At 36.5% G+C, this 45893-nt stretch carries 24 protein-coding genes and 1 pseudogene; 14 read left to right on the top strand and 11 right to left on the bottom strand.

All coding sequences use genetic code 11. From position 1 onward, the window contains the following. Positions 1-224 precede the first annotated feature (224 nt). A protein-coding gene (prfB, locus tag VKJ25_RS13165; RefSeq protein ID WP_324237083.1) for a peptide chain release factor 2 occupies positions 225-1335 on the bottom strand; the annotation gives its coding sequence in 2 pieces (ribosomal slippage) (positions 225-1262 and positions 1264-1335; 1110 coding nt in all). A 352-nt stretch (positions 1336-1687) separates the two neighbouring features. Continuing rightward, the gene (locus tag VKJ25_RS13160) at positions 1688-2422 is read right to left on the bottom strand and encodes a Bax inhibitor-1/YccA family protein (protein WP_324237082.1); all 735 of its coding nucleotides are present in this window, start codon (positions 2420-2422) and stop codon (positions 1688-1690) included. A gap of 661 nt (positions 2423-3083) precedes the next feature. On the opposite strand from VKJ25_RS13160, the gene VKJ25_RS13155 reads away from it, so the two are divergent. After that, the gene (locus tag VKJ25_RS13155; protein WP_324237081.1) at positions 3084-3821 is read left to right on the top strand and encodes a PEP-CTERM sorting domain-containing protein; all 738 of its coding nucleotides are present in this window, start codon (positions 3084-3086) and stop codon (positions 3819-3821) included. Positions 3822-4230: 409 nt separating this feature from the next. Here the strand turns inward: VKJ25_RS13155 and VKJ25_RS13150 are convergent, their stop codons facing one another. From VKJ25_RS13150 to VKJ25_RS13135, 4 genes are all read right to left on the bottom strand, one after another. Further along, positions 4231-4956: a pentapeptide repeat-containing protein gene (locus VKJ25_RS13150; protein ID WP_324237080.1), complete on the bottom strand. Its 726-nt coding sequence runs from the start codon at positions 4954-4956 to the stop codon at positions 4231-4233. A gap of 538 nt (positions 4957-5494) precedes the next feature. Then, positions 5495-8086, bottom strand: coding sequence for a GAF domain-containing protein (locus tag VKJ25_RS13145; protein ID WP_324237079.1), 2592 nt, complete (start codon positions 8084-8086; stop codon positions 5495-5497). Positions 8087-8477: 391 nt separating this feature from the next. Beyond that, a complete protein-coding gene (locus VKJ25_RS13140; protein WP_324237078.1) occupies positions 8478-9611 on the bottom strand; it encodes a glycosyltransferase family 4 protein in 1134 nt (377 codons plus the stop codon). 817 nt (positions 9612-10428) lie between these two features. Further along, complete coding sequence (locus VKJ25_RS13135) at positions 10429-11595, bottom strand: NAD-dependent epimerase/dehydratase family protein (RefSeq protein ID WP_324237077.1); 1167 nt, start codon at positions 11593-11595, stop codon at positions 10429-10431. Between the two features lie 1289 nt (positions 11596-12884). Between VKJ25_RS13135 and VKJ25_RS13130 the strand changes: the two genes are divergently transcribed. Together VKJ25_RS13130 and msrA are read left to right on the top strand one after the other, a co-directional pair. Then, complete coding sequence (locus VKJ25_RS13130; RefSeq protein WP_324237076.1) at positions 12885-14501, top strand: tail fiber protein; 1617 nt, start codon at positions 12885-12887, stop codon at positions 14499-14501. 841 nt (positions 14502-15342) lie between these two features. Then, a complete protein-coding gene (gene msrA, locus VKJ25_RS13125) occupies positions 15343-15876 on the top strand; it encodes a peptide-methionine (S)-S-oxide reductase MsrA (RefSeq protein WP_324237075.1) in 534 nt (177 codons plus the stop codon). Positions 15877-16584: 708 nt separating this feature from the next. On the opposite strand, the gene VKJ25_RS13120 is transcribed toward msrA, so the two are convergent. Both VKJ25_RS13120 and VKJ25_RS13115 read right to left on the bottom strand, forming a co-directional pair. Beyond that, the gene (locus VKJ25_RS13120) at positions 16585-19446 is read right to left on the bottom strand and encodes a zinc-dependent metalloprotease (protein WP_324237074.1); all 2862 of its coding nucleotides are present in this window, start codon (positions 19444-19446) and stop codon (positions 16585-16587) included. Positions 19447-19881: 435 nt separating this feature from the next. Then, a complete protein-coding gene (locus VKJ25_RS13115; protein WP_324237073.1) occupies positions 19882-23028 on the bottom strand; it encodes a hypothetical protein in 3147 nt (1048 codons plus the stop codon). Between the two features lie 304 nt (positions 23029-23332). On the opposite strand from VKJ25_RS13115, the gene VKJ25_RS13110 reads away from it, so the two are divergent. From VKJ25_RS13110 to VKJ25_RS13100, 3 genes are all read left to right on the top strand, one after another. Continuing rightward, complete coding sequence (locus VKJ25_RS13110) at positions 23333-23581, top strand: hypothetical protein (RefSeq protein WP_324237072.1); 249 nt, start codon at positions 23333-23335, stop codon at positions 23579-23581. Positions 23582-24346: 765 nt separating this feature from the next. Beyond that, complete coding sequence (gene ppc / locus VKJ25_RS13105) at positions 24347-27412, top strand: phosphoenolpyruvate carboxylase (RefSeq protein WP_375340331.1); 3066 nt, start codon at positions 24347-24349, stop codon at positions 27410-27412. A gap of 1574 nt (positions 27413-28986) precedes the next feature. Next, positions 28987-29619 carry a PEP-CTERM sorting domain-containing protein gene (locus VKJ25_RS13100; RefSeq protein WP_324237070.1) on the top strand — a complete coding sequence of 211 codons (633 nt, stop codon included), beginning with the start codon at positions 28987-28989 and terminating at the stop codon, positions 29617-29619. Between the two features lie 564 nt (positions 29620-30183). On the opposite strand, the gene VKJ25_RS13095 is transcribed toward VKJ25_RS13100, so the two are convergent. Beyond that, positions 30184-31596, bottom strand: a complete 1413-nt coding sequence (locus VKJ25_RS13095; RefSeq protein WP_324237069.1) for a (Fe-S)-binding protein — start codon at positions 31594-31596, stop codon at positions 30184-30186. A 536-nt stretch (positions 31597-32132) separates the two neighbouring features. Between VKJ25_RS13095 and VKJ25_RS13090 the strand changes: the two are divergent. Together VKJ25_RS13090 and VKJ25_RS13085 are read left to right on the top strand one after the other, a co-directional pair. Continuing rightward, positions 32133-32453: pseudogene (locus VKJ25_RS13090) on the top strand (CHRD domain-containing protein); the annotation flags it as partial. A gap of 57 nt (positions 32454-32510) precedes the next feature. Further along, positions 32511-34001, top strand: coding sequence for a CHRD domain-containing protein (locus VKJ25_RS13085; RefSeq protein WP_324237085.1), 1491 nt, complete (start codon positions 32511-32513; stop codon positions 33999-34001). 768 nt (positions 34002-34769) lie between these two features. Here the strand turns inward: VKJ25_RS13085 and cruG are convergent. Both cruG and cruF read right to left on the bottom strand, forming a co-directional pair. After that, positions 34770-35948, bottom strand: a complete 1179-nt coding sequence (cruG, locus tag VKJ25_RS13080) for a 2'-O-glycosyltransferase CruG (RefSeq protein WP_324237068.1) — start codon at positions 35946-35948, stop codon at positions 34770-34772. 604 nt (positions 35949-36552) lie between these two features. Further along, positions 36553-37491: a gamma-carotene 1'-hydroxylase CruF gene (gene cruF, locus VKJ25_RS13075; RefSeq protein ID WP_324237084.1), complete on the bottom strand. Its 939-nt coding sequence runs from the start codon at positions 37489-37491 to the stop codon at positions 36553-36555. 115 nt (positions 37492-37606) lie between these two features. Between cruF and VKJ25_RS13070 the strand changes: the two genes are divergently transcribed. The 6 genes from VKJ25_RS13070 to mltG all read left to right on the top strand — a co-directional run bounded on the left by VKJ25_RS13070 (position 37607) and on the right by mltG (position 45436). Beyond that, the gene (locus tag VKJ25_RS13070; protein WP_324237067.1) at positions 37607-37873 is read left to right on the top strand and encodes a hypothetical protein; all 267 of its coding nucleotides are present in this window, start codon (positions 37607-37609) and stop codon (positions 37871-37873) included. Positions 37874-38733: 860 nt separating this feature from the next. Next, positions 38734-39912, top strand: a complete 1179-nt coding sequence (locus tag VKJ25_RS13065) for a F420-0:Gamma-glutamyl ligase (protein WP_324237066.1) — start codon at positions 38734-38736, stop codon at positions 39910-39912. A 690-nt stretch (positions 39913-40602) separates the two neighbouring features. Beyond that, positions 40603-41880 (top strand): GNAT family N-acetyltransferase, encoded by a 1278-nt coding sequence (locus VKJ25_RS13060; RefSeq protein ID WP_324237065.1) that lies wholly within the window; start codon positions 40603-40605, stop codon positions 41878-41880. A gap of 503 nt (positions 41881-42383) precedes the next feature. Then, positions 42384-42818, top strand: a complete 435-nt coding sequence (ruvX, locus tag VKJ25_RS13055) for a Holliday junction resolvase RuvX (RefSeq protein ID WP_324237064.1) — start codon at positions 42384-42386, stop codon at positions 42816-42818. Positions 42819-43636: 818 nt separating this feature from the next. After that, complete coding sequence (locus VKJ25_RS13050) at positions 43637-44209, top strand: DUF3727 domain-containing protein (protein WP_324237063.1); 573 nt, start codon at positions 43637-43639, stop codon at positions 44207-44209. A gap of 138 nt (positions 44210-44347) precedes the next feature. Continuing rightward, positions 44348-45436 (top strand): endolytic transglycosylase MltG, encoded by a 1089-nt coding sequence (mltG, locus tag VKJ25_RS13045; protein ID WP_324237062.1) that lies wholly within the window; start codon positions 44348-44350, stop codon positions 45434-45436. Positions 45437-45893: the final 457 nt, after the last annotated feature.

Below are 45893 nucleotides of genomic sequence, written 5' to 3'. Positions count from 1 at the left end.
CAAGTCAACTAGATAAACCCGCCCCCAGTGATATAAGCCAACGTTTCCGGGGCGGGTTTATATAAATCCTAGAAATCTATGAAAATTTCCGATCAAACCCGCCCCTACCTATTGCACCATTTTAGATGAAACAATGCAGTAGGGTGCGTTAGCGTATCTCGTAACGCACCGATACGCTATAGATAGTGCCTTTGCGTAAGTCCTAAATTATTAATTATTAATTATTATTCCACCATTTGATTTTCCTGACGTAGATAAGCTTCAATAAATGTATCTAACTCACCATTCATCACATCCGTAATCGCAGTAGTTTCCTGCTGAGTCCGTAAATCTTTTACCATCTGATATGGATGAAAAACATAGTTACGAATCTGATTTCCCCAAGCTGCTTCTACCATATCACCCCGGATTTCACCAATTTCCTGGGCACGTTGCTCTTGAGCTATTACCAATAACCTAGCTTTCAATAATGCCAAAGCTTTCTCCTTATTCTGTAACTGACTCCGCTCTTGGGTGCAACGCACAGCAAGACCAGTAGGAATATGAACCACTCGCACTGCTGTTTCCACTTTGTTCACATTTTGACCGCCCTTACCGCCAGCACGAGAAGTAGTAATTTCCAAATCCTTCTCTGGAATATCCAACTCTACAGACTTATCTAATATCGGCATCACTTCCACACCAGCAAAACTGGTTTGTCTTTTCCCATTAGCATTAAAAGGTGAAATTCTGACTAAGCGATGAGTACCTTTTTCCGCTTTCAAATAACCATAAGCATAACGCCCAATAATTTCTAAAGTTGCAGACTTAATACCTGCTTCGTCTCCGTCAGAAATTTCTGCCAACTGTACCTTATATTTATGATCCTCTCCCCAACGAGTGTACATCCGCAGCAACATTTCTGCCCAATCTTGAGCATCTGTGCCTCCTGCGCCAGCATTAATAGTCAGAACTGCCCCATTTTGATCATAAACACCAGATAATAACTGCTGTAACTCCCATTGATCTAACTCTCGGTTGAGACGAGAAATAGTTACATCTGCTTCTTCTAGTAAAGACTCATCAGTTTCTAACTCCAATAACTCAATGATCGCCTTAGTATCCTCCAGATTATTTTCCCATTCTTGATATTGCTCGAGATGGGATTTCAAATCATTAAGCTCTTGCAGAGTATTTTGTGCCGTCGTTTGGTCTTCCCAAAATTCTGGTTGAGCTGCAACTTGCTCCAAATCTAAAATTTTGGCTTTCAGTGCTGGAATGTCAAAGATAGTCCTGGGTTGTACCCAGGCGAGAGGACAAATTTTCTATTTCTCGTTTAATTTCTAATACTTCCATATAGCGATCGCTTCCCCTTTTCAGTTATCAGTTATCAGCAAAGAGGTAAAAAACCCCTCCAGAAACCGGGTTTCTTTGCGTAAAACCCGCCCCTACCTACTATATTACTCTCTTATATAACCTAGGAAGGCGTAGGTTGGGTTAAGGCACGAAACCGAACAGTAATAAAGCTTTGTTGGATTTCACTATCGTACTGCTACGCACCAGGCTTGCTACAACCCAACCTACATTTTTAGATGAAACAGTCCAGTAGCGTGTGTTAGCGATAGTAACGCACCAAGACTCTATCTATATATAGTGCCTTTGCGTAATTCCTGTATATAACCAGATTCTATATTACTATATCAATAACCTAGTCGCGACTACCACCAGTAATAGCAATAATGAGTCGGAGAATAAATACAAATAGATTGATATAAGTCAAATACATTGAGAGAGCTGCTGGAATATATTGATCGTCCCGATATGTACGGGGCAAAATATAGAAATCCACCACTGCAGCGCCAGCAAACAAGAATACACCAATGCCAGAAATACCTATTTCTAACCAACCTGCTGTATAAATGCCGAAAAAGCTAAAAATAACTTGACCAACAACCGCCACTAATAAAGCGATAATTCCTAAGCTAACGGTTTTTGTTAAAGCCATGCCATCTTCTTCAGACAAATTTGAGCCGATTTGACGAGCTGCAATAAATGTGATACCACAACCGAGAGCTGCAAAACCTACTCCTCCAATACCTACACCCTGGGTACTTAAAGCCACGAATACTAAACCACTTAGGGTATATCCAGATAGCAAACTATAAGTAGCCAACAAAGGTAGAGCTACATTATTATTACCTTGTTCTGCAACTCCACGAGCCACAAAAAATAGGACTAACTCTACAATGACGGCTATCCAGAAGGTAGTCATAAATATCCCAGGATTGGAACTCAATACTCCTAGGCCACCAAATGTACCCACTGCGGTGAGGACTAGACCACCCCCAACAAATGGTAAAGCATTGGCAATAACATTAGGGCCTACTAAATTTTGACCTTGGGCTTGACTAATAGCTTTGCGAAAATTACTCGTATTTGCCATGATTTTTTGTTTCTTTAATAACAATATTTATTTCTATATCCATTTTGACATCTGAATGGATTTTGTGGGAAATACCAGATTACCGACCATTTGTAAATGACTTAGTAGATACCTCTAAAAATTTGTTTTAGTTACGACTCGATCTGTCTAAATCTGTATAAATCCGCTTAAAGTATTTTTTTTAACATCACTTGTTTTTTTGGCCACAGATTAATTCATAAGTCTAAATCTATATAAATAGTTTTTTCCTCTTTTTTAATAAACATATATAGTTAATTCAAATTAATCAGTTATTAGATAGTAATGGGCATAATGCCTAATAATTAATTGTATGTAATAAAAAGCACATGGCTTTAGAGTAAGTATCAGGTGAACTACGGTAGTAGTAATTCAGAATCCGGGAAAGTTTTATCAAGATTTAGTAAATCAGAGCAGAAAGGGTTGCCAAAGAATAAGAGGGTTGGTTACTATATAAATGTAAGGAAACAAAAGGCTCAGATAACTTAAACCGCTTTATTAACCAAATATTTAGATAAAGTAGTGAAAGTAGGAAGAGTAAATATTTAATTTTTTAAAAGATCAAGGGTCAAAGCTTACATAAGCATCACTTGTAAAAAACTATATAACCTACATAACTAAATTATTTCCCGGAGTATTAAAAATGAAAAACATAATTCTTGCTTCTCTTGCTACTATTCCTTTCGCTTTAGGTACTGTATTTACTGGTGTTGCTAATGCTGCTAGTTTTGGTGAATTTCAAATAGGTGGTGGTACGTTAATTGATATGAGCAGTCCAACTCCTCAGGTTACATCAACTACAGTAAACTTAAATGGTGTGTTGGGAGATAACCCAGAATTAAACTTTAACCAGGGACTTATTGGTATCGTAGGGGGAGATGGCATATTTACAGGTTTTGACACTGCTAATATTCAAGACATCGAAGAGTTCGATGTAAGTTTTACACCTGATGGACCTCTTTTTACAAGTAATGTAGCTATTGATAATTTTATTGATTTTGGTGTAAGTACGTTTGGCGCACCTGGAGTCTCAGCTCCCAATAATACTACCATTACAGATGGACTCAACGTTTTTAATCTAAGTAAGGCTAGTTATAAAACTTCACAAAGTGGTGCAAATGTGTCTATAGATGTAGCTCTTTATGGAGATTTTATCTTTGGTGCTAACACCTACAAAGGTAAAGGTAACCTGACATTCCAGACCAATAATACTACAAAAGCTGCTGTTGATGCTTTACTTCAAGGTGATGGTTCCCTTGAGAACATGACTTTTTCTGGTGCTATGTTTACTGTCTCTACTCCTGAACCAACTGTATTACTCGGTCTCGGTGTCGTTGGTGCGGGTTTAGTTGTTACTCGTCGCAAGAAAGCTTCTAAGTAAACGTTAATTTTCACTCTACTTTAATAAATAATTATGAAACCAAAGAAGGGATGTTCTATTGAACATCCCTATTTTTGTATTGACTGCATAATTTATCAAATCGGTATCAGAATTATGAGGATAAGATTATAATATTGTAGGGAGTGAATGGCTGTTCGCTCCTACCTATTGTTTGATATCAAATCCAGTTTATAGCGATTTTCATTTGGGTAAACCACAGTAGGGACGTTCCATGGAACGTCCCTACAAACTTTTGGTTATGGCGATGTGGTTCATCAATTTGAAAAGTGCTATATGAGAAACCGGGTTTGTTACAAATGTTAGTATAGTAAACTATCTAATACAAACTTGGTTTCTATGCTGGGAAAAATCAACGACAAATAAACCAACTACCCTCAAAATAAAATTTCTACTCCACTTCTGGAATTACTTTTGGCGGCGCACATTCTATATAATTAGTAATTAAACACAAACTCGGACCGATACTTGTACCACGGACATTAATTCCTTCTAAGTTCGCGCCACTGAGATTAGCAAGAGTAATATTTGTTTCCATTAACTTAGCTTTAGTCAAATTAGCATTAGAAAAATCAGCATTCTGCAAATTTGCTCGATGTAGATTAGCATTAAAAAGATCGGATGCTTTGAAATCAGCATTTACTAAGTTAGCCCTAAACCAACTTGATTCTTGTAAATTAGCATTAGAAAAATTAGCACCACTAGCCAGACATTCTATCAAATTTGTTTGAAAAAGATTAGCATTTTCTAAATTTGCTCCTGTGAGATAAGCTCTAGATAAATTAGCACGAACTAAGTAAGCATCTCTTAAATCTGCACCTCGAAGATCAGCATCATTCATTGTCGTTCTAAAAAGGTTAGCATTAGCAAGATTAGCACGAAAAAGAATAGTCACTGCTAGGTTAGCACCAGATAAATTTGCTCCTTCCAGGTTTGCTCCTTCCAGGTTTGCTCCTATCAAATTAGCATTAGATAAGTTAGCTCCACGGAGGTCACATCCCGCACATTCCTTAGTTTCTAATAGTCTGCGGATAGCTTCTGGATTAGCTGCTTTAGCTGAGTTTATCCAACCAAGTTGGGAGAAAATAATAATAGTTGCTAATAATATTAGTTTCATTTTTAGTATTTGAGGGAATAGGGAACAGGCAATAGGGAACAGGCAATAGGGAATAGAAAATAAGAAAAACAACTGTACCTAATAACTTGAGAAACTCTTGTAGTTTTCATTATCCATTATTAATTATCAATTATCAATTATCAATTATGTAGTTGTCATAGTATAACTACCATCCCAATCATTCGATGGTGGAGTTTTAATATAGTTATAGATGTAGGTTGGGTTGAGGGACGAAACCCAACAATTTTCTTTCTTTTCTACTCCCTAATGCACTATTTTAGGTAAAATAATCCAGTAGTTTTCATTATTAATTATCAATTACAGCATATTTTATATTTATATCAGTGAAGCACACATAAGACAGCCTAGAAGGCTGTGTTACAAGAGTTAATTTTTTCAGCACAATATCAGCACACATAAGATAAGACAGCCTAGAAGGCTGTGTTACAAAGGTTTGATATTGAATATTTACTTAACTATCCTCAAAAGTGCTGTATAAATAAATAAATAAATAAATAAATAAATAAATAATTATTAATTATTTTGTTGTCATAGTATAACTACCATCCCAATCATTAGGTGGTGGAGCTTTAATATAATCAAGCGATCGCTTAATATGTATAGCAACAGTTTGATCTTTAGGTCTAATTTTTTGCGCCGTCTCAAAATAATCTATTGCTTGAGTAAATTTCTTTTCTTTATAAGCTGCTCTAGCTTTAATATAAACCTCTAAAAATTGTTCTGTTTCTAAGTCAATAGGTTGAGAAATTTCCCCAATTAATTCATAAATACTCACAGCTTGTTGTTTACCTTTAACCTTAACTTTATCTAACTCTCTAACCAAAATATAATCACTACAAAGTTTATAAGTAAACTCACTCAAAATAATATCACAACCATATTGTTTAGTAATTGATTCTAAACGGGAACTCAAATTTACACCATCCCCAATAACTGTATAATCCATTCTTTTATGAGAACCAATATTACCAGAAACTACCTCTCCTGAACTAATACCAATACCAACTTTAAATTTGGTTTCATTAGGGCGAGATAAATTAAATTCTCGGAGACGCAGACGCATATCCAAAGCCGTTTTCACCGCCATTAAAGCATGATTTTCTAAAGGTAATGGTGCGCCAAAAACTGCCATTAAAGCATCTCCCATAAACTTATCCAAAGTTCCTTCATGGTCAAATACTGCCTCTACCATTGTCTCAAAATATTGATTCAAAAGTTTCACAACTTCAGATGCTTCTAAATTTTCTGTTATAGTTGTATAACCCCGAATATCAGAAAATAAAACAGTTACTTCTTTGCGTTCTCCTTCCAATAAAGCATCTTCTCCTAAAGCCATTACTTGTTCTGCCACCCCAGGAGTCATGTAGCGATACAAAGCCTTTTTCATCCGTTTTTCTTGACTAATATCTTCTAAAACTATCAACCCTCCACGAACACCACCTTCAGGATTAGTTAAAGGATTTACTGTCAAATTTAAACTCTTGTCCAAGACTTGGTTTATTTCAGATAAGTCTATAAATTGGCTATTATTTTTATGATTATTCTGAATATAATTTTGCTGAATATTTGTTGATGTTCTTTCTCCCCAAGGAAAATAAATATTAGGATTATTGTGGTCAGGAACTGCTAGAATATAAACCGTTTCTTCCCCTTCTTTTTTCAGCACAGACCCTATACGTAAATTTTGTTCTGGAACATATTGTCTAGTACCATGTTTCAGACTATCTTCTAAACGAAACTTCAAATTTTCAATCGGAATAACTTCCCATATATTTCTACCCAGTAGTTTTTCTTCCCAAATTTCCCCGTTTGTCTTACCTTGAACTTCGTGTTTAATCGGACAACCCAACATTTCTAAAGCTGCTTCATTAATAGTCACAATTCTACCTTGCATATCTGTAGAAATTACCACATCAGACAAACTCTGTAAAATATCTTTCTGATATTGTTTTTCTACTAAAACATTTTCAAACAGTTGAGAATTTTGCAGAGCAATACCCGCTTGAGCATTAAAAGCTAATAAAAACTTTTCGTCTGAAGAAGTAAAACTACCTTGATTTTTATTAACTAATTGAGTTACCCCAATCAATTCTCCTTTAGCATTATAAACTGGCATACATAAAATATTTCTAGTCTCATATCCCGTTTTTTCATCTGTACTAGGATCAAAACGAGGGTCTGTATAAGCATTAGGAATATTTAGAGTTTTTCCAGTAGAAGCAACATAACCAGCTATACCACGATCTGCTGGTATTCTAATTTCTATCATTTTTTTCCGATCTGCTGTGGCGACCTTAGTCCAAAGTTCATTGGTTTCTTTACTAAGTAGAAATAATGTGCTACGATCTGCCTGCATCAAATTACGAGCTTGATCCATTACAGCTCTTAATGTTGTTTCTAGGTCTAAACTTTGACCCAGAGTTGTCGTGGCCTTAAGTAGAGCTGAAACTCCTCGTTGGTTTCGAGATGCAACATAAAAAGACTGACAACTTTCGAGAATGATTCCCATTGAGTCAGCAAAGGAGCGGAAGAGCTTTTCATCTTCCTGATCGAAAGGGACATCACCCTCCTTATTTAGTAGTCGTGCCACTGCCACTGGTTTGGTAGTATTCGTAATGCTAAAAAGTGGCATACATAGGATAGTACGAGTATTATAACCTGGTGGCTGGTCTACCTCTTCATTGAATAATGGGTGAGTTTTGGCATCAGCAATATTGAGTAGTTCTCCTGTGGTAGCAACATGACCTAAAATACCAAGATTAATTGGTAAGCCATACTCTTGAGATTTATTTGTATTTCCGATATTTGTCTTGTACCACAGTTGTTGTTTTTCTTGGTTAACCAGAAAAATAGTTGTTTGATCGGCTTTCAGGACTTGACCAATTTTTAAGGTAAAAGCATCTAATAGTTGTTCTAGTAGAGTTTCTACACCTTCATTATTAATTAAGTCAATAGCTCTAAGGTATTGATGAAACTCTGCAGTAATAAAGTCCAACAGACAAACAAACTCTCCTACTGGCAAATCTTTGACGCGAGTTGCCAGTAGACCCATACGCTCAATTTGAGTCAATGTTGCGAGAATACTGCCACTAGCATCTGAGAATGTCATTTGGACTGCTTTTTCTTAATGTTAAATGGCTCTAGTTTAAGTTTTAAGTTTATTTTGCTTTGTTTAAATTTTACAAAGTGGCACTATACAGTCTACCAAAAAAAAGTTATAAGAGGGCATTGATGAAATAAAATATTAGGTTATGGTCATTTCAGTTATCACTTATCAGTTATCAGTACCTCAATGGAATAGGGAGCCTTGAGACCTTATTTCTTGGTCAAAGAAGAAGAAAGAAAAAAAAAGAACGAAGAAGGAAGGAGAAAGAATGTACAAGCAAAATGCCTGTCTTGTTTGTTCAATTTTTTAGCACTCCTGCATAGTATAGTAATAATGAAGAAATATATTTTTTAATTTCTTCCCACACGAACCACACTTCACACAATCTATCTCTCTAAGCTGCCCATAATTGGGAATAACTAGAAATAATTTTTTGATAATAGTTTCTTAACTGTTGAGTTGCTGCTGACCATCCCCAAAGTTCAGCTTCAGCTCTAGCATTTTTCCTCAAGGTTTCTCGTGCTTCTGACCTAGCCAAAAGATTTTGAGTTGCTGTAATAGCCCCTTGTTCATCAGCCGGATCGAATAGATAACCATTTATGCCATCTGTAACTATATCAGGTATGCCTCCAGACTTAACAGCTACTACTGGAGTCCCGGCGGCCATTGCTTCCAAAAGTACCAACCCCAAGGTTTCTGTACGAGAAGGAAAAATAAAGGCATCAGCAGAAGCATAAGCAGAGGCCAATTCTTGACCACGCAAATAGCCCACAAAATGAGTGGGACTATCGGCAAAATGTTCTTCTAGGTTTTGTCGGTTCGGGCCATCACCTACCAGAGCCAGACAAGCGTTAGGGATGGCCTCTAAGATTGGTTTAATCCGCTCAATTTCTTTTTCTGCCCCTAAACGGCCAACATATAGCAATATTGTATTATCTGGATTTCCTTGACTGAGGCGATCGCGCATTTCCTGACTTGCATGATGGGGTTGAAATAATTCTGTATCTACTCCTCGCTGCCATAAGTCTACTCGTTCTATGCCGTGGTTGCTCAGTTCTTTTACCATTGCTGTAGATGTACAAAGATTTAGGTCGGCTTGGTTATGACCTAATTTTAGTAATTCCCAAAGTAGACCTTCTAGCATTCCTAAATTGTAGTGATGTAGGTATTGAGGCAAGTGAGTATGATAAGATGCTACGAGTGGTATATTGAGATTTTTGGCATAGAATAAACCACCTAATCCGAGTACCGCAGGATTAGCAACATGAACTATATCTGGCTGAAATTTTTCTAATTTTTCTCTAATTACAGGATTTGGTATTGCTAATTTTAATTCAGGATATAGGGGGAGGGGAAAACCTTCAATGCCACAAATTTTTGCTCCTTTATATTCTGTAATTCCTCCTGCGGGAGAAAAGATTAACACTTGGTCGCCAGAACGTTGTAGATGTTCGACAGTGTGACACAGACGGGTAACTATACCATCTATTTTTGGTAGAAAGGTTTCAGTAAAAAGGGCTATTTTCATAAGTATATTTAGCTTATAAAATCAAAAAAAATATGTAAGCATTCAGCTATTAGCACCTCAGCAGTCAGCTCTTAGTTTTTTTAATGAATGAAGTAAGTCAAGCGCTCTTTCAACTTATACTTTTCAACTATATATCTGAGCTTTTAACCCATATAATTTATAGTCGGAAATTATAGATTTTTTTCAGAAGCTGATAGCTCTTAGCTGACGATGCAGAATGCTTGCAAAAATATTAGTCAAAATATTGCTTTTTTTTTGAGTATTATAACAAGTTTAGTTGTAGGAATAAATTTAATAAATAATATCAAATCCAGTGGTCTTGGTACAATTCAACTCAGTTAAGTTAAGTGAAATAAATCAAGATTATCAGAGGTCATTTCAGTTATCAGTTAGTCTCCTGGGTCGGAGTTGCGCTTTTGTCGCGCAGCGAAACAGTAGAGAGTGAACCTCCGACTCAAGCCGGAGGATTGAAATACTGAGTTATTTTTCATCCCCTGAAAAGGGGAGGCTTTATACCTAATTTTTTGGTAATAAATTTAATTATTACCTCTTAATATATAGATAAAACTCTGATTAAAGTATTATCAAATTCATTACAGCAGATTCTCAATATATGAGGTATTAATGCTAAAAATAAAACCTTGGTGACATAGATAATTTGCTTATGAAAAGCATACCTAACCATCAATAAATCTGCTACAAAATTAAAGATAGATTTACTATTCAGATTTAGATGCTACTGCGCTTTGTGCAGAACTTTGTTCCTTAGTTTTGGATGCTATTGTATTTTGTGCAGAATCTGATGGTTGAGTTTTTTTTATCTATGCCAAGATACTTTAGGTAAAATCTGATTTTTATCAACTCTTTCTTTATACTTAATCGCAAAATTGAGCAAAGAATCTAACAAAGAATCAGATAGATAATGAGGTTTTAAACCAAGCTCAAGTAGATTCGTATTTTTAGCATTGAAATAATGCTGTTCTAATTCTACTCTAGGATTATGCAAGTGATTAATCTGCACATCTAAATCCATAGTTTTACCAGCTTCTTTTACCATTTCTGCTAGTTTTTGAACACTGAACATTTCCGTAAACTGGTTAAACACTCGGAACTTACCTGCTTCTGCGGGGTTAGCGATCGCTATTTCCATGCAACGGACAGTATCTCTAATATCTAAGAATGCTCTAGTTTGTCCACCTGAACCATAAACAGTCAATGGGTGGCCAATTGCTGCTTGAATACAAAATCTATTGAGAGCTGTCCCAAAAACTCCATCATAGTCCAGACGATTAATCAGAATTTCATCATTAATTATTTCATCATCTAGAAGGCCAGTCAGAGCCACACCATATACAACACCTTGATTGAGGTCTGTAGCACGGAGGCCCCATATTTTACAAGCAAAGTGAATATTGTGGCTATCGTGAACCTTGCTTAAATGGTAGAAAGACCCTGGTTGTTTAGGATAAGGTAAAGTATCCTTACGTCCATTATGTTCAATAGTAATGTAACCTTCTTCAATATCTATATTGGGAGTACCATATTCTCCCATAGTTCCTAGTTTTACCAAGTGGGAATCTGGGAAATCCTCTTTCATCGCATAGAGAATATTAAGAGTACCAACAACATTATTAACTTGGGTCATAACAGCGTGTTCCCGGTCAATCATAGAAAATGGAGCTGCCCGCTGCTCACCAAAGTGGACTATAGATTCTGGTTCAAACTGACGTAGTGTTTTACTTAAGAAATCGTAGTTCGTGATGTCTCCTATGTATAGGTCAATTTTTTTGCCTGTGAGGTCTTGCCAACCTTGGATTCGTTTTTGGATAGGGGCAATAGGTGTGAGGGTTTCTACTTGAATTTCCATATCCCAGTGTCGCCGAACCATACTATCTAGGATACCTACTTCATAACCCTGATTAGAAAGATAAAGAGCGGTTGCCCAACCGCAATAGCCATCGCCACCAATTACTAAGACTTTCATAAATTTACTTTGAATCTTGCTTACTGATATTCGGTTAATTTACCAGGTCTTGGTACTTTTTCACACTCTCTGGTTAAATGAAATGTTTGCTATAAGGTTAAATCCATTTAATAGTTTATAACCAAGCGAATATATACAAACATGAATGTGGGAGAAAAAAAGTGGGTTTTCAAAGGTTTCTGGTTAGTTACTGAAGTCGGCTACTAAACAACAGCTAAAGTAACAATGTTTATTGATTTAGTAAGGGAATTGCAATTTAATAAACTACCATTTTTTTTAAGCTTTTTGACACTGCACCCAACTTAAAATTGGTATTCTATTTGTTGACAAGTCTCTAATTTTAATTAGGGTATACTTATGGAAATTTTTGCTCTTGGTCGGGAATAGTTAAAAGAAATAGTTACAGAGTGAGATAGTCGGAAAAATAGTCAAAGTTATTTTTCTGTCATCGTCAACAAAAAATGCTCAATTTTTGAATTTCAGCAGCCTAAAAGTTCAGACTTTTTTCTACCCAAAAAAGCTCAAAGCTTTATCTGTATTTTTTTATGTTTGTATCGATAAACCCTAACTAAGTGTAAGTTGAAAATTTAGAGCTAAAGCCAAATTTAATCTATTTATATTGTCTTACCAAAATTCACACAAAAAAGTAGCAAGAAATAGGCTCAAATATATACAGTCATAGACTTTTAGGTTGAAAAGGTATGGTTTTTGTATTACCAAAGGTTCTAATTATTTTTATTAGCCTGTCCTAACTCCCTAGCTTAGAGTGACTTTCAAGTATTTTTCAGACTAGAAAATTTGATAAAAAAAATAAAGACAGTATGTTTTTTTTAGCTATGCAAATCTTCTTCGACCGCCTTATTTTTGGCTAGATATTTAATGGAAGTTTGTACAAGATTAATTCTTTTCTTTCATTTCTGTAAACTTAAACACTATTCGATAATCTCAATGTGCATAATCAATAAATTATTCATATTAATAGTAATTGTAAGCTGTCAAATAAACTAAGAAGTTTTGATTTAGGAAAATGTTATAGAAAGTAGAATTATGTATTTGAGTTTTTGAATATAAAATCTATTTTTATTTCAGTTAATTTGTGATACTTTGAAAGTTTTACCTCACCAAAAAATTTAGGTTTAGAGAGACAAAAGTATTAGGCCACTTAAATTTTTTTGATAATTCATTAAAATGGCTTAGTCTTTTAATAGCTAGATTGCCAAAATTTTTTTCTCAAAAGTTAAATTCTCACTTATAATCTTGGAAAAATTACTTTCTGGAGAAAAAAATGTATGGATGAGACTTTGTTTGATCCTAGTCTTTTAACATTAACAGGATCTCAAGTTACAGATAATATATTCGTTCCTTCACCTATTAACACTCTAGTACCAGGAGCTCCAACAACTTTACCAGGCTTTGAGTTAGTTGATGGACCAGAAATTATTCCTAATCAATTTGTTGAAGTTCCAATTCCCATAATACCGGGTCCTGTAGGTCCTGCTGGTCCGGTAGGTGCAACTGGTCCGGCTGGTGCTCCCGGTGCAACTGGTCCTGTAGGTCCTATAGGTGCAACTGGTCCAATAGGCCCGATGGGTCCCGCTGGTGCTGATGGTGCTCCTGGTCCGGCTGGTGCTCCTGGTGCAACTGGTCCTGTAGGTCCTGTAGGCCCTATAGGTGCAACTGGTCCAATAGGTCCGGCTGGTGCTCCTGGTGCAACTGGTCCTGTAGGTCCTGTAGGCCCTATAGGTGCAACTGGTCCAATAGGTCCGGTGGGTCCTGCTGGTGCTGATGGTGCTCCTGGTCCAGCTGGGGCTCCCGGTGCAATAGGTCCTGTAGGTCCAATAGGTCCAATAGGTCCAATAGGTCCAGTAGGTCCTGTAGGTGCAACTGGTCCAATAGGTCCAATAGGTCCTGTAGGTCCTGTAGGCCCTATAGGTGCAACTGGTCCAATAGGCCCGGTGGGTCCTGCTGGTGCTGATGGTGCTCCTGGTCCAGCTGGGGCTCCCGGTGCAATAGGTCCTGTAGGTCCTGTAGGTCCAATAGGTGCAACTGGTCCAATAGGTCCGGTGGGTCCCGCTGGTGCTGATGGTGCTCCTGGTCCGGCTGGGGCTCCCGGTGCGATTGGTCCAATAGGTCCTGTAGGTCCCGCTGGGGCTCCCGGTGCGATTGGTCCTGTAGGTCCTGTAGGTCCCGCTGGTGCTGATGGTGCTCCTGGTCCGGCTGGGGCTCCCGGTGCGATTGGTCCAATAGGTCCTGTAGGTCCTGTGGGTCCGGCTGGTCCAATAGGTCCTGTAGGTCCCGCTGGTGCTGATGGTGCTCCTGGTCTGGCTGGGGCTCCCGGTGCAACTGGTCCACTAGGTCCTGCAGGTCCGGCTGGGGCTCCCGGTGCAACTGGTCCAATAGGTCCTGTAGGTCCTATAGGTCCGGCTGGTCCTGTGGGTGCAACTGGTCCGGCTGGTCCGGCTGGTCCCGTGGGTGCGACTGGTCCGGCTGGTCCTGCTGGTCCGGGAATTCCCACATTCCCTATTGGCTACATAATTGCTGGAGACAACGCTCCCACAGACTTTTTAACTGGAGAAATTATTCTATGGCCTAATCAAACCGTGCCATCTGGTTTCTTCTCTCTTGAAGGTCAACTGTTGCCAGTTGCTGAAAATGGTCAGTTGTTTGGTTTAGTAGGTACTCAGTATGGAGGTGATGGAGTTAACAACTTCGGACTACCTAATCTAGTGGGAATCAGTCCAGTTGGTACTCCTTTAGTTGAGGCTCCTCCTCAACCAGATCCAGTTACAGGTGTATTATTAGTTCAATTACCTGATGGCAGCATAGTACCTGCGAACCAGGTAAATGGACAAGCAGGAGGTGTTAATTTAAACGGTATCCCTGATAATACTGTTGTTCTCAATTAATTAATCACTTCGCTATTAAAGTAAGACTATTATTAGACATCTCCAACAGGAAAAAATTAAATCGACTATCAGACAGAAATCATCTATTATTTTCCTTTATTTCCCATTTCCTATTTCCTAATCTCTCTTTTCTGGAGATGTCTATTAGTGTAAGTATTCAGCTATCAGCTTGTTTCTTGGAGAGGAGCTGCGCTTTTTCGTATAGGGAATGCTCCACTTTCCACGTCGCGCAGCTAAACAGCTATTATCTTTAGAGGATAAATTTAATAATAGTTTCAAATCTAGTAGTATTGGTACAATTCAATATTTTTCTCCAAACCTTACCAAGATTGAAGTTTTTCCCAATATGGATTTTATTGTCCAAAGGTAGATTTGATATTAATAGCTGATAGCTGATAGTTAATGGCTGAATGCTTACCTATTAGTTAAATTTAATAGGCAAAATCTCATATCTGATTGCAATGAGCCAAATATCAGAACAAACTAATAATTAAATCTTGCAGGTTATAAAAACTTGCAGGGTTTTTTTAGCTTAAAAGTTAGAATTTTATTTAAACAGTAAATCTTCTTTTTAAACTAGATTTAGTATGGCTTTCTAATTTAATAAAGTTGCTTGAGAAGGAAAAACTTTAAATTCGGTAGCTTTGATTAAAAAATATAGTTTGCTTGTCACCCTGTAAGACAAAATTTTCAGAGGTTTTGTTGAGTTTATCCTGCTGATAAGTTTTGATAACAGTTCATTTAATAAAGGTTTCAATTATCTGAATCTAATTATTTCTCTACAATCAGTTTACAATGAATATTTAATGTACATTAAAGCCAAAATTTGGAAGAGAAAATAATGTTAGATACAATTGTATTGGGTGGCGGATGTTTCTGGTGTGTAGAATCTGTTTTTCTCGCTGTAGCAGGGGTAAAGGAAGTAGAGTCTGGTTATGCTGGAGGGAATACTAAAAATCCTGACTATAGATCTATATGTTCTGGAAGAACTGGTCATGCTGAGGTGGTGAAAGTTTCTTTTGACACTGAAAAAATATCTCTACAGGAAATATTAGAGATATTTTTTGCAACTCACGATCCCACCACACTAAATAGACAAGGAAATGATGTTGGTACTCAGTATCGTTCTGTGATTATGTGTCATTCCCAAGAACAAAAAGATATTGCTCAAGAAGTAATTTCTACTTTGAGCAGTAATGGTACATTTCAAAATCCTATTGTAACTGAAGTGGTTGATTTAAGAGATTATTATAGAGCTGAAGAATATCATCAAAACTATTTTAATAAGAATCCTTTTCAACCTTATTGTGTATTTTCAATTCCGCCCAAGTTGCAAAAACTCAAGAAATATTTCCCAGATAAAGTGTCTCAGTAGGGTTAAGGAGTAGGGGAGTAGGGGAGTAGGAGAGTAGGGGAGTAATTTTTTTTCCAACTTTTGCCGAAAATGGTAAATTTTTAAGCATTAAGAGCTGATTTTTCGGGAACCGTAAAGCAGGTACTTTTTCCATATCTAAAAATGCTAAAAGCCTTTACAGAGAAGGCTTTTATATCTATTCAGGAAACCATAAGTAAGGTTGGCTAAAAAAGTCTTTTAGTAGCGGGGAGGAGCCAGAATCCTGCAATCCTGCAATCCTGCAATCCTGCAATCCAGAAGTCAGGAGAAATAAGAATCGTAGAAGAGTAGGTGGATGCCCTTATGCAACCTCCGTACAGAAGAATCTTACTCTAATTTTTTACCCTTCAAAATGCCCAAAATCCTAGATTTTTAAACTGGAATCACCTAAAAGCTGGTACTTTATTACTATCTATAAATGCTGAAAGCAATGCCCATAAACACTTTGATAAATAATTCAGCAAGTCCTAAGTAGGGTTTGCCGAATCAAGCAGAGTGTGGGGAGGTTGCGGAGTGTGGGAAGTGTGGGAAGACAGAGAAAGTAGGAGGAAGAATTATGCCGTGATTTTTCTGCCTTGCGAGCAAGATGTCCGCACTACAATGTTTTTACCATTTACCCTATACATCATTTTCTCAAAATTTGCTGTATTTCTCCCTTCTTCCCAGATTTCCTAGACTCCCGACACTCTCCTAATTAGATTCTAATTGTGCATTCCAAGTTTTCATAATCCGAGCGCGTGTTTCTTCTAGGTGCGCTCTAGTATAATCATCCATTTTTTTACCCCGTTTTTTAATTATTTTCTCCAAATCTTTATCCAGTTGTCGCAACTCATACCAAGCTAAACTCCGAGCATCTTCAGGTACCCTACGATTACGCAATACTATTGAAATTAATAAATTCAGATGTTCCCGTTGTAAAGAACGACGCATACTGGAAATCTTAACTTGTTTCTCATTTGGTTGCAAGACTTCCCTCCAAATACTATTTTGCAAAGTATCAAAAAGTTCTGGTAAGTGTAAAACATTATCTGGCGTTGTCTTCAACTCCGAATCTCGTAAACGAGTTAAACGAGTATCAGAAAGGAGCGATCCTAAAACTACTTGTTGCACCAATAAAATCCGATCTTGAATTGGATAATCTAAAGGAAAAATAAGAACAGGACTCCCCCAATGCTGCCAACGTGACGGTGCTAACTTATTCAATAAATCTGGTGAAAACTGTAGCGCCTCCTTACTAAAAACATATTTATTCAGTATTTCTAATGCTTGGCGTTGTTTTTCTACAGGTATTGGTTCAAAAGGCAAACGACCATCAACGTTTTTGATATTCTCTCGGTTAAACGACTGACCCCCCACATACAAAGTAGCATTCCATATTTGCCGGAAATAATAAAAGAAGACCGTATCAAACATTACCCGGATATCGCCATAACTTTCATCACTTCTGGGAACACGCTTTTCTAATTTTTGCCAGATATTCTCGGCGTTATCTAGTTGCCATTGAGAATAAGTCAATGTATTACTACTGAGGTCATATTTATTTGCTGCTGGATCGAGAATGTCATAAGAGTCTTCATCTGGTGCATAGGATAATTCTGGTTCTACTGCTCTATTCGCAATGTCTTGTAAAAATCCTTTTTCACCAATATAACTAGCTATTCCACTGGGTTTGTAACCATATTCAATCGCCCATTCATCATAAGGACCGACGATAACCGGAAAATAGTCTCCCTGGGTTGTTCCCTGGGGCGCAAGGTTAACTGATACATAATCCATAACCGATCCAACTAAACCTTTGGTGCGAGTAATGTTGGTATCATTCAACTCTTCTGGAGCTAACATGGTACTACCGTGGAAATTATGTCTGAGACCAAGAGTATGACCAACTTCGTGAGCAGTGAGATGTTTTAAGTATTGATTGACGTACTTTTCCATATCTTTTGTGTCAGGTATGACTTTTGGCAAAACATCTATTGCTATTGCTCCTACTGCTAACTGTTGAGATGAGTTCCAACCAAAACAAAAATGTTCTGATGAGTGGGAGTTTGATAATGATGAGTTATGAGAAGATAGAAATTGTGTTTGCAAAGACTTAGGAATTATAGATTCTATATTGTTATTGGCAAGATTTGCTTCTGCCTCAATTTTTCGACTATCTAAATAACGAGAATATATATCTAAAACACAGGGATTATAATTTTTACCATCCTTATTTTTAAAAGCTTTAGCCAAAGATTGATTTTGTAAAACTAGACCACCTATATTACCATATTTAATGTTTCTAATAACTCCTCCATCTAAGATAATATCTGCATCTAAAATTTGCCCAGTTAATGGGTTTACACGGGAGGGTCCATAGCCTTCAAACCAAGATTCAAAAGAGGTAGACCAACGAATCGTATTGTAACGAACATCTGCTGGATCCCAAGTAGAATCATCAGGCATTTGTCTAACTTGAATAGCGTCAATAAATCCGGCTTTTTCAAAAGCTTTATTCCACATTAAAACTCCTTCTCGAATAGCATCACGATATTCGATGGGAACTGTATTTTCAATCCAAAAAGTTATTGGTTCTAAAGGTGGTGATAAAGGTGCGCTAGGAATTTGTTTTTCTAAATTCCATCTATTAATATAACGAACAAAAGGTTCCCGACGACTATTATTGGAAATATCTTGATAAGCAGTAATAAAATAACCTACTCTTTCATCTGCAAGTCGAGGAATATAACCATTATTTGTTGGTAATTCAGAAAAACTGTAGCGAACTCTGATATTAAAAGCACGACTATCTGGCACTGATTCTAAATATCCTGAATTATCTTGATTTAAGATTCTATAAACCGACTCTAATTCTATATTCAAAGGAAATACTTTAGCATCACTAATATAAGAATTTTGATGTTCTATTGAGTAATCATAAGGTAAGTATTCTTCTAATGATGGTAAGTTTAAATCTCCCAGCAATAAATTTTCTAAATCAATTAATAATGCCTGGGTTTGAGGGTGAGTTGCTTCTATCGGAATAGAATATAAAACTGAATCACTAAAAGAACGTTGAATCAAGCGGGATTGTGGGTGTAGTTTGTCGCTACGGAATTTAATATTTGGCAATACAAATTGAATCTTATCTTGGTGTTTCCGTAACTGGAATACAAAATCTTTTAGGGGTATACCACTAATTAAACCTGCTTCACCAATACCAGATTCTAAAGTAATCACAGAAAGGAAATTTTTATTCAGTTGTTCTGGTTGAATTTCCATTAATGTTTTACTTGTTTGTTGGTCTCTATAAAGGGTAAACATTCCTGGTAATTTTTCAGTTCTATTAACTAATTTTGCATAAGGATGATTATTTTCTTTTGTAGAACTAATTTGTTGTACTTGGAGAAATGGTAAATATTGAGCTTGTGTTGCTGGAATAATAAATATAGTAACTATAATTGATATAAAAAATATCAATAAAATGCTAATAATTTTACCGATTTTTGGTTTGATTAGTGTGTCTAAATAGTTTTGATTTTTATGAGCTTGATTTTGATTAACAATCCACATAATTTTATATGAAAAAGTTGGTTTCAGGATTGGAAGCAGGGAAATAAGACCCGTGTTGGGTTTCACTTCCTTCTACAAGAACCTACATCTTAAAAGTGTGGATTTTAAGGGTAGGTTGGGTTGAGGAACGAAACCCAACATTAGCATTAGCAAGACCCGTGTTGGGTTTCACTTCCTTCTACAAGGACATACATCTTAAAAGTGTGGATTTTAAGGGTAGGTTGGGTTTCGTTCCTCAACCCAACATTAGCATTAGTAAGACCCGTGTTAGGTTTCACTTCCTTCTACAAGAACCTACATCTTAAAAGTGTGGATTTTAAGGGTAGGTTGGATTGAAGAACGAAACCCAACATTATTAAGACCCGTGTTAGGTTTCACTTCCTTCTACAAGAACCTACATTTTTAGATGACACAATGCACTTAGACTATCTAAGGTCATTGCCAAGGAATAATATCATCTTCAGCTAATTTTTGAGAAACAGCGATCGCTCCATAATGATTAAGATGACTAGGGTCAGAAAAGTAATCATAATTTTCAGGCCATATACTAACTAAATCTCGATAGATAAAATTGGTATATTTCCAAGATAACTCTTCCATATATTCTTGAAATTCTTTTTCATAAGCAGTTCTGGCTTTGTCTAAATATGGTGTAGTTAAAGGCATATTTACAAAGACAAAATTAATCCCTTGTGACTCAGTATACTCTAGTAAATTTTTGAGTGCTGTTGTTTGTTTTCCGGTTAATTTAAAGTCAGCATAATCAGCATCAAAGTCACCAGAAACTTCAGCATGATTTTCATAGTATTTTTCTGGGTTAAAGTTCATGGAAATTGGCAGAAACCCATTGGCTTGAAATTCATCTAACTCTGGAGAATTTTCTACTTCTAAATCAAGGGTTTCTTCTTGATTAAAAACATTCCAATTTCTGGGATTATTAATAATTGAGACAAGCAAGTTCTTGAGGCGATCACGCTCTTGATAAGTAACTGATATTGATTCTGTTTTTTTCTGAATATTTTTGAATATTTGTGGAAATATGTTTAAGCCAAAATCATCTGATTTATCTGATACATTATTCCCAATTTTAAAAGTACCAGTATCTACTTGTTTATAACCTTCAGAACTAGCAATAATATCAAAAGTTCTATCAACTCTACCACCATTGAGAGCGCGAACTCCATCAGCAAAAATAATTAATGGCGGTAATTGTTCTGGTGGCAAAACTCGACGTAAAATCAAATCTACTATTTGAGCAGTTCCTCCATTTATCCCAAAATTAAAAACTTTTAAATCTGGATATCCTAAACTTGCTAAACTTTCCTCCAGCATTGTCGGATCAATTCCTCTTAATGCTCTTGAACTGCCAACTATTAAAATATCTGGTAATCTGTTTTCTACTTGTAAATATTGTTGATAACGAACTAATTGTTCATCTAATTGGGAACTATTAAAAGTAGGATAATTTATCAATTCTGGATTTGCTTTTCCATCTAAACTTTCTGCTTCCGAAATATCTGGAACTCTTTCTAATATTGCACCTACTTTTAAATCAGTTTGAACTGTAAATAAAATACCCAAAGCTGCATAAACAAGAGCAGTAACCCATTTACCATAATTACGAGCATTATATTTTAATGAATCAGTTATTTTTGTCGAATCTTCCTCATTAGGAAGAAATAAACGAGAACCAATAAGTAATTGTTGAATACTTCTAGAAACTTGTGCAGTAAATGAATACTTTTGAGGAAGCAAAAGTTTTGAGTCAAAATTTTCAGTCGTTTGTGGTTTTAACTTTAGAAATACATGATCCGCTTCTTTCCCTAATAAAAAATCCATTTCCACAGAAGCCGCAAACTCTGGTGTTGGTCCAGAATGCTGGTGACTTTTTCCATCAAAATTAACTCCATAGCGCCACAAAGGCAACTTTTGACCAGCACGACGACCATAAACCCTAACCCCACTAACTCCAGGAACTTTCAGTTGACGCAAGAAACCAGCGATCGCAGGTCCTACCATAGACTGAGTAGGACAGGTAGGAGCTTCGCTCATAATGTGCAATAAATCTTGCTTCTGTAATATTAATACCCGGATACCACCTGTTTGCAATCTCTGATTCAGGTTAGGATTCAGTAATTTATTTAACAAAAAACTAAGCGCTTCATTGTCTCCCTGACTTGCCAAAACTTTAGCACTTACAGATAGACTGAGATTTTTTGACGCTGGTAAATTTAACCAGTCTACCCATTGAGGTGATTCCGATTTTTTATACTTACTTTCATTGATAATACAGCCGTATATGGTAGCAGCTTCGATACCTCTTGGGAGAATTTTTTCTAATTGAGAAGCGATCGCTAGTTTGGTTTCTTTTTGATCTGGATATTGTTGGTGGGAATTATGAGTTTTAGTACAAAATAAATGTAAAGTTGATTCTTTTAGAGTAGCTCGGATATCCACCCCGAGGGTAGCTAACTGTTGTTTAAGTAAACTTTCAATAGCTGCTACATCCCCCCAACTCGCCCATTCTTGTAACATTAGATCGGGGGGAGTCATGTCTACCCTTAACATCCAGTCAGGTGCTGTTTCACCCTGAACCAAAAGAGAAATTAACGCTTCATGAAAATCTTTCAGCTTGAGTTGTCGTAATTTTTGGGTAATTGGTTCTGCTAATAAAGATGGGTCAGGACTATAACCTGCTTCACAGGATACCCATAATATTTTTTTGGTTTTTAGTTTATTATTTTCCCCATGATCTTCGGACTGTGAAGTTGTTTCTGTTAATTTTTCCTTAAATTGTCTTTCTCGAATAGTGACATTTACAGAGACCCCCAACTCGCCTAAAATTTCACTCAGATAACTAGCTATTGCATCTGGGTGGCCATATTCAGCTAATTTTTGAGAAGAAACTGTGAGAGGAGAATCAAGTAGATATCGACCTGATTTTTTGATGTCATCTAGCTGTGCTTCAAACTTGGACTTTTCTGGTTCAGTGTCAGAAAAATTCTCTGAATCTAATGATGGTGATGAAAAGTTAAGATGGTCTAATGTGTCATTTGTCGAGACCAGACCTGAATGATAATTTAAGAGTAATTTAGAGGGAGTATTTTCCTGGAGACCCAGTTGAGAAGATTGTCCAGCACCAACTTTTGTTAATTTTGCTTCAGGTAAAGTTTGATTGCCACGAGCATTTTGTGCATAATTTTGAGGAGCAACATAATCAGATATTAAATAAGAATTAGCTGGAGTATTTACCTTCTGATTGTGAGTTGATACTTTGTTACTATCAAGTTTTACTGTCCAGTCAGGTCGCCTCTTGCCTAAAGTCCGGCCACACAGAAACATCTGGTAAATTCGAGGTTGATGAGGAGGTAGTAGAGATTCTATATCAATCTGACTCAGCGCCTGAGAAAACCGACCCACGGCAAAATTCATTTCGGGACATTTTTGGGCTTCACAGAGGATATGTAAGTGATTGCCACGCAATCTTACTTGTACTTGTACTTCTGAAAGTCCCAAGGCTTTTTGTGCCCAAATTCCTAGAGGGGATTTATTTTCCGTCAGTATGATTTTATTCCCTTTCATATTCTCGTTAGTTTGGGAGACTCCCTTGACTGGCTTAACTATATCATTGGTATTTGGGAATGTAGCGTACCCATAGAGATCAAGAAAACCTTTTGCTTAAATCAGTGGCATATTATTAAAAATAATAGAGCCATAATTATACTATAAAATATATACAAATTAGCATTACTTGCTAAAAAAATTGTTTCGCAAAGAAACCCAGTTTCTAGGCTAAATCATTGTTTTGAGCAAGAAACATTTAGGAGAAACTGGGTTTCTGGGTTCTGCTGCGTAAGTCCTGTATCAAAAAAATAAGGTAATACAAATGCAATCTTTTCGAGAAAATTCCCCTGAAAATCCTACATTTACCACTCCTAGTTGGAAAATTGATTCAGATATTGTCCTGAGTTTGGCCACTGGTCCGGTTTTATTGGGTCTGTTGGCTAATAAAGCTGTTAATGAGTCATTATTAGAAATTGGACTATACAGTGAAGAAATATTTCGGGGCGATCGCCTACCAATGCTGAATTTTCCCCAAAATTCATCTGATAAGTCTTCATTAGATAATGAATAATTGCCTCTTCCTAGAACCCAGAAACCCGCCCCACCCAGAAACCCGGTTTCTACTATTTCCGCCCCACCCAGAAACCTGGTTTCTTGTAGACTAGAACTCAGAAACCAGGTTTCTTGTAAATTAGAACTCAGAAACCCGGTTTCTTGTAGAAACCGGGTTTCTTTATAGACTAGAACTCAGAAACCAGGTTTCTTGTAGAAATCGGGTTTCTTGTAGACTAGAACCCAGAAGCCGGGTTTCTTTAGCCAAAACTCCTCCTATTTCTAAGGTGATGTGGTAAATTTTTGAACAGTACAAAAAAACTAGTGGTAGTGCATTGTAATACTCGTACATTGTCATAATTTTTGTGACGAGAACAGTGGGAGTATCTTGCCCCGGTTTTGGGAGCATCTTGCCCCTGTTTTCGACATTCTTTTTTCTTGTGTACCATTACTATGTAGGACTGTATCAAATTTAACCCTTCTCCCTCTATGCTTTATAAACATCTTTCTTAACATAAAACTTAGACATTATAGAGAAGTTATGAGCTTGCCATTTAATGGTTATTGCGGGAGAGTAAAAGTATTTAACTAGAGGCTTTTCTCCCCCCACCTCCCCATCTCCCCACCCCCATCAACAGGGTTTCAGAAGTGTTTATAAGGGATAGCTTTGAAAGGGGGGTTAAGAAAAGCAGCATTTATTTAAACAAAAACAGTATCAAAAATTACATTTATTTTTGATGTTATCAGTTATACGGGAACAGATAATATGAATACAAAACAGACAATGTTAGAATCAGGGTTCAAAAATGCCGAAATGACAATTTCGGATCAATTTTTACGTCATAGAATCAAAGTAGTTGAAGATTTGTGGGAGTCAGTGCTCAAGCAAGAATGTGGCCAAGAGTTGGTAGATGTACTTCAGAAAATGCGCTCCATTCATTCTCCAGAAGGACAAGCTTCGGAATTTATTGGTTCAGAAATTGAACAATTAATTAGAAAACTAGAACTCCAAGATGCAATTCGAGCTGCCAGAGCTTTTGCTCTATATTTTCAGCTAATCAATATTGTAGAACAACATTATGAACAAAGAAGTCAAGAACTAGCTTACTCTCACAACAAAAATTCACGAAAACTAATCTATAAAAACGATGTAGTTAAGAATGGTGAGACCTGTGAGTTGGCAGTTGGAAGTATACCTATATGGAATGATAATAGAACTCAACCAGAAGGAGAGGGTACATTTCATTACCTATTTCCTCTGCTAGAAACTCTCAATGTACCAGCTCAGTTAATTCAAAGATTAATTGATAACTTAGACATCCGTTTGGTTTTTACAGCGCACCCTACAGAAATTGTACGTCGGACAATTAGAACTAAACAGCGACGTATTGCCAAAATTCTCCAGGAGCTAGATATGGTAGATGAAAGCTTTGAGAAACCAGAGGTAAATGGAAAAGAAGAGAAGAACTTGATTCCATCTTGGGAAATAGAGTCTCTCAAAAAACAATTAACAGAAGAAATTCTTTTGTGGTGGCGGACAGATGAACTACACCAATTTAAACCTACGGTACTAGATGAGGTAGAAACTACTCTTCATTATTTTAATGAAGTTTTGTTTGATGCTACTCCTCACCTATATCGTAGGTTTAAGCAAGCGTTACATAATTCTTTCCCTTATCTAAAACCACCAAGTAACAATTTTTGTAAGTTTGGTTCCTGGGTGGGAGCTGATCGTGATGGCAACCCTTTTTGCACCCCACAGGTTACTTGGGAAACTGCTTGCTATCAACGTCAGATGGCATTAGATAAATATATTGATGCTGTTGATCGCCTCAAAGAACTTTTGAGTTTGTCTTTGCATTGGAGTGATATATTACCAGAATTGCTGGACTCTTTAGACCGCGACCATCTACAAATGTCAGAAGTATATGACCAATGGGCAATTCGCTATCGTCAAGAACCTTATCGGTTGAAGTTGTCTTATGTGCAAAAACGTCTAGAAAATACTCGTGATCGCAACTGGCGTTTATATAATGGCGATCAATTTCAAAGAGAAAAAGAACTTCTATCGAAAGGTAGAGAAAAAGCAGATGTTTATTATACTGCTGCAGACTTTCTAGCAGAGTTGCAACTCATTGAGCGCAACCTGAAAGAAACTGGTTTAAACTGTAGTGAATTAGAAAATATTATTTGTCAGGTAGAAATCTTTGGTTTTACTTTAGCGCGACTTGATATTCGTCAGGAATCTTCTGTACATGAGGCTGTAATTCAGGAAGTGACTGAATACTTAGAAATTTTGCCTAAATCTTATATGGAAATGTCGGAAGCAGAGCGTGTTGAGTGGTTGTCAAAAGAGTTACTTACCCGTCGCCCCCTAATTCCTACAGAGTTACATTTTTCTGAGAGAACCGGTGAAATTATTGACACTTTCCGAATGCTGCGACAACTGCAAATAGAGTTTGGTAAAGAAATTTGCCAAACCTACATTATCAGTATGAGTCGTGATGTCAGCGATATGTTGGAAGTCTTGTTATTAGCTCAAGAAGCAGGACTTTACGATCCCGCAACTGGTGCAAGTGATCTTTTGGTAGTTCCTCTGTTTGAGACAGTAGAAGATTTGAGAAATGCTCCCAGGGTAATGGATGATTTATTTAAGTTGCCTCTATATCGAGCAGCGCTTGCTGGTGGATACGATAAATTGCCAGAAGAGTCGAACCCAGCATTGAAATCAGAATTAGAAACTCCTTATCTGCAAGAGGTAATGTTGGGTTATTCAGACAGTAATAAAGATTCTGGTTTCTTGAGTAGTAACTGGGAAATTCATAAAGCTCAAAAAGCTTTACATAAAATAGGTATGCAGTATGGCATTGCTTTACGGATATTTCATGGTCGTGGTGGTTCTGTAGGACGCGGTGGCGGTCCTGCTTATAAAGCTATTTTAGCTCAACCGGGTAAAAGTATTAGTGGGCGAATTAAAATTACGGAACAAGGCGAGGTACTTGCTTCTAAATATTCTCTGCCTCAGTTAGCAATGTTTAACTTAGAAAATGTTACTACTGCAGTAATTCAAGCTAGTTTACTCCATACAGGGTTTGATGAAATTCCAGAATGGAATGACATAATGGAAGAGTTGGCAGTGCGATCGCGTAGCCATTATCGACATCTTATTTATGAACAAGAAGATTTAGTCGAATTTTTCTATCAAGTTACACCAGTTAAGGAAATTAGTCAACTGCAAATTAGTTCCCGTCCAGCTCGGCGAAAGAATGATAAAAAGAAGACAATTTCTGGTTTACGAGCAATTCCTTGGGTGTTTAGCTGGACTCAAAGTCGCTTCCTTTTGCCTGCTTGGTATGGAGTGGGAACTGCTTTACAAGAGTTTGTGGAACAAAAGCCAGAAGAACATCTGAAACTTTTGCAATACTTTTATATTAAGTGGCCTTTCTTCGGTACTGTGATTTCTAAGGTAGAGATGACTTTAGCAAAAGTGGATTTGGAAATTGCTCATTATTATGTGCGGGAATTATCTAAACCAGAAGATTTAGAAAGGTTTGAGCAGTTGTTTGAGCAAATTGCTACTGAATATCGTTTAACACGGGATTTAGTGTTACAAATTTCTGGTCATCAGCGACCTTTAGATGAATATCCTAATCTACAGCGTTCTGTGCAGTTAAGAAATGGAACTATTATTCCTCTGGGTATGTTGCAGGTAGCTTTACTGAAACGCTTGCGCGAGCAAGATATGGGTACGCCTGGTGTAATTCATTCTCGTTATAGTAAGAGTGAGCTATTGCGTGGTGCGTTGTTAACTCTCAATGGTATTGCTGCTGGTATGCGGAATACAGGTTGATGAATAATTGATAATGGATAATTGATACAACGCTTTTTGTGGTTATTAGGTCAGGACTTACGCAACTGCAACGTATTTTCGTCCGATACGACAACAGGAAGCAATCTCAAACCCCTGTTTTTCGTACCTCATGGCTTTAGTCCTAGAGGTACATCCATTGCGGGCAAGATGCCCGGACTACAATACTTTCATCATTTATCTTTTACCTCTTTTGTCCTAAATATCCTGTAATTACAGCAATGCATGAGGATGGTGAGGTACACTTAAATATTTTTGTAACAAAGCCTTCGTTTGCTGTAACAACCTGGAAAGTTGTGTTACCAGAATTACTAAACAGAAAATAAAATTTTGTACCTCACGCGTCTCCGAAACTGCTGTAATCATAGATCAGGATTTACGCAAAGCAACCAAGAAACCGGGTTTATTGCCATGAAATTTCTGTCAAGAAACCCGGTTTCTGCGTAAGTCGTGATTGATATAGTAATCCTAAATAGGTTGTAAGATTTATAAATGCGGGGTTTGGTTTCTAAGTCTCTTGGCGCTTTGATTTGGAGACAAAACCCCTACACTTTTTTCTCACAATATAGACATCACCAGAAAAGAGGTCTGGGGGCAATAGGCAATGGGCAATAGTCAGAAAGAATTGATAAATTTCTGTACGATAATTGATTTGATTTGGGATTTTTGGAGATGTCTAATGATTTCATTATGACTTATACCCACACTTCCCATACTCCCCATTCCCCCTCCCACATCCTCTCCAACTATATAATAACTGTTCAACCGAATTTGATATCAGATAGATAATTTCTTGGCTTTGGTGAAGAGGGAAGTTAGAGGTATAAAAGATCATAACAATAACTGTATTTCATATACTGTGGACATGACTACTAGAAGGGAGAGAAAAATAACCCCTTTTCTGAGGTTTATGAAGATTCGGTAAAGTTGACCTAGATCCTCTAGACAAACCCATTGAATTTCTGTAATAATAATAAGTGGATTTACATAAAGGGTTTATCTAAAAGTCATCTATCTGAACTTCTCTTCTAAGGAAAAACTCGTATAAGACTATCCAGAGGTAATTATAGACTATTTTTAACTACCCGTTACTAGGGAAAATAGCTATGAGGCTTACCAGTGGAGCGTTATGAGCTATTCTTGCTATGTACTATAGTGTTATATGACGATGGCTATTCATAAGTCAAAACATATTTTTTGTGGCTATTATGGACACAATAGTTAGGGTGGTTGAAAGCATTGCTATACAAGCTTTCCCTTGAAAGCATAGTACATTTGTACGGGGGTGTGTAACTTTCTACGAAAATCGGCAGAAAAGGTTATTTTCAGAATTCCCTAGATTTCGTAAGTTAGGAAAAGCTGCATACAGCATTTTCCAAGGATTTGACAGCACTTTTTGTTGTCCTTGAGGTTGATTGCGAGCATATTGCCCGCACTACAATGTTTTAAGTATTTATCCTGTAAATCATTGACTCGAAATCTGTTGTATTAACTTTCTAATGTTGATCAACAGTATCACTCATCTACCAAACGCCAAAATTAGGAGAAATACTTCGATGAAAATAGCAAAAAAATCACTGATAACTGTGGTTGTAACTGCTAGTGTTGCTTTATTCGCAGGAATAGCAGAAGCTGCAACAATTAAATTTAAGACTATAGGAGGAGACTCTGGAAGTAATGCAGCTCGTAGAGACAACTTTTTTCGGGTTATCTTTGAAGAAGGTCCTGAAAACGTATATATTGATCAATTGATTCTAGATTTATCAGCAGATCCAGATGCTTCATTTAACTTTAGCCGTCCAAGGAGAGCTCCTCAAGTTGGTAACAATAGTGATGTTACTGATGCTGAGTTTAGTTACTCCCTTGATGGACAACAGCTATTAACACTTGATTTTGCAGATGGAGCATTTACTACAGGGGAGACATTAATGTTTGGAATGAATACAAACAATGTTGGTCCTGGTTTTTTTGATCCTGGTGGTGATTTTGGTCTTGCAGGCGTTACTTTTGATGTAACATTAAGCAATGGTACTTTTGGTACAGGAACTTTTGAAAGACAATCTCGTCGCAGGTCTGTAGCAGTTGCAAATATTCTCGATCCGGAACCTGTTCCTGAATCTTCTACAGTTTTAGGTTTATTTGCAATCTTGGGTATGAGTGGTTTTTCTCTCAAACGTTTAAATCAATAAAGTTTATCTAAAAAAAAAGAGCGATCGCTATATTTACAGCACTTTCTGTTGCCCATGAGTTAGACTCTTGGAGGCAAGATGCCGGCAATACACTGTTTTCACCATTTACTCTGTAAATCATTTGCCCAAAATCTGCTGTACATAAACTGGTATTAGACTTGATAATATACGCTACTTTTTTTGATTCGGAAAAAACAAGGCAATCACTTTCGTGATCGTTAATTAGGGTTTGCTGATTCAATTTCAAAGTATTGACAAATATAGGTTTTAGCCTTTTGATTTCAAAAAAAATTCTTGGTTTTTAGCTGTTATAGCTTCAAAATGGTTAGGATTTACGCACGCCCAACGTATTTCTGTCATTACTCGCGAGGTGCATTTGCGAAGCAGTCCGTCAGGATAGCAATCTCAAATGACCAAAACTGGTTGATTATGCGTAAGTCCTGATGGTAAAGTTTTAATCTTGACTATCAGAAAATTTAGTCGTAGACATATAGTCTAAACTGTTCCCTTCTTTAACTGACAGACTTTCATAAGCAAACCCTAATCAGACTAAATTAGCATCTACTATTTTCTCTGTAATTTCACTCCACGAATAGAGTAATCTAATAATTCTATTGGGTGCATTAAAGTCATTTTTTTACCTTGCAACTCTAAATGCTTTTTAATTTGTAAAGAACATCCAGGATTAGCGGAAGCAATTAATTCTGCACCTGTATTTAATAAGTTTTCGGCTTTTTGTTGCCCTAACTCATCAGCTATTTCTGGTTGCAACATATTATAAACTCCAGCACTTCCACAACACAAACTTGCATCCATTGGTTCGCGCAATTTCACTCCAGGAATTTGTTGTAATAATTTTCTGGGTTCCAAACTAATTTTTTGACCGTGCAATAAATGGCAAGCATCTTGATAAACTATATTCAATTCTTCACCTTCAATTAAAGGATAAAGTTTAGCTGTTAATTCCACATTTGCTAAAAATTCTTGCACATCTTTAACCTTATCAGAAAATTCTTTTGCTTTCTCAGAATATTCAGAATCATCTTGAAGAATATTGTCATATTCTTTCAAAGTATGACCGCAACCAGCAGCATTAATAATAACTGCATCAACTCCAGTATTAGCAAAACTATCTATCATCTGTTTGGCTAAAGTATGAGCTTGTTCAGTTTGCCCTTGATGTTCTGGCAAAGCAGCACAACAACCTTGACTTTTAGGAATAATAACTTCACAACCATTGGCGGTTAAAACTCGAATTGTTGCCATATTAACGGGGGAGAAAAATATTCTTTGCACACAACCTAATATTAAACCAACTCGATAACGTTTTTTTCCTTCAGCAGGAATAATTGTCGGATAATTATTCTCGAAAGCATCAACAGTAATTTCTGGCAAAATAGATTCCATTGCTGCTAATCTAGGAGAAATTTTTTCCAGTAATTTACTACCACGAATAAGTTTATTAATTCCTAATTTTTGATAAAGGAATAGAGGGATAATTAAGGGTCGTAATCTATTGGGATAAGGAAACAAATTAAAGATGAGATTACGAATTAATTTATCAGGTAATGAACGGGGAGTATTTCGTTCTACTTGGGGACGAGTTGCAGCGATTAATTTATCATATTTAACAGTAGATGGGCAAATAGTTACACAGGCAAGACAACCTAAGCAAGTATCAAAATGTTCAGCAGTTGTTTGATTTAAAACTGCTTCTCCTTTATTAATAGCATCCATAGCATAAATTCTACCCCTGGGAGAATCCATTTCTTTCCCTATTACTCGATAACTAGGACAAGTAGATAAACAAAATCCACAGTGAACGCAGGCGTCAATTAATTCTTGTTTTGGTGGATTTTGAAAGTCAAAATTAGAGTTATTTGCTAAAGAGTTTAAATGGAAATTTTGTTGTAAAAAGTTGCTATCTTTAGCTGGAATTTTGGGATTATTTTGGGTATTTATGTCTTTGGTTTGCATATTTTTATCTTAAATAATTTTCAATCAAATAATTTTAAGCATTCAGCAGTCATCCATCACCTATTGCTTTATAGTGAGCGATAAAAGCTTTATTAAATTGATCTAGAAAAACTTGACTATAAAAGTCAGTTCTAAAGTCTTTTTTTATTTAAACTTATCCTTAAACATAGGGTCTTATTGCTAATAGCTGAATGCTTACAAATAATTGACAGATAATATTATACATTAATTTCTCTATTAATCAATAATTAAAGTAGGATATAATTTAAAGTAATTATTGATGACATAAAGTCATACTCAAGAGTTAAATAAAAAAAATGGGTAAATTAAAAACTTAACATTCTGTGAAAGAACCTGACTGTATAACTTACCAATACTAACTTAACTTTATATGACTTTAAATTGTAACTTGAAACTATTTTAAAGTATGGTAGGCTTATTCTATAAAATTTCAGAGGCTTATAATGGCAACTTATTTATTTGATGACTTCTTTGGACTTTCTGTACCAATGGCTGAAAATTAGGAAGTTCCACCTGTAACAGACAGTCCGGCCATGGGCTCTTTCGATGTATTTTTACCAGGAAATATATTACTAATAGATGGCACTTTTGAGCAACTATCAAGCCCTCTATTTCCTGTAGGAGACCCAGACTCAGAGGGAAACCCTCAAAGTCCGATTCATGTTCATCAAGCGGTAGCAGGTGAAACAGGACCTATTGTTCGCAACTTCAATGTAGATGATACTACAGGTACATTTAATGGTGCTTTTACTCTCACAGATGCAGAAGCATTAGTAGGAGAAGAATACGGGTTCTATGTAAACCTCCACACAGAAGATAACCAAAGTGGAGAATTACGAGGACAGGTAGTTTTGGCAGACGATCAGGAGATAGCATTTGGCCTGGGGTTGCCGATGTCAGAGCTTTTTGAAGTACCCCCAATAGCAGATACTCCTGCTGAAGGGATAGCAAATGCGATTCTGAATGGTAACAACCTAACAATACAAGGAACTTTTTCAGAATTATCCAGCGATTTACTTCCGGTGGGAGATGCAGACTCAGAAGGAAATCCTCAAAGTCCTATTCATCTGCATCAAGGATTAGCTAATTCTGGTGGTGGAATTATTCGTAACTTCACTGTCATTGATAATGGTGATAGCTCAGGTGGCTTTTTTGGAGAGTTTACTCTAAGTGATGATGAAGTAGTCGCTGCGGAGTCAGGTAATCTTTATATTAACCTGCACACAGATAATAATCCAAGTGGTGAGTTGCGTACCCAAGTTCTCCTCAATGAGACCTCAACAGACGATACTCTAGTAACATTCTTACCAATCTCAGAATCTCAAGAAGTTGACCCAGTAGTAGATACTGCCGCTGAAGGAGACTTTTATGCTGTTCTCTCTGGGAATAATCTGAATATATCTGGGGATTTTTCTAATCTAACTAGTGATTTATTAAATGTCGGTGCTCCAGACTCAGAGGGAAATCCTCAAAGTTCAATTCACGTTCATGTGGGTGAACTTGGTGAAGGTGGTCCTATCTTACGCAACTTAACTGTAGTTGACAATGGTGATAACAGTGGTTTATTCTCTGGTAATTTTACTCTGGATGATACTGAAGTTGAGGCCGTACAGTTAGGAGGCGCTTATATTAACCTGCACACAGAAGATAATGGAAGTGGTGAGTTGCGCGGACAGGTAGTGTTGGAGAATTTGGATACTGTCATTCCGACTGAGGATGTGGTTTATAACGGAGACAGCCGCGATAACAATATTGATGCAGGTTTTGGTAACGATATAGTCAGAGGTTTTGATGGAAACGATCGCTTAAATGGACTCGCAGGAAATGATCGTGTCATTGGTGATGATGGTAACGACACTTTGATTGGTGCAAGGGGAAATGATACTCTATTCGGTCAAAATGGTAATGATGTTTTACAAGGTCGTCCAGGAGCAGATATCTTGCTTGGTGGAAGCGGTAATGATACTCTCAGCGGTGGTCAAGGTCGCGATCGCCTGAATGGTGGTCCGGGAGACGATGTATTGACTGGTGGAGCAAGTAGAGACAAATTTATTTTTAACACTAATGAAGAATTTGATTCTGAGGCTTTAGGTACAGATACAATCACTGATTTTAATAGCGGGCAAGATAGAATTTTACTTGATTTGGATACTTTTACCGAATTAGATAGTTCTGCTGGTATTGGTTTAGTTGAAGATGATTTTGCAATTGTCTCCAGTGAGGGTGATGCTGCAACTTCCGCAGCAGAGATTGTTTATGATTCTGCTAGTGGAACTTTGTATTATAATGCCAACGGTACTGATGGTGGTTTTGGTATTGGAGGTGAGTTTGCTATTTTAGATGGTAGTCCAGATTTAGTAGCTAATGATTTTCAAGTTAGGTAAAAATTTAACTAGCTATTAGCTTTTTTATATAGCTCTGAGTTTACAGCGGTTTTCATTTTAGTAAACCACAGTAGGGACGTTGCATAAGGGCGTCCCTACAATATTTTGGTTATGGTGATGTGGTTTATCAAGAAAGAAAAGCGCTGTAAATCTTGAGTTCACTAACGCACCGAAATATTTGGGATCAACGGTGCGTTACATTTCATTTTCATGTCACGCAGTAAAACGCACCCTACAAAAAAGGGATTTGGAAACTAAACCTCTACAGTATTTAATTGTATCAATATCAGGACTTACGCAAATATACTATATCTGGAGTTTTGGTGCGTTATGAAGTGCGCTAACACACCCTACTGGACTTTTTCATCTAAAATGCTGCAATAGGTAGGGGCGGGTTTCTCAGGAAATTTTCATCTCTTTCTAGGATTTACATAAACCCGCCCCTGAGAGGGTGGCTTACATCACTGGAGGCGGGTTTATCTAGTTTACTAGGAAAGCTCGTTAACTTACTTGTAAAACCCGCCCCTACGGTCTAGTGCACCATTTTAGATGAAACAATGCACTACCAGTAGCGTTCATGCGTAAGTCCTAAATATTTTATGAGGTACAAAGTTAGCGATCGCTAACTTTGTACTTAATCGAATATCTCCAAACTATTGCGCAATAGTTTAATAAAAGCAATTATTAATTATTTATTGTTGGTAAAAAATTTAATTTAGATGAGGGTTTAGAGAGCAAACCCCTACACTAATTATTCATTATTCATTATTAGTTTCCTTCATAAACTCTACCGCGCCACTTTGTCGGAGTTTTCATAGCAGATAAAAATATCCGTAAAACTGCCAAAGGATCTGCTAAAGGAGATAATAAAAATAACCAACGTCCTTCAGCTTTACTAAAGTCATAAGATGGAGCAATACCTAATAACAAAGCAAATCTAATTAATAATAAAAATAAATTCAAACCAAATAACAAAAATTGGCTAGATAGAGAAATAGAAATAGGCAAACCAAAAAACAAATAACCCAATACTATCAATAAAGGTAAACCCTGAGTTGCCGATAACAACCAAAGATCGCTCCAAACTTGAATAGCAGGAGAAGCATCCTTCAAGTCAAGCGATCGCCCCCACTCTCGCCAAGTTTCCCACATTCCCTCATACATTCTAACCTGCAAAACTTCTGCTCCATCCAGAAACCCGACCTTAAACCCCTCAGCAGCAATATTTCTCGCCAGAGTTACATCATCACAAAAAGAACTTTTAGCACTAATATAACCCTCCATTTTAGACAACACCGAACGACGACAGAAAAAACATTGACCATTAGCCATAACCCGTTCCGGTGTTTGCGCCCCCGTACCCGTCGGTCCAAATCTATAAACTAATGTTATCAACAAAGCAGGTTGTAGCCAGAGTTCTCCTGGATACTTCAGGATAAACCGTGGCGACAGAGAAATCAAATCGTATTTTTCAGCTTCAGCCTTTTTTATCAAACTAGCTACTAACCCTGGCTCTGGTTGAGTATCCGCATCTATTCCCAGAAACCATTCACTTTTTGGAGAACTTGCTAAAAAACCTGTATGTAGAGCATAAGGACGACCTACCCACCCAGAGGGTAAAGGGTCATCTGTGATTAAGCGAAATCTTGGGTCTTTTTTTGCTTGCTTCTTAACTAGATATTGAGTATCGTCTACTGAGCTACTATCAACTACTATTATTTCTCGGACTTCATAACTTTGTCTACTCAAACCCATTAAACAAGGAGTAATACGTTCTGCTTCATTCAGAGTTGGCACTACTATTGTTACTTTACCTATTGATTCTCCTGTAGGGGAGTCAGGTTTTAATGGCGGTTGGCGAGTCGGACCTTTGATGAGACGTGATAATAAGATAGCTGTTGCTGGTAGTTGCAACATTAGGATGACAAAAAAAAAGACTTCTAGCATGGTTTTTTAGGAAGAAAGAAGGAAGAAGGAAGAAGGAAGAAGTAAGGTTTGCGCAGCATTCGATAGGGATAGGAATCTAAGGGGTTTCAACTGCTTGAAAATTTTGTTACATACTGACGTTTATTTTTGTCAACCTACTTATTTAGGGCTTGCGTATGGAAATATAAAAGTGTTTGCTGGTAAAGATTTTAGCCTTTGCAGATACTAATAAAGTACCAGCTTTTGGGTGGTTCGAGTTCAAAAATCTAGGATTTTGAGCATTTCGAGGGGTAGAAAATAAAGAGAAAATTCTTCTGGCTACTTCTTCTATGATTCCCATTCACATACGGATTCTGGACTCACCGATTCTGGCTTATCCACACTACTAAAAGACTGAAGAAGCGCAAACCCTAATTAGAGCTTGCTGATTAAACCTCAAAATCTTTACCGAAAAATCAAGGTATAAAGTCTATTCATTCATAGAGGAAAGCTTCTCCCAGGGTAGGATGCCAAGCAGATATCGGCATCCCTCGACGAAGAAAAGAAAAAAATTCTTTTTAGCTGATCCTTTTCTTTAGATAAGAAGAGGTAATTATTAATTATTAATTATTAATTATTAATAACCCTATTTAAGAGCCATTTCTACATCCGTTGTAGCTACTTTGAGGTCATCGTCAGTCACCATATTTTCTGGATAAATATTCATCTGGTTTGATTTATTAGCTTCAGATATCCACCAAAAAATAATCGCTGGAACTACTCCCAATAAAATACTCAAACCAACAGGTAATAAAAACCTATTATCCAGTGCAACTATAGTAATTGTTGCCCCAAAAGCAAAATTAACTAAATAAGTTATTAGTGGCAAGTTTAACTCTTGACGGGATAATAAAATAGTTTTCTTACCCCAAAGTAAAGCAGCTACAGTTATATATGTAGCACCCGTACCTACCCACCCAACTAGATTGCGGTAAGGCATACCAAAGAAAGAGCCTTCTTCTTGAAATTCCCAAAATGGAAATGGCGCTTGACTCATAGCCGGATCAAGAACTAAATCCCAAGCTGTCAGAAGTATTGCTCCTGTGGCGATCGCTCCTAAATGACGTATCCAAGAACTAGAACTATTAATTTTTAAACCACAACGAGCTAGTAAATAACAAACAAATCCCATATAAAACCAAGATAAAGGAATGGTAAAGGGTACGAGACCTGCTACTTTGTACCCTAATCCATAGAGATAAGCATAATCCCCAAAAGGAAATCCTGTGCTAGTCCCTAATAGTTCGCTACTTAAAGATATAAATACAGAAGGTAGCATAAAAGCTAAAGTTGTACCTATTCCTAAATTTCTAATTCCATATATAGCAACTGCTAATGCTCCGAAGATAATGAAAGTTGCTCCTCCACCTGCCATGCTCCACTGGAAAACTGTTTGTCCCAGAGGAGGCAAGTTGGCAATAATTTCCGGATTTGGTAGAACTATTAACAGACCTGCTAGGCCAAAAACTGTTGATAAGATATGTGCAAGTAATAGATAGTGTTCAGCAATTGTAAGTTGTTTCATATTAAGTCCTATTTTTGAGGTCATTTCAGTTATCAGTTATCGGTTATCAGTTATCAGTTATCAGTACCCTCTAGTTCAGCTCTATGCTTTACAAACATCTTTCTTAACATAAAACTTGACAAAAGATAGAAGTTATGTAGTTACCATTCAATGGGTATTCCGGGAAGGAATAGTAGTTAAGCTAGAGGTTGGAAATACTGAAGTTGACTTTCTTTATGGCCTTAAAATAGAGGCTATTGACTTTATTTCTGAGTCAAAAGTTACTGATTTTTTGCTTTTATGTGTTTGGGAAAATAGTTCAAATCTACTTTTGTACATCAACAGTAGAAATTTGGGACTAATTTTTGCCTCCAACCAATTCCACAAAATACTATCTATATAGTTTACGAATCTTTACAAAAAAAGCACCATAATAGAATAATATATTTTTGTTGTTTATGTTTTTGAATTTTGTTTTCTTATTCCAGCAAGATTAAAGGATAGTTTTTATCATATTTTATAGTATATGTCAATGAAAAAGTTGAATAAAATCTTTTTGTTGAGGTAGGGAGTAGGGAATAGTTAAGAGTTATGCTTGCGTAGTATAACCCAGTCAAGAAAAAAGTCATTAGTTGACCTTGACTAATTGCTTTATGCTTTCAAAAGCTAAATGCTGAATACTTAGGGTTGGGGCTTCTTCAGTCTTTTTTAAGGGTAGGGACGTTGCATAAGGGCGTCCCTAGGGGAGTAGAAGAGCAGGAAAGTAATTTTTTTTGCTTAACTGTTGCTTAAAATGGTAACTTTTTGATTTTTCGGGAACCGTGTATTTAAGAACTGAAAACCAGGTACTTTTTCCAGATATAAAAAGGCCAATACCTTGATCTGTAAAAACTTTAAGAATGTAAACATTCAGCCATTAGCTCTCAGCTCTCAGCTTTTTAATAAATGAAATGTACCTTGATAGACTATTAAAATTAGCTGATGGACTTTTACCCAGACTTTGTAATTATTTGAAAATTTCTAAATTGTTTTTTTCTCCTTTAAAGGTAATGAAACTGATAGCTGATGGCTGACTGCTGAATGCTCACTTGAGATTTAATCAGCAACCTACTTAAAATAAACAGGACTTACGCAAAGAAACCCGGTTTCTACAGTAAATCATTGTTTTTGACAATAAATATCCACCCTCGTACCGGGTTTCTGGATTCCCGTGGCTTGAGTCCTGATAAACTTAATTAAAATAATATTTAGTGAGGAGATTAAATGATGATTATAGAAATTTTAACCACAGGAATTATTATTTTAGCCATACTTATAATTTTAAGCTGGTTAGCATTAGAATTACAATATCGAAATCGTCCAGGAAATGCCTTAGAGCTAACCACAGGAAATTGGAACTTAGCAGTTACAGAACCAGAAAAATATCTTTTAGTAGGTGAAATGGAATTATGCAACCGTACCAAAAAGTTAGAAATTATGGTGCCAGAAATACAGGCAGAAGTAACACTATTATCTAGTGAAAGTTTAGCAGGAGTAAATTATAAAACTCAAATCATTCCCTTGCATGAAGATGCTCCAGCTAGAGCCGATAATTATTGGTTTGCCTATATAGTAAAAGTAAGAAAAAAGACAAGACTAAAAATAGTAATTGATATTCAAGGCAATAACTTAGAGGAACTAAAATCAGCTTGGGTTAAAGTGTGTTATGTCACTTATGGTCCTGGTGGTCGAATCCCCAAAGTGCGACATATTGTAGTTCCCCTGAAATTTCCTAACCCCAATGCTACACCAAATCAACGAGAAACCAAAAATACCAAAGTATTTCCGATTCCGACTCACCTATTAACTCAACTAGACGATCCAATAGAAATCATCAAAAATTATGTACTTCCTCATTCTCAACCAGGAGATATAGTTACCATAGGAGAAACACCTCTAGCCTTAATTCAAGGCCGTTTTCGTCACCCCACAGATGTTAACCCTGGATGGGTGGCCAAACGTATTTGTTACTTCTTTTTGCCCACCTCAAGTTTGGCCACAGCTTGTGGAATGCAAACTCTAGTGGATGTTGTTGGACCAATAAGAGTATTAATGGCTTTTATTGGAGGTTCCATCGCTAAAATATTAGGAAAACCTGGAATGTTCTATCAACTTGCTGGAGAACAAGCCAGACTAATAGATGATGTGACTGGAACACTACCACCTTATGACCAATTTATAGTTTTAGGTCCAGAAAATCCTCAGCAAGTAGTTGAGGAAATACGAAAAGCAACAGGTCTGGGAGCAGCAATAGTAGATGTTAATGACTTAAAAGCAGTTAAAATATTAGCAGCAACTTCTGATGTATCCCACCCTTTACTAGAGGAGGCTTTGAGAAGTAATCCAGCGGGAAATGCTGATGAGCAAACCCCTATAGTTTTGATTAGGCCATTGTTATCCTAAGACAACTGGGAAGGCAATTAATAATTAATAATTAAGTAGCTTGACAGTGCAAAGTTCTAGGAATAAATATTGCTAGCTAAGGGTTTCAGCTACCTAAAGGTGAGAAACTTTCTATCCAGGACTAATAGGTGTTGTAAGTCTTTTCCAGTAATACTTTCAGTCAGATAAGCAAATTATTCTTGAAAAGAACTTTGTACTCTCCAGTTAATAATTAATAATTAATCCCCAGAGGTTTAAAGCTTCTTGTTTATTTTTAGGAGAGAAAAGAAATAGTATTTCCCCACTTGGTTGAATCATCTTGATTTTCACCAAGAGTTAATTATCCATTATCCATCTTTCAGGGGATGAAAAAAATATTCTATTTAGTATTTCCATCCTCTAGTTTTCCTATGGAATACTACCTCTTGCAGAGGAGCTACGCTAACACAAACAACTAAAGGTACTGATAACTGTTAACTGAAATGACTTAAAGGAGTAGCAACAAAATAGACTACCAGCTAATCTACAGAGTAGAGATTGCTACTCTCTCTCTACCAGAAGGCTTCGCCTACAGCTAAGTTAACTCCCGCTAATTAAGCTTGAGCCTAATATTATCCCCTCGCTGCGGACAAGCACAGTCTTTTTTATTTACTAATAATCGGTACTTTATTAAGTTGCAAATCCCTAAGAATCCCAAAACCAAAAAAAATTATGCAACCTTTTATTCCCCAAAAGCAAAGCCAGGTGCAGATACGTCCTCTAGAGTATCGTGACCTAGAAACTATCAAAAAGCTATGTTGGGAAGCACCAGAAGTCCAACACAACCATCGAGATGTTACATTCAATATTTCTCCCATTAACCTAAGTGAGAAATTAGCAGAAATTAATCGTTGGTATTGGCCACTTAAATTGTTGAGCCTTTTCCCTAATCCCTGCAAATATTTGTTAACTTCATACATTGCCGAAGTAGATGGACAAGTTAAAGGAGTAATTCAAATTTGTCCCACAAATCGCACTCGCAGCAGTTGGCGGGTAGAAAGAATATTTATTGAAGCAGGAGGAAATACCAGAGCAATAGGTTCTCAACTGCTTCGATACTGCTTTGAAAAAATTTGGGAGGCACGGACATGGTTATTAGAAGTTAATGTAAATGATAAAGATACTATGGCACTGTACCGCCAAAATGGTTTTCAGCCATTGGCTCAAATTACTTACTGGACAATTACTTCCCAACAGTTACAAGATTTAGCCCAAACACAGCCAAATTTACCTAATTTACTACCTATTAGTAATGCTGATGCTCAGTTGCTCTATCAATTAGATACAGCATCAATGCCACCTTCAGTGCGTCAAGTATTTGACCGCGATGTTGAAGATTTTCAAACAAGTTTTATTAGTGGTTTGATTGAAGGAGTTAAACAATGGGTTAATCATACTGAGTTAGTGAGTGGGTATGTGTTTGAATCTCAACGCAAGGCGGCAATAGGTTACTTCCAAGTACAATTATGTCGTGATGGTACACAACCACATATAGCTGAGTTAACTGTACATCCCGCTTATACTTGGTTATACCCAGAGTTATTATCACAAATGGCAACATTGGCTCAAGATTTTCCGCCTCAATCTTTGCAACTTGCTTCTGTTGATTATCAACCTGAACGTGAAGCATATTTAGAACGAATAAATGCTCAACAAATTGAACATACTTTGTTGATGTCTCGTTCTGTTTGGCATAAAGTTAGAGAATCTAAGTCAGCTATTTATGACCTCCAATTTTCAGAATTTCTTCAAAGTTTACAACCAGTTAGAAAGCCTGCTCCTAGTCGTAGTTCTTGGTTGAAAATTATGAAAAATAAACATCAAATTCAGATTAATTCCCAATCAAGCAAGAATGATAATTCTGGTGGGGAAGGAAAAAATAAAAAGGTAAATTCTGTCTCTAAGTTTATATCTCCTAATTCCCAAAATGGGGATGATAAAAAAGTCTAAAGATGAGATGGTTTTTTGATGTAAGCATTCAGTTATTAGTAGTCATGTCTTCCTGTGGAATGCGATCGCATTGAGCAATAATATTAAAACTTGAAGGAGAATATTGAATTTCTGAATGCTTATGTTTTTATTGTGTAATTATAGAAATTTTCATAATCAGTAAGGTAAAAAATAATTGTTTGGTTTTAAGAAGTATAAAAGAAGAAAAACAAATCTATAATAGTTTGAGAAATATTATAGCAATCCTCAATTCAATTGATTGTGAAAAATAAAAAAGTAAATCAAAACCTGCGGAACTCTTACTTGTTCCCTGTTGCCCTAAAAGCAAAGAAATTTTAGATACAACAGATTCCATTTTCCTGAAGTAAACCCACGGGAGGTTTGCGGTTCGTACAGAGAAGGTTTAATGATTAAAGTTGTACTTCATATACTTTCCTTCTGCCTTCTGCCTTCCTGACTATATTACACTATAAAATTGATAGATAAATTAACTCTAATTGCTAATGGCTCAATCTCGAATTTCAGCACTAGGTTTGGATGTCGGAAGAAAACGTATGGGAATTGCCGGATGTGATGGTACAGGTTTAATTGCTACTGGTATTACTACTATCAAACGTACCTCTTTTCAGCAGGATATAGCTCAACTGCAAATTATTATTGAAGACCGTCAAGTACAAGTTCTGGTAGTTGGTTTGCCCTATACAATGAATGGTTCTATTGGTTTCCAAGCCAAACAAATACAAAAATATGCTCAAAGGTTGTCAAAAGCTCTCGAATTACCGATAGAATATGTTGATGAACGTTTGACTTCAATTCAAGCTGAAGAAATGTTGAAGGCTGCTAATATTTCTCCTTCTCAAAATAAGGGTTTAATTGATAGAAAAGCTGCTGCTTTAATTTTGCAGCAATGGCTTGATGAAAGGAGAGAAAATGGATAATTAATAATTAATAATTAATGACTTTTCCCTAGCTCAACAAAAAAGACGTTGTATAAGGAAACCCTAATTGATAGTTTAGGTAATGAAATTGATGGGATTTTTTACTATTGGAAATATTGAATAATCATAAAATTTTTATAAGCAGATATTACCAATTTTTATCATAAAAAAGTCGGTAGAAATAAGGTAATCTTCCAATGTGTAAATTATATTCACTCAGGAAGTATAAAACATAGAAAAAAAGGTTTTGCAGAAATTTTATTTGTAATTAGAAATATTGATGGTTTGACAACTTTTTACTTTTTTATGTTTATTACCCTAATTAGTTATTGTCTGTCATTATCACAAAATTTAGGATAATTCAACCTTAAATTTACTTAATTTTTTTCAAGTTCTGACAGCGAACAGCTAATAACTGTTTGGGTCTCATTCTCCAGAAAATAGGTAAGCGTTCAGCTATTAGTTATTAATTATAGCAATGTTTTTCAGGAGGAATTAGTCTCCAAGAAGTAAAACATAAATAAAAAGATGATCAGCTAATCTTAGTAAGTTCTGTATGTTTAAAAGCTAATAGCTGTTGGCACAGCATGACCTAGGAAATGCTTACGTTTATAAGTCTTAATAAATCTTATAACCGATAGTTAATTGTTAATTTTGGTCGAAAAAGATGTATGATATGCAAAGTGTAATTCCGAAAACTTTTGAGTGTTGAAATACTCATAAAGTTTTTCTAGGTGTTTTTAGAGCTATTGCTCAAGCAATATGGCTTCCAAACTACCGATTTTTTGAAAATGAACAAGTAATCAAAATACCTAAAAATGTTTTCATCCCCAGAACCACAAGAAAATGGACAATCTCAAGAAACCTATATCACCCTAACTGATGAGGCTGAACGAACCCTATGTTGTACCATAGAGTATTCTCTAGAGTTAAATAATCAAGAGTATGTAATGTTATTACCATTAGACTTACCTGTAGAAATATTTACTTGGGGGTCAGAAGATATGGAACAAGCAAATATTCCAGTGGATGATGAATCAGAAATTGATAAAATTTTTGATACTGCTAAAGTTGTCCTGGAAGAACAAAACCTGATCCTGCAAAGAACAGCAATAACATTAACTGTTACTGGAGAGTTACCAGAATGGGATGAAGATGAACTAGATGAAGTAGATGAAAATGATGAAGAAAGTGAATATTATGAAGAACTAGCAACTTTTTTGTATGAAGATAAAAAATACGCTATATATACACCATTAGATCCATTTTTAATTCCAGCTCGTAAAAGCGATCATGGGAAATTAGAATTACTTTCTGAAGAAGAGTTTAAAGAAATTCAGCCAATGGTTCAAGTAATGCTAGAAGATCAATTGTTTGATGATATGGAATAAACCTTTTGTAGTTTGTAAATTAAGTCATTTAGCTAAAGATTTAAGACCTAGTAATATTCTAGAATAGTCCAATTCATAATTCTTAGAGTAGACTTGCTCGAAGTAATTTTTTTTGCCAAAAAATATTAACTTAATCAAATGAAAAAAAGTATTGAACTAATTTCTAATCGTGCCTTGTATTACTTAGCTATCTTACCTATAACCTGTGGTATTTTTGCTTGGCAAGGTTGGAGTTGGTGGAGTTGGGTAAGTGGACCTGTAGTTTCAGTCACATCATCTACTGAATCTCCGGAAGCAAATATTGTTACCATCAAAATTCCTATAGGTACTTATGGGCAACAAATAGGGGAGAAGTTAGAAACTGCTGGTATAATTCGCTCTTCAACAGCTTGGAATTTATGGGTTAAATGGCTAAGCTTACAAAATCCTGACCTGGAATTTAAAGCTGGTACTTATAATTTATCACTCACCGAACCACTTAGTGTCATAGCAGATAAAATTTTAGACGGAGAGGTAGTTAAACAAAGCTACGTCATTCGTGAAGGATGGTCAATCGCACAAATGGCAGAGTATCTGGAAACTGAAGGTTTTTTCCCTGCTGCTGATTTTATTGCTGCTACCAAAAATATTCCTTACAATAAGTTTCCCTGGTTGCCAGAAAATATACCTCATCTAGAAGGTTATCTATTCCCAGATACTTATAAAATAGCGCCAGAGAACACTACTCCAGAAGCTATTGTTAATCAAATGCTAGGACAGTTTGAAAAAATAGCTCTCCCAGTATATCAGAAAAATTCCCAGAATACAAAAAAATTGAGTTTCCATGAGTGGGTGACTCTGGCAAGTATTGTGGAAAAGGAAGCTGTAGTTGCAGAAGAACGTGGTTTAATTTCAGGTGTTTTTAATAATCGTTTGGAGCAAGGTATGAGGTTGGCAGCAGATCCAACAGTTGAATATGGACTTGGTATCCGTCAAACCAAAGATAAGCCTCTTACTTATCGTCAGGTTGAAACACCTTCTCCTTATAATACTTATATGAATACTGGTTTGCCACCAACTGCTATTGCTAGTCCAGGTTTAGCTAGTTTAGAAGCAACTCTTAATCCAGAAGATACAGAATATTTGTATTTTATGGCTCGCTATGATGGTACTCATATTTTTAGTCGTACCGCAGCAGAACATGATGCTGCTATTGCTGAGGTAGAGAGAAAGTTATCATCTCAGTAAGTTGCAATATTAGGGGCGATTCGTGAAATCTTGTAGAGGCGGGTTTGAGCATAGATTTCCTTGCTTACTCTCAAACTGATGTAAACTCACCCTCATAGAAGGTGTTAGCTGTATCAGTCTAGTTGGTTATATCATATCATTGGAGGGTGGGTTTATCTAATTTCTAGATGAGTTGTTAATTTAACTGAGAAACCCGCCCCTACTTGCGTTATATCATAATCATTGGGGGGTGGGTTTATCTAATTTCTAGATGAGTTGTTAATTTAACTGAGAAACCCTCCTCTACTTGCGTTATATCATAATCATTGGGGGGTGGGTTTATCTAATTTCTAGATGAGTTGTTAATTTAACAGAGAAACCCGCCCCTACTTGCGTTATATCATATCATTGGAGGGTGGGTTTATCTAATTTCTAGATGAGTTGTTAATTTAACTGAGAAACCCTCCTCTACTTGCGT

It is taken from the genome of Okeania sp., from assembly GCF_035285525.1.
In the GTDB taxonomy this organism is placed as follows: Bacteria; Cyanobacteriota; Cyanobacteriia; order Cyanobacteriales; family Microcoleaceae; genus Trichodesmium.
This window is presented reverse-complemented; position numbering and strand designations above follow the sequence as displayed.

What these genes read in the sequence shown, in the direction of transcription:
- VKJ25_RS13130 (WP_324237076.1), top strand. Translation starts at nt 12,885, where the DNA reads ATGGATGAGACTTTGTTTGATCCTAGTCTTTTAACATTAACAGGATCT.
- VKJ25_RS13160 (WP_324237082.1), bottom strand. Translation starts at nt 2,422, where the DNA reads ATGGCAAATACGAGTAATTTTCGCAAAGCTATTAGTCAAGCCCAAGGT.
- VKJ25_RS13115 (WP_324237073.1), bottom strand. Translation starts at nt 23,028, where the DNA reads ATGAAAGGGAATAAAATCATACTGACGGAAAATAAATCCCCTCTAGGA.
- VKJ25_RS13150 (WP_324237080.1), bottom strand. Translation starts at nt 4,956, where the DNA reads ATGAAACTAATATTATTAGCAACTATTATTATTTTCTCCCAACTTGGT.
- VKJ25_RS13100 (WP_324237070.1), top strand. Translation starts at nt 28,987, where the DNA reads ATGAAAATAGCAAAAAAATCACTGATAACTGTGGTTGTAACTGCTAGT.
- cruG (WP_324237068.1), bottom strand. Translation starts at nt 35,948, where the DNA reads ATGCTAGAAGTCTTTTTTTTTGTCATCCTAATGTTGCAACTACCAGCA.
- msrA (WP_324237075.1), top strand. Translation starts at nt 15,343, where the DNA reads ATGTTAGATACAATTGTATTGGGTGGCGGATGTTTCTGGTGTGTAGAA.
- VKJ25_RS13155 (WP_324237081.1), top strand. Translation starts at nt 3,084, where the DNA reads ATGAAAAACATAATTCTTGCTTCTCTTGCTACTATTCCTTTCGCTTTA.
- VKJ25_RS13120 (WP_324237074.1), bottom strand. Translation starts at nt 19,446, where the DNA reads ATGTGGATTGTTAATCAAAATCAAGCTCATAAAAATCAAAACTATTTA.
- VKJ25_RS13145 (WP_324237079.1), bottom strand. Translation starts at nt 8,086, where the DNA reads ATGACATTCTCAGATGCTAGTGGCAGTATTCTCGCAACATTGACTCAA.
- VKJ25_RS13095 (WP_324237069.1), bottom strand. Translation starts at nt 31,596, where the DNA reads ATGCAAACCAAAGACATAAATACCCAAAATAATCCCAAAATTCCAGCT.
- VKJ25_RS13110 (WP_324237072.1), top strand. Translation starts at nt 23,333, where the DNA reads ATGCAATCTTTTCGAGAAAATTCCCCTGAAAATCCTACATTTACCACT.
- VKJ25_RS13140 (WP_324237078.1), bottom strand. Translation starts at nt 9,611, where the DNA reads ATGAAAATAGCCCTTTTTACTGAAACCTTTCTACCAAAAATAGATGGT.
- ruvX (WP_324237064.1), top strand. Translation starts at nt 42,384, where the DNA reads ATGGCTCAATCTCGAATTTCAGCACTAGGTTTGGATGTCGGAAGAAAA.
- mltG (WP_324237062.1), top strand. Translation starts at nt 44,348, where the DNA reads ATGAAAAAAAGTATTGAACTAATTTCTAATCGTGCCTTGTATTACTTA.
- VKJ25_RS13050 (WP_324237063.1), top strand. Translation starts at nt 43,637, where the DNA reads ATGTTTTCATCCCCAGAACCACAAGAAAATGGACAATCTCAAGAAACC.
- VKJ25_RS13135 (WP_324237077.1), bottom strand. Translation starts at nt 11,595, where the DNA reads ATGAAAGTCTTAGTAATTGGTGGCGATGGCTATTGCGGTTGGGCAACC.
- ppc (WP_375340331.1), top strand. Translation starts at nt 24,347, where the DNA reads ATGTTAGAATCAGGGTTCAAAAATGCCGAAATGACAATTTCGGATCAA.
- VKJ25_RS13065 (WP_324237066.1), top strand. Translation starts at nt 38,734, where the DNA reads ATGATGATTATAGAAATTTTAACCACAGGAATTATTATTTTAGCCATA.
- VKJ25_RS13085 (WP_324237085.1), top strand. Translation starts at nt 32,511, where the DNA reads ATGTCAGAGCTTTTTGAAGTACCCCCAATAGCAGATACTCCTGCTGAA.
- VKJ25_RS13060 (WP_324237065.1), top strand. Translation starts at nt 40,603, where the DNA reads ATGCAACCTTTTATTCCCCAAAAGCAAAGCCAGGTGCAGATACGTCCT.
- cruF (WP_324237084.1), bottom strand. Translation starts at nt 37,491, where the DNA reads ATGAAACAACTTACAATTGCTGAACACTATCTATTACTTGCACATATC.